Origin of the sequence: Variovorax boronicumulans (assembly GCF_009811375.1) — a bacterium.
Classification (GTDB): domain Bacteria; phylum Pseudomonadota; class Gammaproteobacteria; order Burkholderiales; family Burkholderiaceae_C; genus Variovorax; species Variovorax boronicumulans.
In genome coordinates, this window is sequence record NZ_BKDH01000001.1 from 3,984,044 (window position 1) to 4,040,017 (window position 55,974).

The 55,974-nt window shown below is 69.4% G+C and carries 53 protein-coding genes (2 of these 53 only partly in view); 25 read left to right on the top strand and 28 right to left on the bottom strand.

All coding sequences use genetic code 11. The features are described 5' to 3' along the window. A protein-coding gene (shkS, locus tag VHAB30_RS18315; protein ID WP_070061585.1) for a surface-behavior sensor histidine kinase ShkS crosses the window boundary here: on the bottom strand, nt 1-467 show its start. 949 nt of this gene lie to the left of the window's left edge; the window shows 467 of its 1,416 coding nt (coding positions 1-467); the start codon lies at nt 465-467; its stop codon lies beyond the left edge, outside the window. A gap of 198 nt (nt 468-665) precedes the next feature. Here shkS and VHAB30_RS18320 point away from each other — a divergent pair, with 198 nt between their 5' ends. Beyond that, nucleotides 666-1,067, top strand: a complete 402-nt coding sequence (locus VHAB30_RS18320) for a phage holin family protein (RefSeq protein ID WP_062482043.1) — start codon at nt 666-668, stop codon at nt 1,065-1,067. A 63-nt stretch (nt 1,068-1,130) separates the two neighbouring features. Here the strand turns inward: VHAB30_RS18320 and VHAB30_RS18325 are convergent, their stop codons facing one another. After that, a complete protein-coding gene (locus VHAB30_RS18325; RefSeq protein WP_159278055.1) occupies nt 1,131-2,333 on the bottom strand; it encodes an MFS transporter in 1,203 nt (400 codons plus the stop codon). Nucleotides 2,334-2,477: 144 nt separating this feature from the next. On the opposite strand from VHAB30_RS18325, the gene VHAB30_RS18330 reads away from it, so the two are divergent. Next, nucleotides 2,478-3,419, top strand: a complete 942-nt coding sequence (locus VHAB30_RS18330) for a LysR family transcriptional regulator (protein ID WP_159278056.1) — start codon at nt 2,478-2,480, stop codon at nt 3,417-3,419. Here the strand turns inward: VHAB30_RS18330 and VHAB30_RS18335 are convergent. Further along, entirely contained in the window at nt 3,395-4,759 is a 1,365-nt protein-coding gene (locus VHAB30_RS18335) for an amidohydrolase (RefSeq protein ID WP_159278057.1), read from the bottom strand. The two genes, VHAB30_RS18330 and VHAB30_RS18335, sit on opposite strands and share 25 nt — an antisense overlap. A gap of 182 nt (nt 4,760-4,941) precedes the next feature. On the opposite strand from VHAB30_RS18335, the gene VHAB30_RS18340 reads away from it, so the two are divergent. From VHAB30_RS18340 to VHAB30_RS18355, 4 genes are all read left to right on the top strand, one after another. Next, nucleotides 4,942-5,892, top strand: coding sequence for a LysR substrate-binding domain-containing protein (locus VHAB30_RS18340; RefSeq protein ID WP_159278058.1), 951 nt, complete (start codon nt 4,942-4,944; stop codon nt 5,890-5,892). 206 nt (nt 5,893-6,098) lie between these two features. Beyond that, a complete protein-coding gene (locus tag VHAB30_RS18345; protein WP_159278059.1) occupies nt 6,099-7,325 on the top strand; it encodes an efflux RND transporter periplasmic adaptor subunit in 1,227 nt (408 codons plus the stop codon). Nucleotides 7,326-7,334: 9 nt separating this feature from the next. Then, nucleotides 7,335-10,499, top strand: coding sequence for an efflux RND transporter permease subunit (locus VHAB30_RS18350; protein WP_159278060.1), 3,165 nt, complete (start codon nt 7,335-7,337; stop codon nt 10,497-10,499). Further along, a complete protein-coding gene (locus VHAB30_RS18355; RefSeq protein ID WP_159278061.1) occupies nt 10,499-11,956 on the top strand; it encodes an efflux transporter outer membrane subunit in 1,458 nt (485 codons plus the stop codon). The genes VHAB30_RS18350 and VHAB30_RS18355 overlap by 1 nt, the downstream gene beginning before the upstream one ends. A gap of 12 nt (nt 11,957-11,968) precedes the next feature. On the opposite strand, the gene VHAB30_RS18360 is transcribed toward VHAB30_RS18355, so the two are convergent. Further along, nucleotides 11,969-13,396, bottom strand: coding sequence for a short-chain fatty acyl-CoA regulator family protein (locus tag VHAB30_RS18360; RefSeq protein WP_159278062.1), 1,428 nt, complete (start codon nt 13,394-13,396; stop codon nt 11,969-11,971). Nucleotides 13,397-13,516: 120 nt separating this feature from the next. Here VHAB30_RS18360 and VHAB30_RS18365 point away from each other — a divergent pair, with 120 nt between their 5' ends. The 5 genes from VHAB30_RS18365 to VHAB30_RS18385 are packed head-to-tail and all read left to right on the top strand — an operon-like array spanning nt 13,517 to nt 19,813. Continuing rightward, complete coding sequence (locus VHAB30_RS18365; RefSeq protein WP_159278063.1) at nt 13,517-13,918, top strand: acyl-CoA thioesterase; 402 nt, start codon at nt 13,517-13,519, stop codon at nt 13,916-13,918. Beyond that, nucleotides 13,915-15,072, top strand: a complete 1,158-nt coding sequence (gene prpC, locus VHAB30_RS18370; protein WP_062469421.1) for a bifunctional 2-methylcitrate synthase/citrate synthase — start codon at nt 13,915-13,917, stop codon at nt 15,070-15,072. The genes VHAB30_RS18365 and prpC overlap by 4 nt, the downstream gene beginning before the upstream one ends. 60 nt (nt 15,073-15,132) lie before the next feature. After that, entirely contained in the window at nt 15,133-17,727 is a 2,595-nt protein-coding gene (acnD, locus tag VHAB30_RS18375; RefSeq protein ID WP_159278064.1) for a Fe/S-dependent 2-methylisocitrate dehydratase AcnD, read from the top strand. Between the two features lie 2 nt (nt 17,728-17,729). Beyond that, the gene (gene prpF, locus VHAB30_RS18380) at nt 17,730-18,920 is read left to right on the top strand and encodes a 2-methylaconitate cis-trans isomerase PrpF (protein ID WP_159278065.1); all 1,191 of its coding nucleotides are present in this window, start codon (nt 17,730-17,732) and stop codon (nt 18,918-18,920) included. Between the two features lie 29 nt (nt 18,921-18,949). Further along, nucleotides 18,950-19,813: an isocitrate lyase/PEP mutase family protein gene (locus tag VHAB30_RS18385; RefSeq protein WP_095744092.1), complete on the top strand. Its 864-nt coding sequence runs from the start codon at nt 18,950-18,952 to the stop codon at nt 19,811-19,813. 6 nt (nt 19,814-19,819) lie between these two features. On the opposite strand, the gene VHAB30_RS18390 is transcribed toward VHAB30_RS18385, so the two are convergent. The 24 genes from VHAB30_RS18390 to fliE all read right to left on the bottom strand — a co-directional run bounded on the left by VHAB30_RS18390 (nt 19,820) and on the right by fliE (nt 43,785). After that, the gene (locus VHAB30_RS18390) at nt 19,820-20,554 is read right to left on the bottom strand and encodes an RNA polymerase sigma factor FliA (protein ID WP_070061574.1); all 735 of its coding nucleotides are present in this window, start codon (nt 20,552-20,554) and stop codon (nt 19,820-19,822) included. A gap of 25 nt (nt 20,555-20,579) precedes the next feature. Beyond that, on the bottom strand, nt 20,580-21,383 hold the full coding sequence (locus tag VHAB30_RS18395) for a MinD/ParA family ATP-binding protein (protein ID WP_159278066.1): 804 nt from the start codon (nt 21,381-21,383) through the stop codon (nt 20,580-20,582). A gap of 5 nt (nt 21,384-21,388) precedes the next feature. After that, nucleotides 21,389-23,713 carry a flagellar biosynthesis protein FlhF gene (gene flhF, locus VHAB30_RS18400; RefSeq protein WP_159278067.1) on the bottom strand — a complete coding sequence of 775 codons (2,325 nt, stop codon included), beginning with the start codon at nt 23,711-23,713 and terminating at the stop codon, nt 21,389-21,391. Continuing rightward, nucleotides 23,710-25,818, bottom strand: a complete 2,109-nt coding sequence (flhA, locus tag VHAB30_RS18405; protein WP_159278068.1) for a flagellar biosynthesis protein FlhA — start codon at nt 25,816-25,818, stop codon at nt 23,710-23,712. Before flhA ends, flhF begins: the two co-directional genes overlap by 4 nt. Further along, nucleotides 25,815-26,957 (bottom strand): flagellar biosynthesis protein FlhB, encoded by a 1,143-nt coding sequence (flhB, locus tag VHAB30_RS18410; protein ID WP_159278069.1) that lies wholly within the window; start codon nt 26,955-26,957, stop codon nt 25,815-25,817. The genes flhA and flhB overlap by 4 nt, the downstream gene beginning before the upstream one ends. A 134-nt stretch (nt 26,958-27,091) precedes the next feature. Beyond that, the gene (gene cheZ / locus VHAB30_RS18415) at nt 27,092-27,736 is read right to left on the bottom strand and encodes a protein phosphatase CheZ (RefSeq protein ID WP_062469395.1); all 645 of its coding nucleotides are present in this window, start codon (nt 27,734-27,736) and stop codon (nt 27,092-27,094) included. After that, complete coding sequence (cheY, locus tag VHAB30_RS18420; protein ID WP_056582361.1) at nt 27,733-28,125, bottom strand: chemotaxis response regulator CheY; 393 nt, start codon at nt 28,123-28,125, stop codon at nt 27,733-27,735. Before cheY ends, cheZ begins: the two co-directional genes overlap by 4 nt. Nucleotides 28,126-28,162: 37 nt before the next feature. Beyond that, the gene (locus VHAB30_RS18425) at nt 28,163-29,254 is read right to left on the bottom strand and encodes a protein-glutamate methylesterase/protein-glutamine glutaminase (protein ID WP_083259225.1); all 1,092 of its coding nucleotides are present in this window, start codon (nt 29,252-29,254) and stop codon (nt 28,163-28,165) included. Between the two features lie 2 nt (nt 29,255-29,256). After that, on the bottom strand, nt 29,257-29,850 hold the full coding sequence (gene cheD / locus VHAB30_RS18430; protein WP_062469392.1) for a chemoreceptor glutamine deamidase CheD: 594 nt from the start codon (nt 29,848-29,850) through the stop codon (nt 29,257-29,259). Beyond that, on the bottom strand, nt 29,847-30,674 hold the full coding sequence (locus VHAB30_RS18435; protein ID WP_159278381.1) for a CheR family methyltransferase: 828 nt from the start codon (nt 30,672-30,674) through the stop codon (nt 29,847-29,849). Before VHAB30_RS18435 ends, cheD begins: the two co-directional genes overlap by 4 nt. 91 nt (nt 30,675-30,765) lie before the next feature. After that, nucleotides 30,766-32,052 carry an EAL and HDOD domain-containing protein gene (locus VHAB30_RS18440; RefSeq protein ID WP_159278070.1) on the bottom strand — a complete coding sequence of 429 codons (1,287 nt, stop codon included), beginning with the start codon at nt 32,050-32,052 and terminating at the stop codon, nt 30,766-30,768. Nucleotides 32,053-32,074: 22 nt separating this feature from the next. Next, the gene (cheA, locus tag VHAB30_RS18445; protein WP_159278071.1) at nt 32,075-34,084 is read right to left on the bottom strand and encodes a chemotaxis protein CheA; all 2,010 of its coding nucleotides are present in this window, start codon (nt 34,082-34,084) and stop codon (nt 32,075-32,077) included. Nucleotides 34,085-34,136: 52 nt separating this feature from the next. Beyond that, nucleotides 34,137-35,045: a flagellar motor protein MotB gene (motB, locus tag VHAB30_RS18450; protein ID WP_062469377.1), complete on the bottom strand. Its 909-nt coding sequence runs from the start codon at nt 35,043-35,045 to the stop codon at nt 34,137-34,139. Between the two features lie 13 nt (nt 35,046-35,058). Next, a complete protein-coding gene (motA, locus tag VHAB30_RS18455) occupies nt 35,059-35,919 on the bottom strand; it encodes a flagellar motor stator protein MotA (protein WP_070061563.1) in 861 nt (286 codons plus the stop codon). Between the two features lie 62 nt (nt 35,920-35,981). Continuing rightward, on the bottom strand, nt 35,982-36,572 hold the full coding sequence (gene flhC / locus VHAB30_RS18460) for a flagellar transcriptional regulator FlhC (protein WP_062469371.1): 591 nt from the start codon (nt 36,570-36,572) through the stop codon (nt 35,982-35,984). Further along, a complete protein-coding gene (flhD, locus tag VHAB30_RS18465; RefSeq protein WP_370680118.1) occupies nt 36,569-36,937 on the bottom strand; it encodes a flagellar transcriptional regulator FlhD in 369 nt (122 codons plus the stop codon). Before flhD ends, flhC begins: the two co-directional genes overlap by 4 nt. Before the next feature lie 350 nt (nt 36,938-37,287). After that, complete coding sequence (locus tag VHAB30_RS18470) at nt 37,288-37,572, bottom strand: EscU/YscU/HrcU family type III secretion system export apparatus switch protein (RefSeq protein ID WP_159278072.1); 285 nt, start codon at nt 37,570-37,572, stop codon at nt 37,288-37,290. After that, nucleotides 37,569-38,792 carry a flagellar hook-length control protein FliK gene (gene fliK, locus VHAB30_RS18475; RefSeq protein WP_235926862.1) on the bottom strand — a complete coding sequence of 408 codons (1,224 nt, stop codon included), beginning with the start codon at nt 38,790-38,792 and terminating at the stop codon, nt 37,569-37,571. Before fliK ends, VHAB30_RS18470 begins: the two co-directional genes overlap by 4 nt. Before the next feature lie 31 nt (nt 38,793-38,823). Further along, the gene (locus VHAB30_RS18480; protein WP_223301366.1) at nt 38,824-39,189 is read right to left on the bottom strand and encodes a flagellar protein FliT; all 366 of its coding nucleotides are present in this window, start codon (nt 39,187-39,189) and stop codon (nt 38,824-38,826) included. Next, complete coding sequence (gene fliS, locus VHAB30_RS18485) at nt 39,189-39,608, bottom strand: flagellar export chaperone FliS (RefSeq protein ID WP_070061560.1); 420 nt, start codon at nt 39,606-39,608, stop codon at nt 39,189-39,191. Before fliS ends, VHAB30_RS18480 begins: the two co-directional genes overlap by 1 nt. 14 nt (nt 39,609-39,622) lie before the next feature. Beyond that, on the bottom strand, nt 39,623-41,071 hold the full coding sequence (fliD, locus tag VHAB30_RS18490) for a flagellar filament capping protein FliD (RefSeq protein WP_159278074.1): 1,449 nt from the start codon (nt 41,069-41,071) through the stop codon (nt 39,623-39,625). A 54-nt stretch (nt 41,072-41,125) separates the two neighbouring features. Beyond that, nucleotides 41,126-41,491: a flagellar protein FlaG gene (locus VHAB30_RS18495; protein WP_095744080.1), complete on the bottom strand. Its 366-nt coding sequence runs from the start codon at nt 41,489-41,491 to the stop codon at nt 41,126-41,128. 163 nt (nt 41,492-41,654) lie between these two features. After that, a complete protein-coding gene (locus VHAB30_RS18500) occupies nt 41,655-43,301 on the bottom strand; it encodes a FliC/FljB family flagellin (RefSeq protein ID WP_062469352.1) in 1,647 nt (548 codons plus the stop codon). A gap of 166 nt (nt 43,302-43,467) precedes the next feature. Then, nucleotides 43,468-43,785 carry a flagellar hook-basal body complex protein FliE gene (fliE, locus tag VHAB30_RS18505; RefSeq protein WP_095946630.1) on the bottom strand — a complete coding sequence of 106 codons (318 nt, stop codon included), beginning with the start codon at nt 43,783-43,785 and terminating at the stop codon, nt 43,468-43,470. Between the two features lie 280 nt (nt 43,786-44,065). On the opposite strand from fliE, the gene fliF reads away from it, so the two are divergent. The 14 genes from fliF to VHAB30_RS18575 all read left to right on the top strand — a co-directional run. Continuing rightward, complete coding sequence (gene fliF, locus VHAB30_RS18510) at nt 44,066-45,760, top strand: flagellar basal-body MS-ring/collar protein FliF (RefSeq protein WP_159278075.1); 1,695 nt, start codon at nt 44,066-44,068, stop codon at nt 45,758-45,760. Further along, nucleotides 45,753-46,754, top strand: coding sequence for a flagellar motor switch protein FliG (fliG, locus tag VHAB30_RS18515; RefSeq protein WP_062469343.1), 1,002 nt, complete (start codon nt 45,753-45,755; stop codon nt 46,752-46,754). The genes fliF and fliG overlap by 8 nt, the downstream gene beginning before the upstream one ends. Then, a complete protein-coding gene (gene fliH / locus VHAB30_RS18520; protein WP_159278076.1) occupies nt 46,741-47,505 on the top strand; it encodes a flagellar assembly protein FliH in 765 nt (254 codons plus the stop codon). Before fliG ends, fliH begins: the two co-directional genes overlap by 14 nt. Nucleotides 47,506-47,509: 4 nt before the next feature. Continuing rightward, entirely contained in the window at nt 47,510-48,937 is a 1,428-nt protein-coding gene (gene fliI, locus VHAB30_RS18525) for a flagellar protein export ATPase FliI (protein WP_159278077.1), read from the top strand. Beyond that, nucleotides 48,934-49,392: a flagellar export protein FliJ gene (fliJ, locus tag VHAB30_RS18530; RefSeq protein WP_062469337.1), complete on the top strand. Its 459-nt coding sequence runs from the start codon at nt 48,934-48,936 to the stop codon at nt 49,390-49,392. The genes fliI and fliJ overlap by 4 nt, the downstream gene beginning before the upstream one ends. Nucleotides 49,393-49,411: 19 nt before the next feature. Then, the gene (locus VHAB30_RS18535; RefSeq protein ID WP_159278078.1) at nt 49,412-50,740 is read left to right on the top strand and encodes a flagellar hook-length control protein FliK; all 1,329 of its coding nucleotides are present in this window, start codon (nt 49,412-49,414) and stop codon (nt 50,738-50,740) included. Between the two features lie 115 nt (nt 50,741-50,855). Further along, on the top strand, nt 50,856-51,371 hold the full coding sequence (gene fliL, locus VHAB30_RS18540; protein WP_159278079.1) for a flagellar basal body-associated protein FliL: 516 nt from the start codon (nt 50,856-50,858) through the stop codon (nt 51,369-51,371). 30 nt (nt 51,372-51,401) lie between these two features. Continuing rightward, nucleotides 51,402-52,403, top strand: a complete 1,002-nt coding sequence (fliM, locus tag VHAB30_RS18545; RefSeq protein ID WP_062469328.1) for a flagellar motor switch protein FliM — start codon at nt 51,402-51,404, stop codon at nt 52,401-52,403. Then, nucleotides 52,396-52,824, top strand: coding sequence for a flagellar motor switch protein FliN (fliN, locus tag VHAB30_RS18550; protein WP_062469325.1), 429 nt, complete (start codon nt 52,396-52,398; stop codon nt 52,822-52,824). The genes fliM and fliN overlap by 8 nt, the downstream gene beginning before the upstream one ends. Beyond that, the gene (gene fliO / locus VHAB30_RS18555) at nt 52,821-53,303 is read left to right on the top strand and encodes a flagellar biosynthetic protein FliO (RefSeq protein ID WP_159278080.1); all 483 of its coding nucleotides are present in this window, start codon (nt 52,821-52,823) and stop codon (nt 53,301-53,303) included. The genes fliN and fliO overlap by 4 nt, the downstream gene beginning before the upstream one ends. A gap of 23 nt (nt 53,304-53,326) precedes the next feature. Further along, nucleotides 53,327-54,058 carry a flagellar type III secretion system pore protein FliP gene (fliP, locus tag VHAB30_RS18560; RefSeq protein ID WP_390904000.1) on the top strand — a complete coding sequence of 244 codons (732 nt, stop codon included), beginning with the start codon at nt 53,327-53,329 and terminating at the stop codon, nt 54,056-54,058. Continuing rightward, nucleotides 54,055-54,324, top strand: coding sequence for a flagellar biosynthesis protein FliQ (gene fliQ / locus VHAB30_RS18565; protein ID WP_062469313.1), 270 nt, complete (start codon nt 54,055-54,057; stop codon nt 54,322-54,324). Before fliP ends, fliQ begins: the two co-directional genes overlap by 4 nt. Further along, nucleotides 54,321-55,118, top strand: a complete 798-nt coding sequence (gene fliR / locus VHAB30_RS18570) for a flagellar biosynthetic protein FliR (protein ID WP_159278082.1) — start codon at nt 54,321-54,323, stop codon at nt 55,116-55,118. Before fliQ ends, fliR begins: the two co-directional genes overlap by 4 nt. Before the next feature lie 110 nt (nt 55,119-55,228). Further along, a protein-coding gene (locus VHAB30_RS18575) for a hypothetical protein (RefSeq protein ID WP_159278083.1) crosses the window boundary here: on the top strand, nt 55,229-55,974 show its 5' portion. It continues 136 nt past the right edge of the window; the window shows 746 of its 882 coding nt (coding positions 1-746); it begins with the start codon at nt 55,229-55,231; its stop codon lies off the right edge, out of view.

The window sequence follows — 55,974 nt, forward strand, 5'->3', positions numbered from 1 at the left end:
CGCTTGAGCAGCGGCGGATGCAGCGCCAGCCCGTTGAGCGGGAAGGTGCCCACGCCGGCCACGATGAGCCAGCTCATGAACTGGTTGACCTGCGGCGTGCGCTCGAAGAACAGCAGCACCGAGCAGCCCCAGACCACCGCACTGGTGCTCCACACGAAGCCGTAGCGGTCGGTGAACTGCTGCTGCGCGACGGCGCTGCGCCCGGCATAGCGCACGGCATACACGCGCGCGCCCCAGGCCCGGCAGGCGGTGGCGATGATGCCGGCGGCCAGCCAGGTCAGCAGCTCCCAGCGGGGCACGTGGCCCCAGCTCAGGCCGACCATGGCGGGCATGAGCGCCGCCGAGACGAGGTAGGAGCCGCGCGCCGAGCGCATCAGGCTGCGGATGAGTTCCCCGCGCACCCACGACTCGGCCTCGTCGGCCGACGCCGGAGCGGGTGTCACGCTTGCGATCGACGCATTCGCCATGGATGCATGACCGTGGTGGATTCGGCCAAACCAGAGAAAGATGGAGACAGGCGCCTGCGCAGGCGCCGGAAGTTCGCGATCTTAACGGCCTGTCGGCCATGGTTTCGGGAAGTAACCGCAGAAAATCCACCCGCCCCGCGCAGCGGTCCGCCGCGACGCCCCGTTTACCATGCGGGCTGCCGACACACACCGCACGCCATGCTGAACAACATCACCCCTTTCCTCGTCCACTGGGCCATCACCGGCATCTCGCTGTGGGTCGCCAGCCATCTCTTCAAGGGACTCAAGTTCGACAGCACCTCGGCGCTCATCGTGTCGGCGCTGCTGCTCGGCCTGGCCAACGCCATCGTCAAGCCGCTGCTGATCTTCCTGACGCTGCCGCTGACGCTGCTGACCTTCGGCCTGTTCCTGCTGGTCATCAACGCGCTGATGATCCTGTTGGTGGCGGCGCTGGTGAAGGGCTTCAAGGTGTCGGGCTTCTGGACCGCGCTGTTCGCGAGCATCTTCGTCTCGCTGCTGAGCATCGTCATCGGCTCGTTCGTGACCGGCGGCGACCCGGCCGAGCAGATCCAGATGCCGCAGGGCGGCAACTGGCTCTGAGCGAGCCCTGCCTTTCTCGCGGGCCCCGCCCGTTGCGCGCGAAATGCTCCGCGCCCTTCGGAATCAGTTGGACGACCGGTGCGGTCTCGCAGGGAATCCGTGCGCACGCGATGTCCAGGCAATCAGAAGGCCGGGAAGCAGCAGCACCAGCAGTGCCCATGGAAAAGCGCCGACGCCCGATGTCTCCAGCAGCACGCCACCGACGATGCCGCCGCCCGCAATGGCGATGTTCCACACCGTGACGAGGATGGATTGCGCCACGTCCGCGCCGGGGCCGGCTGCTTCGGCCGACGCGGTCTGCAGCAAGGCCCCGGAGCCGCCGAAGGTCAGCCCCCACGCGGCCACCGCGACATAGACCACCACCGGCTGCGTGCCGGCGACGCCCAGGGCCAGCGACGCCAGCGCAAAGCCCGCGAGGGCGAGCAGCACCAGCGAGCGCAGCATGCGGTCGATGAGCAGCCCGCTGATCCAGATGCCGGCCAGCGATGCCACGCCGAAGACCAGCAGCACCGCATCGACCCGATCGGACAGGCCGGCCGGCGCCAGGAACGGCATCACGTAGGTGTAGAGAATGCTGTGCGCCAGCACCCACAGCGCAAGCACGGCCAGCACCGGTCGCACGCCGGGCGTGACGAAGATCCGGCGCACCGGCGCGCGCTTTTCGGCCGCCTGCCCCGGGTAGTCGGGCACCTGCAGGAAGACCCAGGCCATCACCGCCAGCGTGAGCAGCGACATGCCGCCGAACGCGGTGCGCCAGCCCAGCGTGGCGCCCATCAACGTCCCCAGCGGCACGCCCAGCGACAACGCCAGCGGTGCCCCCAACCCGGCCACTGCCAGCGCGCGCCCCTTGAGGTGCTCGGGCACCATGCGCCGCGCATAGCCCGCCAGCATCCCCCAGATCAGGCCGCCCGCCATGCCGGCCAGGAAGCGCGCAACCAGCGCGACTGCATAGCTCGACGTCAGCGCCGTGAGCGTGTTGAAGGCCAGCACGGCAACCAGCGCCGCGATCAGCAACGGTCGGCGCCGCCAGCCCAGCGTGGCCGCCGTCAGCGGGATGGCCGCAACCAGCGAGCCGATGGCATAGAGGGTCACGAACTGGCCCGCGAGCGCTTCCGACACGCCCAGGTCCTGGCTGATGCGCAAGAGCATGCCGGCCGGCATCGTTTCCGTCAGCAGTGCCAGGAAGCCGGTCATCGACAGGGCCAGCAAGGCGGCCACGGGCAGTCGTTCAGTGCGCTCGCCCCCGGTGGCGGTTGTGGTGGTCATTCAGTTGTTTTCCATCGTCTGTGCCCGCGTTGGCCGGGTGGCCCGCGTTGGCGTTCACCGCAGTGTGGGCGGGAATGCATCAATGAAAAATGGGCTAAAGTTTCAAATACATATGACTCTCCAGTCATCAATCAAAGTCGCTCCATGGAAAACCTGGGTTCGCTGAACGTCTTCGTTCGCGCCGGCGAAACGCGCAGCTTCACGGCCGCGGGGCAGCAGTTGGGCATCTCGGCCTCGGCCGTCAGCAAGGCCATCGTGCGGCTCGAAGAACGGCTGGGCGTGCGGCTGTTCCATCGCTCCACGCGCACCGTCCACCTGACGCCGGAAGGCGCGCTGTTCCTGGAGCGCTGTCGGCGCATCCTTTGCGAGGTGGAATCGGCCGAAGCGGAACTGCTGCAGACACAGAGCGCACCCCGCGGCAAGCTGCGCATCAGCCTGCCGTCGGTGGGCACGCTGTTCATGCCCAAGCTGGCGGCGTTCAAGCGGCTCTACCCCGACATCGAACTGGACATCGACTACGCCGACCGGCTGGTGGACGTCATCGAGGAAGGCTTCGACGCGGTCATCCGCACCGGCGAGCCCAGCGATTCACGGTTGATGGCGCGCCGCATCGGCTCCTGCCGCAAGGTGATCGTCGGTGCGCCGGCCTACTTTCGCCGGGCCGGCGTGCCGCGCGAACCGCAAGACCTGGCAAGCCACGCCTGCCTGCTCTATCGCTTTCCCAGCACCGGCAAGCTGGACGTGTGGCCGTTGGGCCTCGCGGCCGGCTCGCCCCCTGTCGACCTGCCGGCCAGCATGGTGACCAACACGCTCGATCCGCAGGTCTGCTTTGCCGAGCAGGGGCTGGGCATTGCCTGCGTGCCGGAGATCGCCGTGCGCCAGCAATTGGAACAGGGCCGCCTGGTCACAGTGCTGGACGACCACAACCGCGAACACATGATCTTCCACGTGCTGTGGCCGTCGAGCCGGCAGCTGTCGCCCAGGATCCGTGTGTTCGTGGACTTCATCGCGCAGCACCTGTTTCCGCTTTCGGATGCGCTGGAGCAGCCGATTCGCTCAGGTCAGCGCTGCGCGCCCGCCATGTAGTCCACCGTCAGCTGCGTCAGCGTGCGCACGCCCACCAGCAGGCTGGCCTCGTCGACGAAGAAGCGCGGCGAGTGGTTGGGCTCGGCCTTGTTCGCGTCGCGGCCGGGCGGCGTGGCGCCGATCATCACGAACAGGCCGGGGGCCTTCTGCGCGAAGAACGAGAAGTCTTCGCCGCCCGTGCCCTTGGGGATCACGATCGGCGTGGCGCCGGGCACGCGCTGCAGGCTCGGCACCATCTTCGCGGTCAGGGCCGGGTCGTTCACGGTGGGGGCGTAGCCGTCAGCCTCGACACGAACCTCGGCCGTGCCGCCGCCGCTTTGCGCGATGTGCGAGGCGGTCTCGCCCATGCGCTTGATGATGAACTGGCGCATCTCGTCGTCGTAGGTGCGCAGCGTGCCGCTCATCTCCACCGAATCCGGAATGATGTTGTAGCGCGTGCCCGCATTGAAGGTGCCCACGCTCAACACGGATGGCTCCTTGGTCACATTGACCTGGCGGCTCGCGATGGTCTGGAAGCCCAGCACGATCTGCGAGCCCAGCACGATCGGGTCGACCCCGCTCCAGGGCTGCGAGCCGTGCGTCTGGCGGCCCTTCACGCTGACCTTGAAGGTGTCCGAGCTCGCGGTGATGGGGCCGCTCTTGTAGCCGATCTGCCCGGTGTTCAGCGCCGAGACCAGGTGCAGGCCGAACACCGCGTCGGGCTTGGGCGCGTCGAAGGCGCCTTCGGCCAGCATGCGGCGCGCGCCGCCGATCTCGGCATTGGGCAGTTTTTCTTCGGCCGGCTGGAAGATCAGCTTCACGGTGCCCGGCAGCTGCGCCTTCATCGAGGCCAGCACCTCGGCCACGCCCATGAGGATTGCCACGTGGCCGTCGTGCCCGCAGGCGTGCATGACGTCGACCGTGGCGAAGCCCCACTGGGCACGCGCCTTGGAGGCGAAGGGCACGTCGACCTGTTCCTTCACGGGCAGCGCGTCCATGTCGGCGCGCAGCGCCACCACCGGGCCGGGCTTGCCGCCGCGCAGCGTGGCAACCACGCCGGTCACGGCCACGCCTTCGCGCACCTCGTAGCCCAGCGCCTTCAGGTGGGCCGCGACCAGCGCGGCGGTGCGCTTTTCCTGGTTGCCCAGCTCGGGGTGCTGGTGGATGTCGCGGCGCCAGTCGATCACCTTCTGCTCGATGGCCTTGGAACGCTCGGCGATCAGCGGGTACAGCGGCACGGCGGCGGCCGGTGCGGGCGGCGTGGCCGCAGCAGGCGCCTCCTGCGCCGAAGCGCACAGGGACGAGACGGCAAGGACGACGGGCAGGCACAGGCGCGTGGCCGGACGGAATCGGTGGGACATGGTGATGTGTGGTCAGAAAAGCAAGAAAGGGAAGGACCCGCCGAGCGGGAGCCCTTCGTCTGCACGGCCCCGTCGGGCCGGCAGCCGATGCGCCCTTGTCTGCCGCCCGACCCCGTGAGCGTAGGAAGGCCACCGATTGGCGTCCAATCGCTTTTGCATCGACTGATAATGATTGCCTATCGATGGCCGCCGACACACCTACGCCCTCCTCCGTGCTGCACGAGCGGCTGCTCGCGCGCCTGCGCCTGCGCCACCTGAAGCTCATCGACGCGCTGGCCGCGCACTCGCACCTGCGCCGCGCGGCCGACGCGATCCACATCAGCCAGCCCGCGGCCACGCAGATGCTGCAGGAGGTCGAGGGCCTGCTCGACACGCCGCTGTTCGAGCGCCACGCGCGCGGCATGCGCATCACCGAAGCCGGGCGGCTGCTGGCGCTGCACGCGCGCATGGTGATCGACGCCATGCAGGTGGCCAGCGACGGCCTCGCGGCGCTGGCCGCGCAGGAGACGCGCGCGCTGCGCATCGGCGCCATCGAGGCGGCCATCGCCAGCGTGCTGCAGCCCGCGCTGAACCTGCTGCATGCCCAACACCCCAAGCTGCGCCTGTTCATCGAGGAAGGCAACATCGAGCGGCTCACGATCGGCCTGCGTGCGGGCGCCTTCGACGCCGTGCTACTGCGCCAGCCGGCGCGCGTGCCCGACGCCCACCGCTTCGTGCCGCTGCGCAGCGACGAGGTGGTGGTCATCGCCGGCATCGGCCACCCGGCTGTGCAGCGCAAGCGCCTGCGGCTGCGCGACCTCGCCGATTCGCGCTGGGTGCTGCCGCCCGCGCACTTCGCGGTGCGCCAGGTGATGGAAGCGGCCTGGGCCGCCGAGCGGATCGTGCCGCGCCCGCATGCCATCCAGGTGCTCACGCCGCAGCTGGTGCGCGCCCTGCTCTCGCAGTCCGACGTGGTGGTGCCGGTGCCGCGCACGGTGCTCGACCAGCTCGACCGCGCGGCCGTGGCCGAGCTGCCGCTGCGCATGAACGCGCCCATTGCGCCGCTGGGCATCCTCTACCGCAGCGACAACGAGGTCGGGCCGCTGCAGCTGCTGGTCGATTTCCTGGTCGCGCAGGCGAAGAAGAAACCATAGAGAGCGCTTCAGGCGGGTTTTTCTTGCGGGCAATGCCCCGCTTCACACCCGCTTAACTGTGGGGCCGCACACTCGACGCCACCCGCCAGTCCCCTCGGGACATGGCACGGTTTCCGCTCTGTAAAGTTCGCCGCCCCCGCGCCGCGGCATTGAACTCGACGGCGCGAGCCCGCTCCATCTTTGGCTTTCGTTACTTCTGCCCGTCCATGCCCGTCCACTTTGCCTCCCGCTCCGCCCCGCTCCTCACGGCCCTGTGCATCGCCGCCGCCCTCGCGGGGTGCTCGCGCACCAATGTGGAGGCCCCCGGCGCAGCCAAGGCGGCCAACGCCCCGGCAAAAGAAGTCGGCATCGTCACGCTCAAGTCCGAGGTGCTGGCCCTGAGCACCGAACTGCCCGGTCGCACCGCGGCCCCGGTGATCGCCGAGATCCGCCCGCAGGTCGGCGGCATCCTCAAGGAGCGGCTCTTCACCGAAGGCTCGCAGGTCAAGGCCGGCCAGGTGCTCTACCAGCTCGACCCCGCCTCGCTGCAGGCGGCCCACGCCAGCGCGCAGGCCAGCGTGCGCAAGGCCGAGTCGGCCCTGGCCACGGCCCGCACCGTGGCCAAGCGCAATGCCGAGCTGGTGAAGATCGACGCCATCAGCCGCCAGGTGTTCGACGAGACCCAGGCCGCCGAGCAGCAGGCCGAGGCCGACCTCGGCGTGGCCCGCGCCGCCGAGCAGACCGCGCGCATCCAGCTGGGCTACACGCGCATCACCTCGCCGATCACCGGCTGGGCCGAGCTGTCCACCGTCACGCCGGGCGCGCTGGTCACAGCCAACCAGGCGGCGGCCATGACCACCGTGCAGCAGCTCGACCCGATCCACGTGCACGTCACGCAGTCCAGCAGCGAACTGCTGCGCCTGAAGCGCGAGCTGGCCAGCGGCCGGCTGCAGCGCGCCAGCGAGGCCGAGGCGCGCATCCAGCTGCTGCTGGAAGACGGCAGCCCCTACCCGCACGCCGGACGCCTCACCTTCAGCGGCGTGACGGTCGATGCCGGCACCGGCAGCGTCACGCTGCGCGCCGTGGTGCCCAACCCCGACAAGCTGCTGATGCCCGGCATGTACGTGCGCGCCGTGCTGCAGGAAGGCGTGAACGACGCCGCGCTGCTGGTGCCGCAACAGGCCGTCACGCGCGCGCCCGACGGCAGCGCCTCCACGCTGGTGATCGACGCCGAGGACAAGGTCCAGAAGCGGCCCATCCGCATCGGCCGCGCCATCGGCACGCGCTGGCAGGTGATCGACGGACTGGCCGCGGGCGACCGCGTGCTCATGGAAGGCTCGCAGCGCGTGAAGGTGGGCGACAAGGTGCGCACGGTCGACCTGGGCGCGAAGCCGGCCGGCGCTGCCGTCGCGAGCGCCACGCCCGACGCTGCTTCCACCACCCTCGCGCGCTGAGGCCGACCCATGGCCCAGTTCTTCATCGACCGCCCCATCTTCGCGTGGGTGCTTTCCATCGTCGTCATGCTCGCCGGCCTGATGGCCATCCGCACGCTGCCGCTCGAGCAGTACCCCGACATCGCGCCGCCGCGCGTGTCCATCAACGCCACCTACACCGGCGCCTCGGCCAAGACGGTCGAAGACTCCGTCACCCAGGTCATCGAGCAGCAGATGAAGGGGCTGGACAACCTGCTGTACATGCAGTCGACCAGCAACTCGTCGGGCGTGGCGCGCCTGTCGCTCACCTTCAACGCGGGCACCAACATCGACGTGGCCCAGATGCAGGTGCAGAACAAGCTGCAGCAGGCCATGTCGCGCCTGCCGCAGCAGGTGCAAAGCCGCGGCGTCACCGTCACCAAGGGCGGCAACGACTTCCTGCTGATCGTCTCGATGTTCTCCGGCGACGGCAGCGCCTCGGCGGTGGACGTGGGCGACTACATCAGCAGCAACCTGGTCGACGTCATCAGCCGCGTCGACGGCGTGGGCGAGGTGCAGACACTGGGCACCGGCTACGCCATGCGCCTGTGGCTGGACCCCGACAAGCTGCGCAAGTACGCGCTCATGCCCTCCGACGTGGGCAGCGCCATCACCGCGCAGAACGCGCAGGTCTCGGCCGGCCAGCTCGGCGCGCTGCCGGCCGGCGCGCAGCAGCAGCTCAACGCCACCATCACCGCGCGCAGCAAGCTGAAGACGGTCGAGGAGTTCGAGAACGTGGTGCTGCGCGCCACGCCCGACGGCGCCGTGGTGCGCCTGCGCGACGTGGCCCGCGTCGAGCTGGGCGCCGAGAACCTCACGGTGCGCTCGGTGCTCGGCGGGCGCCCGGGCGCCGGCATGGGCATCGTGCTGGCCGACGGCGCCAACGCGGTGCAGGTGGCCGAGGCCGTGAAGGCCAAGGTGGCCGAGCTGCAGCCGCTCTTTCCGAACCAGATGCAGACCTTCGTGAGCTACGACACCACGCCCTTCGTGAGCGCGTCCATCGACGAGGTGGTGAAGGCGCTGGCCGAGGCCATGGTGCTGGTCGTGCTGGTGATGTACATCTTTTTGCAGAACTTCCGCGCCACGCTGATCCCGGCCATTGCCGTTCCGGTGGTGCTGCTGGGCACCTTCGGCGTGCTCTCCGTGGCGGGCTACTCGATCAACACGCTCACCATGTTCGGCATGGTGCTGGCCATCGGCCTCTTGGTGGACGACGCCATCGTGGTGGTGGAAAACGTCGAGCGCGTGATGCACGAAGAGGGCCTGTCGCCCAAGGAGGCCACGCGCAAGTCGATGGCCGAGATCACGCCCGCGCTGGTGGGCATCGCGCTGGTGCTGTCGGCGGTGTTCATCCCGATGGCCTTCTTCGGCGGCTCGACCGGCGTGATCTACCGCCAGTTCTCGATCACCATCGTCTCGGCCATGGCGCTGTCGGTGTTCGTGGCGCTCACGCTCACGCCGGCGCTGTGCGCCACGCTGCTCAAGCCCGTGGCCAAGGGCGGCCACGCGGCCCCTCGCAAGGGCGTGCTGGGCGCGGTCGACCGCTTCTTCGCGGGCTTCAACCGCCGCTTCGATCAGGGCGCCGACCGCTACCAGGGCATCGTCGGCGGCATCGTGCGGCGCGGCAAGCGCAGCCTGGTGGTGTACCTGCTCATCGCCGCCGTGATGGCGCTGCTGTTCATGCGCCTGCCCACCTCCTTCCTGCCTGATGAAGACCAGGCCTTCCTGCAGGTGCAGGTGACGCTGCCGCCGGGCGCGTCCGACGCACGGCTGCAGCCGGTGGTCACGCAGATGCAGGACTACTTCACGAAGCAGCCCGAGGTGGTGAGCGTGAACGTCATCACCGGGCAGAACGGCGACCAGAGTTCGGCGCGCGCCTTCGTGAAGCTGAAAGACTGGGCCGAGCGCGAAGGCGCCGGCCAGTCGGCCGCCGAACTCGCGCGGCGCGCCAACAAGGAACTCTCGACCATCCGCGACGCGCGCATCTTCGTGCTGCTGCCGCCGGCGGTGCGCGGGCTCGGCGCCAACGCGGGCTTCAACTTCCACCTGAAGGACATCAACGGCCTCGGCCACGACGCGCTGGTGAAGGCGCGCGACCAGCTCATCGACCTGCTCTCCAAGCGCCCCGAGGTGGCGAACGTGCGCAGCAACAACCTGGACGACACGCCGCAGTTCGCGGTGGACATCGACGACGCGCGCGCCGGCGCGGCCAGCCTGGCCACGTCCGACATCGACAGCACCTTGTCGAGCGCGATGGGCGGCACCTACATCAACGACTTCCTGGACAACGGCCGCGTCAAGCGCGTCTACATGCAGGGCGACACGGCCTTCCGCATGCTGCCCACCGACATCGACCGCTGGAGCGTGCGCAACAGCCTGGGCCAGATGGTGCCGTTCCCGGCCTTCTCCAGCTCGCGCTGGACGTACGGATCGCCGCAGCTGCAACGCTACAACGGCAGCCCCAGCTACGAGTTCGTCGGCGATGCCGCACCGGGCGTGAGCTCGGGCGACGCCATGGCCGCCGTCGACGAAGTCATGAAGCAGATGCCCGCCGGCATCGGCTACGAATGGACCGGCGCCTCGTTCCAGGAACGTCTGTCGGGCGCGCAGGCGCCGGTGCTGTATGCTATCTCGATCCTGTTCGTGTTCCTGTGCCTTGCGGCGCTGTACGAGAGCTGGTCGGTGCCGTTCTCGGTGATCCTCGTGGTGCCGCTGGGCATCGTGGGCGCGCTGCTGTTCACCAGCCTGCGCGGCCTGAGCAACGACGTGTACTTCCAGGTCGGCCTGCTGACCACGGTGGGGCTGTCGTCGAAGAACGCGATCCTGATCGTCGAGTTCGCCAAGCAGCTGCAAGAGCAGGGCAAGGGCGTGATCGAGGCGACGCTGGAGGCCGTGCGGCTGCGGCTGCGCCCCATCCTCATGACCTCGCTGGCTTTCGGCTTCGGCGTGCTGCCGCTGGCCATCGGCACCGGCGCGGGCGCAGGTGGGCGCCAGTCGATCGGCACCGCGGTGCTGGGCGGCATGGTGGTCGGCACGGCGCTGGGCATCTTCTTCGTGCCGCTGTTCTTCGCGATGATCCGCGGCTGGCTGGAAGGCCGCCGCAAGCCGGCCGACACGCCACCGGATGCCTTGCCGGCAGAGCAGGGAGCGCAATGATGAAGCGCACCACCCTGCCCCGCCTTCCCCTGCGCGCACTGGCCTGCGCCGCCCTGGCCTCGGTCGTGCTCGCGGGCTGCGTCAACCTCGCGCCCGCGTACGAAACGCCGGCCTCGCCGGTGCCCTCGGCCCTGCCCTCGGCCGGCGTCGCCACGGCCACGCCGCTGGACATCGGCTGGCGCGATTTCTTCGTCGACAAGCAGCTGCAGGGCGTGATCGAACTCGCGCTCGCCAACAACCGCGACCTGCGCGTGGCGGCGCTCAACATCGAGCGTGCGCGCGCCCAGTACGGCATCGCGCGGGCCGACCTGTTCCCCACCGTCAACGCCGGCGCCGCCGGCACGCGCTCGCGCACGCCGGGCAGCCTGTCGACCAGCGGCGAATCGCGCATCGCCTCGCAGTACAGCGCCAACCTCGGCATGACGGCCTACGAGCTCGACCTGTTCGGGCGCGTGCGCAACCTCGGCGAATCGGCGCTGCAGGGCTACTTCCAGACCGAAGAGACGCAGCGCAGCACGCAGATCAGCCTCGTGGCTTCCGTCGCCACGGCGTGGCTGCAACTGGCCGCCGACGAACAGCGCCTGCAGCTCGCGCGCGGCACGCTCGAGAGCCAGCGCAAGTCCTTCGAGCTGGTGCAGCGCAGCCATGCGCTCGGCGCGCAGTCGGGCCTGGCGCTGGCGCAGGCACAAAGCACCGTCGATGCCGCGCGCGCCGACGCCGCGGCCTTCGACAGCCAGGTCGAGCAGGACCGCAATGCGCTGGCGCTGCTGGTCGGCGCCACGCCGCCGCCCGAACTGCTGCCGACCGCCGCGACGACCGCCGACGTGGCGCAGCTGCTCGTGCCGCCGGCCGGCCTGTCGTCGAACGTACTGCAGCAGCGGCCCGACGTGCGCGCCGCCGAGCACGCGCTGCGCGCGAGCAACGCCGACATCGGCGCCGCGCGCGCGGCTTTCTTCCCGCGCATCGCGCTCACCGCCTCGGCCGGCACCGCGAGCAGCACGCTCTCGGGCCTGTTCGCGAGCGGCAGCAAGGCCTGGAGCTTCGCGCCGTCGATCAGCGTGCCGATCTTCGACGGCGGCGCCAACCGCGCCAACCTGCAGGTGGCGCAGGCGCAGCAGAAGATCCAGGTCGCCGCCTACGAGAAGGCCGTGCAGACCGCCTTCCGCGAAGTGGCCGACGCCCTGGCCGAACGCCGCACGCTGGCCGAGCGCCTCGACGCACAGCGCTCGCTGCGCGCCGCCACCGCGCGCAGCTTCGAGCTCTCGCAGTCGCTCTTCAAGAGCGGTGCCGCCAACTACCTCGACGTGCTGGACGCGCAGCGCAGCGACTATGCGGCGCAGCAGACGCTCATCGGCCTGCAGCTCACGGAGCAGACGAACCGGCTGGCGATCTACAAGGCGCTGGGGGGTGGGTGGAGCGAGGCGTCCGGCACGCAGCAGCCTGCGCAAGGCGACTGACGCGCCGCCGCCCTACGCGCCGGCCACGGCATAGGGCGTGAACCTGCTTTCGTTCTCGTTCACATCCAGCGGCCGACCGATGAACGGGAACGCCCGCTGCGGGCAGGCCACGCGCTCGCACACCTTGCAGCCCATGCCGATGGGCGTGGGCACGTCGGGGTCCTTCAGGTCCAGGCCCTTGGCGTAGACCAGGCGCGGGGCGTGGCGGATGTCGCAGCCCAGGCCGATCGAGAAGGTCTTGCTCGGTGAGCCGAAGCCGCGCTGACCGTGCGACACGGTGCGCGCGATCCACAGGTAGGCGCGGCCGTCGGGCATGCGCGCCAGCTGCGGCAGCACGCGCCCGGGCTGCGCGAAGGCCTCGTACACGTTCCACAGCGGGCAGGTGCCGCCGGTCTTCGAGAAGTGGAAGTGCGTGGCCGACTGCCGCTTGGAGATGTTGCCGGCCCGGTCCACGCGGATGAAGAAGAAGGGCACGCCCGACGCGCCCGGTCGCTGCATGCTGCTCAGGCGATGGCACACGGTTTCGAAACCCACGCCGAACTGGCGCGCGAGCAGGTCGATGTCGTAGCGCAGCGCCTCGGCCGCCTGCAGGAACGGGCCGTAGGGCAGCAGCACGGCGGCCGCGAAGTAGTTGGCCAGCCCGATGCGCGCGAGCGCGTGGGCCGGCGCGTCGCCGAAATCGGCCTGCACGACCAGCGATTCGATGAGCGCGGCCTGCTCCAGCAGCGCGAGCTGCGTGGCCAGCTGGAAGGCCTGCTGGCCCGGCTCCAGGCCGGCCGACAGGCGCAGCACGCGGCGGGCCGGGTCGTAGCGGCGCTGGCTGTCGAGCACGCCCTCCGCTTCGTCGCCCGGCACCACGCGCACGCCATGGGCCGAAAGAAGCCGCTGCTGGAGCCATTCGGCGAGCGGCCCGCCCTGCGCATGGGCCTGCGCCGCGAGCGATTCGGCGGCGGTGTCGAGCGGGTCGAAATGGTTCTGGTGGGCAAAGAAGAAATCGCGCACCACCTCGAAGGGCATCGGCCGGCTGCGCGAGATGTCGCCGCGCCCGTCGCCCAGTTCGGCGGCCATGAGCTCCAGCCGCTCCTGCGCCTCCTGGTGGCGGCGGTGCAAGGCGAGCAGCGCGCGCGCCACGGCCGGCATCTGCGACGCCACCTCGCGCAGCTCGGGCAGCGCCACGGCCTCGCCGCCGGGGTTGTCCGCCAGCGCCTCGCGCATGCTCGCCACGAGCCGCGCCTCTTCGTCTTCGGAGAACTGCTGCACGTCGACGCCGAGCGTCTTGCTGATGCGCAGCAGCACCGCCACGGTGAGCGGGCGCTGGTTCTGCTCGATCTGGTTCAGGTAGCTCGGCGACAGGCCCAGCATCTGGGCCAGCGCCACCTGCGTGAGGCCGCGTTCGGCGCGCAGCGTGCGCAGGCGCACGCCCATGAAGGTCTTGCTCATCGGGTCACCTCGTGGGTCTTTGCGATATTCGCAATATTTGCAAAATCAGCCGTCTTCATTCGCAATGATTCGCCAATTCAGGCCTTCATTATGGGCGTTCGATTGCGTAAATTGCGAAGCATGACCCACCGATCCGCCGCCATCGAGCTGACCGACATCGTGTTCCCCGAGCACGCCAACCACTACGGCACGCTGTTCGGCGGCAACGCCCTGCTGCTGATGTCGAAGGCCGCGTTCCTCGCCGCACGCACCTTCGCGAAGTCCGACGTGGTGATGGCCAGCCTGGGCGATGCGCAGTTCTTGGCGCCCGTGCCCGTCGGCCATGTGCTGCGCCTGCGGGCCTGGGTGACGCGCGCCGGGCGCAGCTCGCTCACGGTCTGCGTCACCGGCGCGGCCGAGCCGCCCGATGGCGAAGCCCGCCCTTCGCTGAAAGGCCTGTTCGAGATGGTGGCCGTCGACGGCCGCGGCCGTCCCGCGCGCCTGCGCAACACCTACCTGCACACCGACAAGGAACCCGCATGAACGACACCGCCACCCCCACCGGCTTCAAGCCCAAGAAATCCGTCGCCCTGTCGGGCGTGACCGCCGGCAACACCGCCCTGTGCACCGTGGGCCGCACCGGCAACGACCTGCACTACCGCGGCTACGACATCCTGGACATCGCCGAGGTCTGCGAGTTCGAGGAAATCGCGCACCTGCTGGTGCACGGCAAGCTGCCCACGGCCGCCGAGCTGCGTGCCTACAAGGCCAAGCTCAAGGCCATGCGCGGCCTGCCCGCGAGCCTGAAGGAAGCGCTGGAGCAACTGCCCGCCAGCGCGCACCCGATGGACGTGATGCGCACCGGCGTCTCGTCGCTGGGCTGCCTGCTGCCCGAGAAGGAAGACCACAACCTGCCCGGCGCGCGCGACATCGCCGACCGCCTGATGGCCTCGCTCGGCTCGATGCTGCTGTACTGGTACCACTGGTCCACGCAGGGCCGGCGCATCGAGGTCGAGACCGACGACGACTCCATCGGCGCGCACTTCCTGCACCTGCTGCACGGGCGCAAGCCCAGCGCGCAGTGGGAGCGCGCGATGCACACCTCGCTCAACCTCTATGCCGAGCACGAGTTCAACGCCTCCACCTTCACGGCGCGCGTGGTCGCGGGCACGGGCTCCGATGTGTATTCGGCCATCACCGGCGCCATCGGTGCGCTGCGCGGCCCCAAGCACGGCGGCGCGAACGAGGTGGCCTTCGAGATCCAGAAGCGCTACGACGCACCCGACGAGGCCGAGGCCGACATCCGCCGCCGCGTCGCCGCCAAGGAAGTCGTGATCGGCTTCGGCCACCCGGTCTACACCGTGAGCGATCCGCGCAACGTGGTCATCAAGGGCGTGGCGCGCACGCTGTCGCAGGAGGCCGGCTCCACCAAGATGTTCGACATTGCCGAGCGGCTCGAGGCCGTGATGTGGGACGTGAAGCAGATGTTCCCCAACCTTGACTGGTTCAGCGCCGTGAGCTACCACATGATGGGCGTGCCCACGGCCATGTTCACGCCGTTGTTCGTCATCGCGCGCACCTCGGGCTGGGCGGCGCACATCATCGAACAGCGCATCGACAACAAGATCATCCGGCCCAGCGCCAACTACACGGGCCCCGAAGACCTGAAGTTCGCGCCGATCCAGGATCGGAAGTAAAAACACGAGAAGAAGAAAAGCGCCCGTGCCTGCGCGCGGGTGCCGAGCGACAAGCGCCCCATGAACACCGACTACCGCAAGAACCTTCCCGGCACCGCGCTGGACTACTTCGATGCGCGCGAAGCCGTCGAAGCCATCCAGGCCGGCGCCTGGGCCCCGATGCCCTACACCGCGCGCGTGCATGCCGAGAACCTCGTGCGCCGCTGCGACCCGGCGATCCTCGTGCAAAGCCTCACGCAGCTTGCCCTGCGCCAGCGCGAGCATGACTTTCCGTGGTTCCCCGCGCGCGTGGTCTGCCACGACATCCTCGGCCAGACCGCGCTGGTCGACCTGGCCGGCCTGCGCGACGCCATCGCCGAACAGGGCGGCGACCCCTCGCAGGTGAACCCCGTGGTGCCGGTGCAGCTCATCGTCGACCACTCGCTGGCCGTGGAGTGCGGCGGCTTCGACCCCGATGCCTTCGCGAAGAACCGCGCCATCGAGGACCGGCGCAACGAAGACCGCTTTCACTTCATCGAATGGACGAAGCGGGCCTTCCGCAACATGGAGGTGATCCCGCCGGGGAACGGGATCATGCACCAGATCAACCTGGAGCGGATGTCGCCCGTCGTGCATGCGCAGGACGGCGTGGCCTACCCCGACACGCTGGTGGGCACCGACAGCCACACGCCGCACGTCGATGCGCTGGGCGTGGTCGCCGTGGGCGTGGGCGGGCTCGAGGCCGAGAACGTGATGCTCGGCCGTGCCTCGTGGATGCGGCTGCCCGACATCGTCGGCGTGCGCCTCGCGGGCCGGCCGCAGCCGGGCATCACGGCCACCGACGTCGTGCTCGCGCTCACCGAGTTCCTGCGCGCGGCGAAGGTCGTGGGCGCCTACCTCGAGTTCCACGGCGAAGGCGCGGCCAGCCTCACGCTGGGCGACCGCGCGACCATCTCCAACATGGCGCCCGAGTACGGCGCCACCGCCGCGATGTTCGCCATCGACACGCAGACGCTCGACTACCTGCGCCTCACGGGCCGTGCCGACGAACAGGTGCGCCTGGTCGAGGTCTATGCGAAGCAGGCGGGCCTGTGGGCCGACACGCTGCGCGAAGTCGAATACGAGCGCGTGCTGAATTTCGATCTGTCGACGGTCGTGCGCAACATGGCCGGCCCGTCGAACCCGCATGCGCGCGTGGCCACCGCCGACCTCGCGGCGCGCGGCATCGCCGCCCCGTGGGACGACGTGCCCGGCCGGATGCCCGACGGCGCCGTGATCATCGCGGCCATCACCAGCTGCACCAACACCAGCAACCCGCGCAACGTGATCGCCGCGGGCTTGCTCGCGCGCAACGCCAACCGCGTGGGGCTGGCGCGCAAGCCATGGGTCAAGACCTCGCTCGCGCCCGGCTCGAAAGCGGTCACGCTGTACCTGGAAGATGCGGGCCTGATGCGCGAGCTCGAACAGCTGGGCTTCGGCGTGGTGGCCTATGCCTGCACCTCGTGCAACGGCATGTCGGGCGCGCTCGACCCGGTCATCCAGCAGGAGATCGTCGATCGCGACCTGTACGCCACCGCCGTGCTCTCGGGCAACCGCAACTTCGACGGGCGCATTCATCCGTACGCGAAGCAGGCCTTCCTGGCCTCGCCGCCGCTGGTGGTGGCCTACGCGATCGCGGGCACGGTGCGCTTCGACATCGAGAAGGACGTGCTCACGGTGGTCGACGGCAAGGAGATTCGGCTCAGGGACCTCTGGCCGCGCGACGAAGAGATCGACGCCATCGTCAAGGCCAGCGTGAAGCCCGCGCACTTCCGCCAGGTGTACGAACCGATGTTCGCGATCCAGCCCGACACGGGCGAGCAGGTCGCGCCGCTGTACGACTGGCGCCCCGCTTCCACCTACATCCGCCGCCCGCCGTACTGGGAAGGCGCGCTCGCCGGCGAACGCACGCTCACGGGCATGCGGCCGCTGGCGATCCTGCCGGACAACATCACGACCGACCACCTGTCGCCATCGAACGCGATCCTGCTGGACAGCGCGGCCGGCCAGTACCTGCACCGCATGGGCCTGCCCGAGGACGACTTCAACTCCTACGCCACCCACCGCGGCGACCACCTCACGGCGCAGCGCGCGACCTTCGCCAACCCCACGCTGAAGAACGAGATGGTGCGCAAGGCCGACGGCGCGGTGCGCGCCGGATCGCTGGCGCGCGTGGAGCCCGAGGGCGAGGTGATGCGCATGTGGGAGGCCATCGAGACCTACATGCTGCGCAAGCAGCCGCTGATCATCGTGGCCGGCGCCGACTACGGCCAGGGCTCGTCGCGCGACTGGGCCGCCAAGGGCGTGCGGCTGGCCGGCGTGGAAGCGATTGCGGCCGAAGGCTTCGAGCGCATCCACCGCACCAACCTCATCGGCATGGGCGTGCTGCCGCTCGAATTCAAGCCGGGCACCAACCGCCTCACGCTGGGCCTGGACGGCACCGAGACCTACGATGTGACCGGCGCGCGCACCCCGCGCGCCGACCTCGTGCTGGTCGTGCACCGACAGAATGGCGAACGGCTCGACGTGCCCATGACCTGCCGCCTCGACACCGCCGAAGAGGTGTCCATCTACGAAGCCGGCGGGGTGCTGCAGCGCTTTGCGCAAGACTTCCTCGCCGCCACGAAAGCCGACTGACGATGCCGCACACCCAGCAGATCAAGATCCCCGCCACGTACATGCGCGGCGGCACCAGCAAGGGCGTGTTCTTCCGCCTGCAGGACCTGCCCGAGGCCGCGCAGGTGCCGGGCCCCGCGCGCGACGCGCTGCTGCTGCGCGTGATCGGCAGCCCCGACCCCTACGGCAAGCAGATCGACGGCATGGGCGCCGCGACGTCGAGCACGAGCAAGACCGTGATCCTCTCGAAGAGCGAACGGCCCGGCCATGACGTGGACTACCTGTTCGGCCAGGTGTCGATCGACCGGCCTTTTGTCGACTGGAGCGGCAACTGCGGCAACCTCTCGTCGGCCGTGGGCCCGTTCGCGATCAGCAACGGCCTCATCGATGCGGCACGCGTGCCGCGCGACGGCGTGGCCGTCGTGCGCATCTGGCAGGCCAACATCGGCAAAACCATCGTCGCGCACGTGCCGATGACCGGCGGCGCGGTGCAGGAGACCGGCGACTTCGAACTCGACGGCGTGACCTTCCCCGCGGCCGAGGTGCAGCTCGAATTCATGGACCCCGCCGCCGAGGAAGACGGCGCGGGCGGCGCGATGTTCCCGACCGGCAACCTCATCGACGCGCTGGAGGTGCCCGGCCTCGGCACGCTGCAGGCCACGATGATCAACGCCGGCATCCCCACCGTCTTCGTGAACGCCGAGGCGCTCGGCTACACGGGCACCGAGCTGCAGGACGCGATCAACGGCGATGCCGCCGCGCTCGCCCGCTTCGAGGCCATCCGCGCGCACGGTGCGCTGCGCATGGGCCTCATCCGCACGCTCGACGAAGCCGCCAGCCGCCAGCACACGCCCAAGGTCGCCTTCGTGGCCAAACCCGCGGGCTACACCGCATCGAGCGGCAAGACCGTCGCGGCCGGCGACGTCGACCTGCTCGTGCGCGCGCTGTCGATGGGCAAGCTGCACCACGCCATGATGGGCACGGCGGCCGTGGCCATCGGCACGGCCGCCGCCATTCCCGGCACGCTGGTGAACCTCGCGGCCGGCGGCGGCGCGCGCGAGGCCGTGCGCTTCGGTCACCCCTCGGGCACCTTGCGCGTGGGCGCGCAGGCCAGCCAGGTCGAGGGCGAATGGCAGGTGACCAAGGCGGTGATGAGCCGCAGCGCCCGCGTACTGATGGAAGGCTGGGTCCGTGTGCCCGGCGACACCCTTTGAGCTTTCAGATCCATTCACAGGAAATTCCGATGTCGACTCGCAAGACCCTCCGTTCCCTCGCCGAGGCCCGCCGCGGCGTGCTGGTGCCGGGCGCCTTCAACGCGCTGTCGGCGCGTGTCATCGAAGACCTGGGCTTCGAAGCCATTTACGTCACCGGCGCGGGCGTCACCAACATGTGGTTCGGCCTGCCCGACCAGGGCTTCATGGGCCTGCACGAGATCGCCGACCACACGGCGCGCATCCGCGACGCGGTGAACCTGCCGCTGATCGTCGATGCCGACACCGGCTTCGGCAACGCGCTGAACGTGCGCCACACGGTGCGCGTGCTGGAACGCGCGGGCGCCGACTGCATCCAGTTCGAGGACCAGGTCGCGCCCAAGCGCTGCGGCCACTTCTCGGGCAAGGAGGTGATCTCCACCGAGGAAGCCGTCAACAAGATCAAGGCCGCGGTCGATGCCCGCACCGACCCCGACCTGCTCATCATGGCGCGCACCGACGCGGCCGCCACGCTGGGTTTCGAGGCCGCGATCGAGCGCGCGCAGAAGTTCAGCGAGGCCGGCGCCGACATCCTGTTCGTCGAGGCCGTCACCACGGCCGACGAGATTCGCGCGCTGCCGCAGCGCCTGCACAAGCCGCAGCTCATGAACATGGTGATCGGCGGCAAGACGCCGATCTTCGGCGCCGAGGAACTCGGCGGCCTCGGCTACGGCATCGTGCTGTACGCCAACGCCGCGCTGCAGGGCGCGCTGGCCGGCATGCAGAAGGCGCTCACGGTGCTGCGCGACACGCGGCGCATGGACGAAGACCCGTCGCTGGTCGCGCCCTTCGCCGAGCGGCAGCGGCTGGTGCGCAAGCCCGAGCTCGATGCGCTGGATGCACGCTACGCCAGCTGAGGTTCTCTACAAAGAGTCCTTCAGCTTCGCGCGCAGCCGGCTCACCGCCTGGCCGTGCAGCTGGCACACGCGCGACTGGCTCACCTCGAGCACCGCGCCGATCTCGCGCAGGTTCAGCTCTTCCTCGTAGTAGAGCTTGAGCAGCAGCTGGTCGCGCTCGGGCAGCGCGCCAATGGCGTCCACCAGCTGGTGGCGAAAGCCGCTTTCGAGCAGGCGCGCGAGCGGGTCGTCGAAGTCGCCGCGCCCCTTGCGCGCCTCCTGCGCATGCAGGTCGAGAAAGGGGTTGTCGGGGTCGCCCTTGGCGAAGTCTTCCACGTACAGCAGCTGGCAGCCCTGGATGTCCTGCAGCATCGACTGGTAGGTGTCCAGGTCGACCTTCAGCTCCTTCGCGATCTCGCCTTCGGTGGGCGCGCGGCCCAGCCGGTGGCCCAGCGCCTGGATCGCCTTCTCGATGCCGCGCGCCGACTGGCGCAGCCCGCGCGAACCCCAGTCGCTGGCGCGCAGCTCGTCGAGCATGGCGCCACGGATGCGCTGGCTGACGAAGGTCTCGAACTGCGCGCCGCGGTGGTCCTGGTAGCGGCTCGACGCATCGAGCAGGCCGAGCATGCCGGCCTGGATCAGGTCGTCCAGCTCCACGCTGGCCGGCAGCCGCGCCATCATCTGCAGCGCGATGCGGCGCACCAGCGGCTGGTGCTGTTCCAGCAGATGCGATTTCTCGATGGTGCCCTGTGCGGTGTACACGGCCGTCCGTCCTCGTGGTCGTGTCTCAGGCCGCGAGCGCCTGCGGGAACACGGCCGGCCGCGCGGGCGTGCGCCAGGTCCAGCGGCCCATGTCGTCGGCGATGGCGCGGAAATCGACCGCCGCCGCGCTGGCCGGAAAGGCCTCGACCACGGTCTGGCGCAGCCGCGCCGCATCAGCGAGCCAAGGGTCGGTGCGCACCCAGCCCACGGGCAGCAGCGACAGCGCAAGGTAGCGGCTGGCGGCCTGCGCGAGGTTGTGCATGACCTGCTGCGCGGTGCCCGCATCGGCCACGCCGTTGAGCAAAAAGCGCAGCTGCTTCAGCGCATGCGCGCGGTGCAGGCGCTTGATGCCCGCATAGGCCGAGGTGATGGCCGCCGGGTGCGGCTGCAGCACGAGCAGCAGTTCGTCGGCGCCCTGCGCCAGCGGCGACAGGCAGCCTTCGCCGTCGAAGGCCGCATCGACGAGCACGATGCCGCGCGGCCACAGCGTGCGCGGATCGATGGTCGCGCCGGGTGATGCGGGCAGCACCTGCACGCCGCACACCGCGCTCGCAGCGGCCTGGTCGATGCGCAACCGCCGCCCCGCCACATCGGCCAGCGTGCCGCGCGGGCCGAGCGCCCACACGTCGCACACCGAGCGCACCTTCGGATGGTGTTCATCGAGCAACAGCACGTCCTTGCCCTGCTGCGCCAGCGCCGCGCCCAGGCTCATCGCGGCCGTGGTCGCGCCCGCGCCGGGGCCCATGCCCGCGACGGCGACGACGCGCACCGGCGCCTTCCCGAGCAACCGGCGCAGCCCGTCGGCCTGGTCCGTGACGCGTGCGCTCATCGCCTTCAGCCCAGGCGTTCCAGCGCGCGCGGCGCTCGCGCGGGCGCGGCCGATTCGGTGCCCAGCGCATCGAGCAGCAGGAACAGCTTGCCCACGCCCGCGTACAGCGCGCCGCCCGTCAGCGCGCGGCCGGCGCGCGTGGCGCGGCCCGTGAGCTGGCCCAGCAGCAGGCGCGTGCGGTCGGCCCATTCGCCTTCGGCCTGCAGCAGGCGCCACACGGTGGTCGTGACCTGGCCGGCGACGAGCAGGCGCTTCATCATGTGCGGATCACCCGGTTCGCCCATGCCGCCCACGAGCTGCACGCCGTCGCGCAGCAGGCGGAAGCACGGCTCGGCGTCGGCGGCCCAGCCCTGCCATTGCGCGAGCTGAGGTGCGCCGACTTCGTCGCCCAAGTTGGTGAGCACGCAGGTGTGCGACAGCAGCTTGCGGCTGCGCGCGTCGACCACGCGCACGGCCACGCAGCGCAGCGTGGGCAGGGTGTCGCGATCGATGGCGGTACGCGGCAACACCTCGAACTGCGCTTCGCATTGCAGTGCAGCCTTGCCGCGATAGCGCACGGGCCGCTCGGTCGCATCGTCGAACGCGAAGGCCAGGCGCGCGAGCGTGGTCGCGGCACCGGTGTGCGCATCCGTCACGGCGGTGCTGCCGGGCGCGCGCGCCAACCACTGCGTGCCTTCGGCCTGCCACGCCAGCATCTGTTCGACCGCCGGCGGCTTGCCCAGCACATGCACGAGTCGCTTGCCGAAATCCTGTTGCTGAAGCCACTGCGCCTGACGCTGGCCCGGTGCGGCCGACTGACGCGCCGCAGCGGTCGAAAGCCACTGGTTCGGTGCCGCCAGCGGCAGGCCGCTGCGGTCCGACAGCAGCAGGCTGCCATGGCACACGTAGGCGTCGCCGCTGTCGGTCGCGCGCAGGCCCACCTGCCCGGCCAGCGCGAGCACGTGGGTGTCGCAGCCCACCGCCACCTCGCCGCGCGCGAACGTCGACAGCTCGTGCAGCACGGCCTTGGCATCGACGGCCTCGTCACCGGCCTGACGCCACAGCGTGCGTGCGCCATCGAAGCCGATGTGCGCCCCGGCGAGCGCGCCGGCGGTCGTCGCCAGTTCCTGCGCGTCGTGCGCCATCGCACGGATCAGGCTCTGGTAGCGCAAGCGCAGGCGATCGGTCTCGCCCTGCGCCTGCGGCGAAGGCGTGGCCTCGTCGGGCAGGTCGGCCTCGGCCGGCACGAAGAGCGGGCTGTGCTGGCGCGGCTGGAACACGCTGTCCACCAGCTGCACGCGGTCGGCGCGCAGCAGGTTCTCGGGCACCTTCTGTCCGCCCGAGATGTAGTGCACCGGCAGGCGGTGGCGGATCACGGTGTCGATCAGCGCGCCCGGATGCGTGGCCTCGTCGACCTTGGTGAAGATGCAGCCCGCCAGCGCATGGCCCTGGCGGTAGGCGTGCACCACCTCGTTGAGCGTGTCGCCGTGGCTGGTGGCGTTGAGCAGCAGCAGCCGCTTCACCGGCCGCTGGCTGCTGCCGAGCATGGCGATCTGCTCGGGCACGGCGCGGTCGCGCTGGCTCATGCCGACGGTGTCGATGAGCACCATGTGGCGGTCGCGCAGGTCGTGCAGCACCAGCTGCAGGTCGGCCGCGTCCTTCACCGCATGCACCGGCACGTTGAGGATCTGGCCGTAGATGCGCAGCTGCTCGTAGGCGCCGATGCGGTAGCTGTCGGTGGTGACGAGCGCGAGCTTGTCGGCGCCGAAGCGCATCACGCAGCGCGCGGCCAGCTTGGCGGTGGTGGTGGTCTTGCCAACGCCGGTCGGGCCCATCAAGGCATAGACGCCGCCCTGCGCGAACAGCGCGTCTTCGTCTTCATGCACCGGCACCGCGCGCACGAGCTCGGAGCGCACGAAGGCCATGCCGTCGGCGTAGCTCTGGCCCGTCGGCAGCTTCTCGAGCATGGCCTTCGACAGGCGCGCGCTGAAGCCGGCGCCCAGCAGCGTGCGCAGCAGGCGACCGCGCACCGGGTCGCGGCGCTGGCTGTCGCTCCAGACCACGCTGGCGAGCTGTTCCTCGATCATGCCGCGCATCGAATGGAGTTCGCTGAGCACGGTCGGGTCGGCGGATGTGGCCGTGACAGGCACGACTGCGGGCACCGCGGCCTGCACCGTCTGCTGCACATCGCCCTCGGCCATGGCGACGATCTCGACGCCCTGCGCGGTGGCGCGGTGCGTGAGCACGATGGCCTCGGCGCCGAGCGATTCGCGCACCAGGCGCAGGGCCTCGCGGCCGGTGGCGGCGACGAATTTGCGTGCGGTGGTGCGCACGTCGATCTGTGGATTCAAACGGCTCGTCCTCCAATGGCGGCGGTGATCTTGATGGTCCGGGCGTCAGGGATCTCGGCGTGCGAGAGCACCTTGAGCTGCGGCAGGCTGCGCCGCAAAAAGCGAGACAGCAGCACGCGCAGCGCGTGCTGCACGACCAGCACCGGCGCCAGCCCCATCTGCTCCTGGCGCACCATGGCGGCCTGCGCCTGCTTGAGCAGGTTGTCGGCAATGCCCGGCTCGATGCCACTGCTGTTGTTCAGGGCCTGCTGCAGCACGCTGTCGAGCGAGCCGTCCAGGCCGATCACCTGCATCTCCTCGTCGCCCGGGAACAGCTGCTGCGTGATGGCGCGGCCCAGCGCCAGGCGCGTGAGCGTGGTGAGCTCGGTCGGGTCTTTCACCGTGGGCGCGTGCTCGGCCATCACGTCCAGGATGGTGCGCATGTCGCGGATCGGCACCTCTTCGTCGAGCAGGTTCTGCAGCACCTTGTGCAGCGTGCTCAGCGACAGCACCTTGGGCACCAGGTCTTCGGTGAGCTTGGGCGCGGTCTTGGCGATCTGGTCGAGCAGCTGCTGCACTTCCTGACGGCCCAGCAGCTCGGCCGCGTGGGTGTGGATGAGGTGGTTCAGGTGCGTGGCCATCACGGTGCAGGCATCAACCACGGTGTAGCCGTACACCTGCGCCTGCTGGCGCAGGCTGGCGTCGATCCAGGTGGCCTCCAGGCCGAAGGCCGGGTCGCGCGTGGGCGTACCCGTCAGCGTGCCCGTCACCTGGCCGGGGTTGATCGCCATCCACTGGTTCGGGAAGGCTTCGCCGCGGCCGATCTCCACGTCCTTCAGGCTGATGACGTAGGCGTTGGGCTTGATCTCCAGGTTGTCGCGGATGTGGACCACCGGCACCAGGAAGCCCAGCTCCTGCGCGATCTTCTTGCGGATGCTCTTGATGCGGCCCAGCAGCTCGCCCTGCTGCGACTGGTCCACCAGCGGGATCAGCCGGTAGCCGACCTGCATGCCCAGCGGATCGACCATGGCCACGTCGTCCCAGGTGGCTTCGGCCTGCTCGGCCGAGGCGGGCACGCCCGCCCCCTGCGTGGCGGCGGCCGCGGCGGCCTGTTGCGCGGCCGCCTGCGGCTTGCGCTGCACCAGCCGCCTGCCGAGCCACACCAGGCCGCCCGCGATCAGCAGGAAGGCCAGGTTCGGCATGCCGGGGATCATGCCCAGCAGGCCGACGATGCCGGCCGTGAGGAACAGCACCTGCGGGTTGGAAAAGAGCTGGCCCGTGAGCTGGCTGCCCACGTCCTCGTCGGTGGTCACGCGCGACACGATCACGCCGGCCGCGGTGGAGATCACCAGCGCCGGAATCTGCGCCACCAGGCCGTCGCCGATGGCCAGCAGCGTGTAGGTCTTGCCGGCCGTGGAGAAGTCGAGCCCGTGCTGCAGCATGCCGACCACCAGCCCGCCGATGATGTTGATCACCATGATGAGCAGGCCCGCGATCGCGTCGCCGCGCACGAACTTGCTGGCACCGTCCATCGAGCCGTAGAAGTCGGCCTCCTGCGCCACCTCGGCGCGGCGCTTGCGGGCGATCTCTTCGCCGATCAGGCCGGCGTTGAGGTCGGCGTCGATCGCCATCTGCTTGCCCGGCATCGCGTCGAGCATGAAGCGCGCGCCCACCTCGGCGATGCGGCCCGCGCCCTTGGTGATCACCATGAAGTTGATGAGCACGAGGATGATGAACACCATCACGCCCACCGCGAAGTTGCCGCCCACGAGGAAGTGGCCGAAGGCCTCGATCACCTTGCCGGCCGCGTCGGGCCCGGTGTGGCCGTGCATGAGCACCACGCGCGTGGAGGCCACGTTGAGCGACAGGCGCAGCAGCGTCGAGAACAGCAGCACCGCCGGAAAGGCCGCGAAGTCCAGCGCCTTCATGGTGTACATGCTCACCAGCAGCACCATCACCGACAGCGCGATGTTGAAGGTGAACAGCAGGTCGAGCAGGAAGGGCGGCAGCGGCAGCACCATCATGCTCAGGATGAGGATGATGAGGATCGGGCCCGCCAGCCCCTTGAACTGCGAGCCGGAGAAGATCCGCGCCGGCAGGCGCATCAGGTCGTTCAGTCCGTTCATGCCACCGCCGGCGAATACTGCAGGTCGGCCGGCACCGGCAGGTCGGTCGGCGTGCGCGGCGCCTCGCCGCCCTCGCTGTTCCAGCGCTTGAGCTGGTACACCCAGGCCAGCACCTCGGCCACGGCGGTGTACAGCCCCGCCGGAATTTCCTCGCCCAGCTTCGTGTGCCGATACAGCGCGCGCGTGAGCGGCGGCGCCTCCAGGATCGCGACCTTGTGTTCCCTGGCCATCTCGCGGATGCGCGCGGCCACCAGCTCGGTGCCCTTGGCGACCACGCGCGGTGCGCGCATGTCGCTGTCCAGGTACTGCAGCGCGACGGCGAAGTGCGTCGGGTTGGTGAGCACGATGTCGGCCTTGGGCACCTCGGCCATCATGCGACGGCGTGCCATCTGCTGCTGTTGCCGGCGGATCTGCGCCTTGATGTGCGGATCGCCTTCGCTTTCCTTGTGCTCCTGGCGCACGTCCTCGCGCGACATGCGCAGCTTGCGGTAGTAGTTCCACAGCTGGAACGGCACGTCGACGAGCGCGACGAGAAAGAGCGTGGCGGCGATGAGCGCGCAGTGCTTGGCCACCAGCACCAGTGCATGCGGCAGCGCCTCGTGCGCAGGCTGCGACATGAGCGCCATCACCGCCTCGATGTCGTCCACGATGACCCACCACGCCACGCCGCCGATGAGCGCCGACTTGGCCAGCGCCTTCACCAGCTCGGCCAGTGCCTGCGCCGAGACCATGCGGCCGATGCCGGCCAGGGGATTGAGCTTGCCGAAGTTGGGTGCAACGGCCTTGCCGGAGAACATCCAGCCGCCGAGCATCAGCGGCGCCGCCACGGCGGCCACCACCATCATGGCGAACAGCGGCCCGATGGCCATGAGTGCGTGCAGCACCATGAGCCCGCTCTGCGAGAGCATGTGCGCGGGGTCGAAGGCGCTGGCGCGTTCGAACTGCAGGCCGCGTCGCAGCGCGCCGCTCAGGCTCGCGCCGAGCGACTCGCCCGCCAGCCACAGGCCGGCGCTCGCGGTGGCGAGCATGACGAAGGTGGTGAGCTCGCGCGAACGGGCCACGTTGCCTTCCTCGCGCGCCTTCTCCAGGCGCCGCTCGGAGGCGGGTTCCGTTTTCTCGAGATCGCTTTCCTCAGCCATTCATGCTCCGAACCAGCACTGGCGAAGTACGCCTTGCCCAGAACCAAATTATTGGATCCGGTGGTGCGGAACAATCTGCCGATCAGGACCGGTATCGCCCTGCAATTCGGCCAATCAAGCAGGCTGAAAGCGGCTCAGAAGCCGAGGCTCTCGAGCAGGTCGTCGACCTGTGCCTGGTCGGTCACGGCGTCGGGGTTGCCGGGCTTCACCTGCGGCCCGTTCTGCAGGCTCTGCACGGCCTCGTGGCGCTTCTCGGGCGGCGAGTTGTCGATCAGCACCTGCAGCAGCTGCGTCTCGACGTCGTTGACGACTTCCATCATCTTCTTGATGACCTGGCCCGTGAGGTCCTGGAAGTCCTGCGCCATCAGGATCTCCATGAGCTGCGTGTTGATGGCGCTGGCGCGCTGGGGCACGTCGTTCAGGTAGCCGCGCGTGTCCAGCACGAGCTCGCGCGCCTGGTCGAGTTCGATCGGGTTCTCGAACCACTGGTCCCAGCGCTGCGTCAGGGCCTTGGCGTCGGTGGCCAGGGCCTCCTGCAGCGGCTGCGCCACGTCGATGGCGTTGAGCGCGCGGTGCGCGGCGCGCTCGGTGGTGGCCGCCACGTAGTTGAGGCGGTCGCGCGCATCGGGAATGGCCTGCGCGGCCTTGGCCACCTGCTTGTCCAGGCCCAGTTCGCGCAGGCCTTCGCGCAATTGGCGCGTGAGGTGGCCGATGCGGCCCAGCAGTTCTTCGGTGGTGTTGTTGGTGGCGTCTGCCGCGCCGGCGGTGTCCTGGCTCATGCCTTGGCCAGCTTCTCGAAGATCTTGGTGATCTTCTCTTCCAGCGTCGCCGCGGTGAAGGGCTTCACCACGTAGCCGTTGGCGCCGGCCTGCGCGGCCGCGACGATGTTTTCCTTCTTGGCCTCGGCCGTGACCATCAGCACCGGCAGCGTCTTCAGCTCGGGGTCGGCGCGGATGGTCTGCAGCATGGTCAGGCCGTCCATGTTCGGCATGTTCCAGTCGGAGACCACGAAGCCGAAGCTGCCGCCGCGCAGCTTCTCCAGACCGGCCACGCCGTCCTCGGCCTCGTCGACGTTGAGGAACTCCAGCTCCTTCAACAGGTTGCGCACGATGCGCCGCATGGTCGGGAAGTCATCCACCACCAGGATCTTGATGCTCTTGTCGATCACGATTTTTTCCAGCTCCACAGGTCGTTGTTCAAACTCGTCATACCCGGTTCGCACGTTCACCGAACGTGCGAAGGTGCGCCATCACGCGGCGACTGATCTCGTTCAGCGGCGACACCTCGTCCACCGCGCCCAGCGCCACCGCCTCGCGCGGCATGCCGAAGACCACGCAGCTGGCCTCGTCCTGCGCCAGCGTGTGCGCGCCCGCGCGCCGCATGCGCAGCAGGCCCTCGGCGCCGTCCTTGCCCATGCCCGTGAGGATGATTCCGATGGCGTTCTTGCCCGCGTGCTTGGCGGCCGAATCGAACAGCACGTCAATCGACGGCCGGTGGCGGTTCACGGGCGGCTCCTGGTCCAGGTGCGCCACGTAGTTGGCGCCGCTGCGCGCCAGCGACAGGTGAAAGCCGCCCGGCGCGATGTAGGCATGGCCCGGCAGCACGCGCTCGCCCTGCTCCGCCTCCTTCACGCGGATGCGGCACAGGCCGTCCAGGCGCTGCGCGAAGGAGCGCGTGAAGCCGGCCGGCATGTGCTGCGCGATGAGCACCGCGGGCGCGTCGGGCGGCAGCGGCTGCAGCACCTCGCGGATGGCCTCGGTGCCGCCGGTGGAGGCGCCGATGATGAGCAGCTTCTCGGTGCTCAGCAGCGGGCTGCGCAGCAGCGCCTCGGGTGCCGCCTCGTGGGCGGGCCGCGCCGCCGTGGCCGCTGGGCGCGCGGGCAGCAGCCGCGCACTGGCCGCCGTGCGGATCTTGCCGGCGATGAGTTCGGTGTAGTTGAGCAGGCCGTCGCGCACGCCCAGGCGCGGCTTGGTCACGAAGTCGATGGCGCCCAGCTCCAGCGCGCGCAGCGCGATCTCCGAGCCGCGCTCGGTGAGCGATGACACCATGACCACCGGCATCGGCCGCAGGCGCATGAGCTTCTCGAGAAACTCCAGCCCGTCCATGCGCGGCATTTCGACGTCGAGCGTGAGCACGTCGGGGTTGGTGACCTTGATGAGGTCGCGCGCCACCAGCGGGTCGGCCGCGGTGCCGACCACGGTCATGTCGCTCTGGCTGTTGATGATCTCGCTCATCACGCTGCGGATCAGCGCCGAATCGTCGACGCAGAGCACCTTGATCTTTTTCTTGCTTGGCAGGCTCACCGGCTTCCTTTGGTTCTGTCGATCTCGTGCGGCGCGGCGGGCACCGACAGCCGGCGCAGCAGCTCGCCTTCGTCGCGGCGCACCCGCAGCACCTCGGTCTGCGCGCGCAGGCGGCGCACCACGGCCTTGCCGCTCTCGGGCAGGAAGCACACGCGGCGCGCGTGCGGTCCGCGCAGGTCCTGCGCCGCCACTTCGATGCGTTCCGCCTCCAGGTAGCGCAGCACGAAGTCGGCGTTGCGGTCGCCGATGTTGAGCGTGGTCATGCCGGCCAGCACGGCGCCGCCGCCGAACACCTTGGCCTGCAGCCGCTCGCGCCGCGCGCCCGCGCGCACCAGTTCGCGCACCAGCACGTCCATCGCGAAGGCGCCGTAGCGCATCGAGCCGCCACCGGGCTCGCCGTCGTCGGGCAGCATGAAGTGGTTCATGCCGGCCACGCCCGCCTGCGCGTCGTGCAGGCAGGCAGCCACGCAGGAGCCGAGCACGGTGCTCAGCACGGTGTGGTCGGTGGTCACGTAGTACTCGGAAGGCAGCAGCTTGACGGCCATGCGCCCGACATCGCGGTCGAAGTAGTGGTGGCTCGCCAGGCTCATGCGATGCCCGGGGTGCGCGACAGCTCGTACACCGTCTGCCCCAGCGGGCGGAAGGCCGGGTTGACGAGCGAGGCGTTCTCGGAATGCCCGGCGAACAGCAGGCCGCCCGGCTTGAGCAGCGGCGCGAAGCGGTCGAGCACCTTCTTCTGCGTCGGCTTGTCGAAATAGATCATCACGTTGCGGCAGAAGATCGCGTCCACCGGCTCCTTCACCGACCAGGCGCTGTCCAGCAGGTTCACGCGCGAGAACTTCACCAGCGTGGCCACCTCGGGACGCACGCGCACCTTGCCGGCGTTGGTGCCAGTGCCCTTGTTGAAGAAGCGCCGCAGCCGCTCGGGCGACAGGCGCCGCACCTGCTCGGTGGTGAAGACGCCGGTGGCGGCCTTGGCCAGCACCGCCGTGTCGATGTCGCTGGCGATGACGCGGGCCGAGCCCGCGCGCTCGCCCAGCGCTTCCATCAGCGTGATGGCGATCGAATACGGCTCCTCGCCCGTCGAGGCGGCGGCGCACCACACGGTGACCGGGCCCGGGCGCTTGCGCACATGGTCGGCCAGCGTGGGAAAGTGGTGCGCCTCGCGAAAGAACGAGGTCAGGTTGGTGGTGAGCGCATTGATGAACAGCTGCCACTCGTCGCCGTCGTGGCGCGCCTCGAGCTGGTCCAGGTACGGCGCGAACGCCGGCAGCTGCAGCTCGCGCAGGCGCCGCGACAGCCGGCTGTACACCATCTGCCGCTTCTGCTCGCCCAGGGCGATGCCGGCGCGGCGATGGATGAGGGTCCGGATTCTGGAGAAGTCGTGGTCGGTAAAGTGGAACTCGGTCGTCACAGCCAGCCTGGAAGCGTGACTTTCAATGGTCACGGAAACCGCCGTTTCCAATCGGCCGATCAGACGCGCAAAAGCCCTGCATTTCCGGGGGTCAGGCAGGCGGCGCGGTCACGGCCGGGCCGGCGTCGAGCGCCCACACCAGCGCCGACAGCTGCGCGGCGTTGACCTGCGCGGCGCTCAAAAAGAGCGCCTCCGACAGGCGCGCGGCGCGGCCGTCGTCGGTCTCGCAGCTTTCGGCCAGCGCCACGAAGGGGCCGTAGACGCCGCTGCGCGACAGAATCGCCTGCTGCACGGCCTCGGTGAGCTGCACCTTGCGCAGCACGCCCTCCATGGGCACGCCCAGCAGCTGGTCGAGCAGCGAGAACATGCCCGCGACGAACAGGTTGTCGGCCTCGCCGGGCGGCAGCATGCCCTGCCCCATCAGCTCGACGAAACGCCCGCGCAGGATGGCCTTCTTCATCATGAAGGGCGAGCTGACCTTGTTGCTGGTGGCCAGCAGCAGCGACAGCCAGCGGTACAGCGGCGAGTAGCCGAGCATGGCGACCGCATGGCGCAGCGAGTGAATCTCGACCGCCAACCCGACCGAGGGCGAGTTGATGTAGCGCAGCAGCCGGTAGGTGAGCGCGGCGTCGTGCTTGAGCGCGCCCTCGATGGCACGCACGTCTTCGTTACGCAGGATCATCTGCATCAGGTGCACGATGAGCTGCGACTCGGGCTGCAGCGCGTCGGCGCTGTCGCGCGCCGGCGGCAGGCGCACGGCGCCGTCGACGAACACTTGCACGCCGCGCGCGGCGCAGGCCTCGAACTCGGCCCAGCTCGCCACGCGCGCGGCGATGGGGGCCGGGCCAGTGGGCGACACGTCCGCCAGCTGGGAGGGCAGCACCTCGCGGTGCGTGACGATGGCGCGCAGCTCGTCGTCGTCCGGCAGCGCGACGCCGCCGCACAGCATGAAGCCGAAGCCCTGCTCGCGCAGGAACAGCAGGATGGAACGCATGTCGGCGTCCATCAGCTCGTCGGCCTTCATGCACAGCACGACGTTGCGCGGCGGCAGCGACTGCAGCTCGCTCTGGAACAGCGCATCGACCGTGACGTCGACGAACACCCTCTGTGCGCCCAGCAGCCAGCCGTGGCCGCCCGGGTTCAGGTGCAGGCCCAGCGTGTCCATGAGCGCCTTGACGCCGGCCGCCGCACCCGCGTCGGTGCCCTGCCCGGCCGCGCGCCAGGCCATGCGGTAGCCGACCACGCGGCGCTTGCCGTCGAGCAGCATGGCGTAGGCCACGTGGCCGTCGGCACCGACTGCGGGCGTGATGGCGGGCGTTGCGTCGGCTTGCGCGCCGTTGCCTTCGACGCCGGGGCGCCGGAAGAAATCGAACCTCATGCGGCCGTCCCTCGCGTCGGGATCAGGACGCCAGCGCGTCGGTGCGGCGCGCGGCGCCCGCCAGGGCCGCCGCGCTGGCGGCCTGCGCGCGCTGGATGCGCGGCATCGCGCCCACGTCGACGATGAAGGCCACGCTGCCGTCGCCCACGATGGTGGCGGCCGAGATGCCCGGCACCTTGCGGTAGTTGGTCTCCAGGTTCTTCACCACCACCTGGTGCTGGCCGAGCAGTTCGTCGACCAGCAGCGCGAAGCGGCTGTCGTCGGCCTGCACGATCACCAGGATGCCCTGCGTGGGCTGCGTCTGCGCGCCGGCCACGTCGAACACGCGGTGCAGCTCGATGAGCGGCAGGTACTCGCCGCGCACGCGGATCACGTGGCCGTCGGCGGTGATGGAGTGCAGGTGCTCCGGCAGCGGCTGCAACGACTCGATCACGTAGCTCAGCGGCAGGATGTACGCCTCGCTGCCCACGCGCACCGACATGCCGTTGAGGATGGCCAGCGTGAGCGGCAAGACGATGCGCGTGGACGTGCCCTGGCCGCCGCGCGAATGAATCTCGACATGGCCGCCCATCTCCTGGATGTTGCGCTTGACCACGTCCATGCCCACGCCGCGCCCCGAGATGTCGGTCACCTGCTCGGCCGTGGAGAAGCCGGGCGCGAAGATCAGCTGCCACACCTCTTCGTCGGGCATGGCGTCGTTCACCGGCAGGCCCTGCTGGCGCGCCTTGTCGAGGATGCGCTCGCGGTTCAGGCCGGCGCCGTCGTCGCTCACCTCGATCACGATGTTGCCGCCGTGGTGCTGCGCCGACAGCAGCAGCTGGCCGGTGGCGTCCTTGCCCTTGGCCAGGCGCACCTCGGGGGCCTCGATGCCGTGGTCCAGGCTGTTGCGCACGAGGTGCGTGAGCGGATCGACGATGCGTTCGATGAGCCCCTTGTCGAGCTCGGTCTCCTTGCCGTAGGTGTCCAGGCGCACCTGCTTGCCGAGCTTGGCGCTCACGTCGCGGATCACGCGCGGGAAGCGGCTGAACACGTAGTCCATCGGCATCATGCGGATCGACATCACCGACTCCTGCAGGTCGCGCGCGTTGCGCTCCAGGTGGCCCAGGCCGCTCAGGAAGCGCTCGTAGGCCACGGGGTCGAGCACGGTCGCGGCCTGCGTGAGCATCGACTGCGTGATGACGAGCTCGCCCACGAGGTTGATGAGCTGGTCGACCTTCTCGACGTCGACGCGGATGGAGCTGGATTCCTTGGCGCTGGCGGGCACGGGCGCGGCGGCGACCGGTGCAGGCGCGGCGGGTGGCTGCACGACCGGTGCTTCAACTGCGACCACAGGTTCGGCAACGTCGGCCACCTCGCGCGTGATGTCGATCTGCGATTCGTCGATGACGAAGCAGCACACGGCCACGATGTCGTCGGGGTCGCAGGTGGTGGCCAGCCGCACGGTCAGCTGGTCGTTGCTGCGCGTGCGCGTCAGCACGGTGCCCAGGTTGGTCAGCTCGCCGGCGAGCAGCTCGCATTCGCTGTCGGACAGGCGCGCGAAGCGCACGACCAGCACGCCGTCGCCGCTGCTGCCTTCATCGGCCGGCGCAGCGGCTTGAACGACAGGCGCCGGTGCGGGCGCGGGTGCCGGCACGGGCGCGGCGGCGTTGTTCTCCATCGCCAGCTGCTGCAGCACGCCGCAGATGTGGGCGACCCTCTCGGCGTCCGGCTCCTTGCCGGCCTGGTAGGCGGTGAGTTGTTCTTGCAAGGCGTCCTTCGTTTCCAGAAAGGCATCGATCATCGGAGCGCTCAGGTGCAGCTGCCCGTGGCGGGCCCTGTCCAGCAGCGTTTCGAGCACGTGCGTGGTGTGGGTCAAGGCGGTGAAACCGAACGTGGCCGCACCGCCCTTGATGGAGTGCGCCGCGCGGAAGATGGCGTTGAGCTGCTCGCCGTCGGGCGCCTCGACGTCGAGGTCGAGCAACAGCTGCTCCATCTCCGCCAGCAGCTCGATGGCTTCGACGAAGAAGGCCTGGGTGAATTGACTGAGGTCCATCTGTGGTGCTCCGGGGCCCGCACTCTCGCGCGCGGCCGCTTCCTTGTTCTTGTTATCCCGCCGTGTGTCCTGCCGCGGTGCGCGCCTGCGCGGCCGGTGGCGGCAGGCCGATGCGCGTGGCGCCGGCGTCGTTGCTGTTCTCGCGCTCGATGCGCTCCTGCGTGCGGTGGTTCAGCAGGATGATGCTGATGCGGCGGTTGATGGGGTTGCGCGGATCGGCGCGGTCCAGGTGCATGCTGTCGGCCAGGCCGATCACGCGCAGCACCTTGTCCTCGGTCATGCCGCCCGTGACCAGCTCGCGGCGCGAGGCGTTGGCGCGGTCGGCCGAGAGCTCCCAGTTGCCGTACGAACGGTCGTTGGTGTAGACGATGGCGTCGGTGTGGCCCGACAGCGTGAGCTTGTTGGGCAGGCCGTTGAGCACCGGCGCCAGCTCGCGAAGAATGGCGCGCATGTGCGGCACCACGCGGGCGCTGGCCAGCTCGAACATCGGGCGGTTCTCGCTGTCCACGATCTGCAGGCGCAGGCCTTCGGTGGTGATGTCGATGAGGATCTGCGAGCGGAACTGCTGGAACACCGGGCTCTTCTCGATCAGCTCGTCGAGCTTCTTCTTCATCTCGGCCAGGCGGCTGGCGTCAGCCGCGTCTTCGCTGTCGGCCTCGGTGTGGCGCACCTCGCCCTCGGCATGCATCACGTCGGCGCCGCCGCCGGGGATCATGCTGGTGCTCATGCTGCTCTTGTCGCCGCCCGCCAACGCCACGCGCAGCGGCATGCGAAAGTGCTCGGCAATGCCTTCGCGCTGCTTGGGGCTGGAGATCGACAGCAGCCACATCACGAGGAAGAAGGCCATCATGGCCGTCATGAAGTCGGCGTAGGCGATCTTCCAGCCGCCGCCCGCGTGGCCGCCGCCGTGCCCGCCGCCGTGGGCGCGCTTGATGATGATGCGGGGCTTCGCGTCGCTCATGGCCGTTAGAGAATCAGCGTGCCTTGACTTCGCGCACGTGGTCGTCCAGCTCGGTGAACGAGGGGCGCTCGGTCGAGAACAGCACCTTGCGGCCGAACTCCACGGCCAGCTGCGGCGCGTAGCCGTTCAGGCTGGCCAGCAGCGTGACCTTGGCGCACTGGTAGATCTTCATGCCCTCTTCGACCTTCTGCTCGATCAGCGAGGCCAGCGGCGACACGAAGCCGTAGGCCAGCAGCACGCCCAGGAAGGTACCGACCATGGCGTGCGCGATGAGCGCGCCCATCTCCGACGGCGGCAGGTGGGCCGATCCCAGCGCATGCACCACGCCCATCACGGCCGCGACGATGCCCAGCGCCGGCAGTGCGTCGCCCACGCGCGAGAGGCTGTGGCCGGGCACCGCGGCCTCGTGGCGGATGGTGTCGATCTCGTGGTCCATCAGGGCCTCGATCTCGTGCGCATCGGTGTTGCCGCTGATGACCAGGCGCAGGTAGTCGCACAGGAAGACGGTGATGCCCTCGTGCGCCAGGATGGTCGGGTAGCGGCCGAAGATCTCGCTCTGCTCCGGCGCTTCCACGTCGGACTCGAGCTTCATCATGCCTTCCTTGCGGGCCTTGGCGAGCAGCTCGTACAGGAGCGCCAGCAGGTCCATGTAGAGCTGGCGGTTGTGCTTGGAAGAACGCAGCAAGAGCGGCAACTCCCGGATGGTCGCCTTGATGGTCTTGCCGTTGTTGCCCGCGATGAACGCGCCGAGCGCGGAGCCGCCGATCATGAGCAGCTCCACGGGCTGGAACAGCACGCCGAAATGCCCGCCCATGAGGCCGTAGCCGCCGAAGACGGCGCCGATCACCACCAGATATCCCACCAGAACCAGCACGCGCTTCCCCTATGCCCTGAGGCGTCCAAAACAAAAAACCCGCGCCGGGCGCCGGGGCACTTTCACGAGACGGCGCCGCCGATGTCGAGCACCGGGCCGCCGGCAATGAGTCCGCCGCGGCGCACCGGTTCGAGCTTGGGCTTGCGCGCCTTGCCCGCGCGCGAAGGCGGGCGGCACAGCACGCACACATAGCCGTGCTTGTGGTCGTGGGCATGCGCCACGAAGTGGCCGCCGCAGCGGCTGCACGGGCTCAGCTGCAGCATGTCGCTGTCGAAGAAACGCACCATGGTCTCGGCGCGCGTGAAGTCGAGCACGACCTCGCTGCCCTGCGACTCGACCTGCTCGGTGTACAGGCGGTAGGCCTTGATGAGCGCGGGCAGCTCGCCCTCGCCGGCCTCGTCGCGCATGAAGCGGTAGATGTTGTAGAACATCGACGAGTGGATGTTGGCCAGCCAGGTCATGTACCAGTCGGTGGAGAACGGCAGCAGGCCCTTGGGCGGCGAGACGCCCTTGAGTTCCTTGTACAGGCGGATCAACCGCTCGCGGCTGAGCGCGACCACGGCCTCCAGGAACTGCAGGCGCGCACCCAGGCCGATGAGCTCGACCGCGAGCTGCACCTGCCGCACCTCGCCCAGGATGCTCTTGGCAGTCATGCGCTGGCCGAACCTGCTTTGCGCATCTGCGGCTGGGCTTGGGCCTGTGCCTGGCGCGCGCTCATCAGGATCGACATGTGGGCCTGCTGCAGCGCAGGCTCCTTGCCCTCGCCGACCACCGCGAACATGGGCCGGTCGTCCAGGCGGAAGCTGCACAGCAGGAAGTTGGACGCGGCCAGCTTCACGATCTGGCTGAGCGACATGTTCATGAGCAGATCGGCCAGTTCGCGCCCCACGCCGAGACGGAACATGGCTTCCGCCCGGTCCCGCTTCACGAGCTTCTGCGCGAGCAGCATGTAGGCCAGATTGATCTCGCCGATTTCCTTCGAAATCACGCCGCCTGCGTTGACATTGCAATTTTCCACGTCTACTTCCATTTCCGATTCCATGTCGACTCCGCACGTCCATCCAACATGTATACATTATATACACACTTATTTACACTTCGAAGACAAAGTAGACCAAAAAGTAAAAGGGTTTTGACGCGGTTTCCGACGGAAGGCTTCAGGACTCCCTCTGGGGAAGCGGTTTCAGTCCTGGCACCGGCGCGCGGTCACGGAGCGCAAGCAATTGTTACGATCGTGCGTATTCCGGCAATTGGCAATCCCCTCGCCAATTGAATTTATAAAGACTATCGAACACCGACGAGCGTTAATCGACGGCTTTATTCAGGGTCTTTCAATAGGTCAATGACTTTCCATAGAACAACCGCCGATCAAGGCGCCGCCGCCTCGGCGCCGCCTTCCAGCCGGTGAATCCAGGCCATCACTTCCGCGACCGCCTGGTACAGCTGCGGCGGGATCTGGCGGTCGAGGTCGATCTGCATCAGCAGCTTCACGAGGTCGGCCGACGCATGCACATACAGCCCGTGCGCGCGCGCCTCGCGCAGGATCGATTCGGCGACCACGCCATAGCCCTTGGCGACGACGACGGGGGCCTTGCGCGTGTCCGCATGCGAGAGCACGACGGCGCTGTGGCGGTTGCGAAGGTCATCGCTCATGCCGGCGCCTTCTCCGTGACCTGCAGCTGCTGCAGTTGAAGACCGACAGCCTCGAAGCGTTGCGCGAGCCGGCCGGCGTCGCCGCGCAGGCGGGCCACGGTGGCGTGCTCGCGCGCCTGCAGCTGCGCCTGCACGGTCGGACCGCTGAGGCTCAGGCGCAGGTCGACTTCGCCCAGGCGCGGCAGCACGAGCGACACGGTGGTCGACCAGCGGCGCGCGGCTTCTTCCTCGGCGGGTTCGCCTTCGCGTGCGTTGGAGCTGGCGGGTTCTTCCTCGATGGTCCACGCCATCGGCACCTCGGGCCAGGCGTGGCCGCTCCAGCGGAAGGCGGCGCTGGCCAGCAGGTCGAGCTGCTGGTGCACGACGGTGACGGCTTGCGGATGGATCACTTCGGCGCTGCGCGGGGGCGGCGTGCTGGTGACGTCGGCCGCAGCGCGCGCGTGTTCTGCGATGCGGGGCGCGGGCATTTCCGGCGCGGGATCGGAGAGGCCGTAGGCCGCCTGCACGCGCGCCGCATCCGGTGCGGGCGCGGCGGCGGTCTCGCTGCGCGCAGCGCCACGCGCTGCTTGTGCGATGTCGGCTTCCGGCGCGTCGACCTGCGGGGCCTGCGCCTGCGCATTCGGCGCGGGCGGCGTTGCAACATCGACCGCAGCCAGCGCCGTCGCCGCAGCCACCACGCCCTGCCCTGGTGTGCTTGTCGTCGTCGCCACCATCACCGGACTCGCCCAGCGCGCCTGCGGCTCCCGCGCCATCTGCGCGAGCGTGCGCGTGCCGGCCGCGAATTCGGCGAGGTGCGATTCGTAGAAGAGCCCACTGTCCGCCACCGTCTGCGCCAGCGTGCCCGCGAGTGCCGCGGTGTTCGTGCCCTGGCGCGCGACGGGCTGCAGCAACGGCGCCTCGCCCCGCACCGGCCCCGGCGCGGCCTGCAGGTCGGCCAGCACCGCGCCGATCACGCGCGCGGCCAGCGACAGGCGGGTGTCGATCGAAGGCGGTGCACCGCCGGCGGGCGGCGCAGCCACCTCGCCACCGGACGCGCCCGACGGCACCAACCGGTCCAGCGCCGCGCGCGACGGCAGGCGCACGTCGTTCGCCGTCTTCGGCACGGCCACCGCCGCACCGGGCGCGCCCACCGTGGTCTCCGGCCGCAGGCCGAGCAGGTCGAGCGGCGGCGTCAGGCGCGCGGCCCTCAGTGCATCGATCAGTCCGGTGAGTCCCAGCATGGCCACGGTGGTGTCGTCCTGTCGGTTCGCGTCAGTGCGCGAGGCCGTAGGCCTTGCCCAGGTTCTTCTGGTGGTTGAGCGAATCCATGCGGCGGATCAGGTCGTCGAGTTGCGGCTTGATGAGCCCCGACAGTTCGGCCTGCTCGGTGCAGATGCGCTCGAGCAGGCGCAGCACCAGGTCGCGCTGCGCGGGCTCCAGCGACGCCAGTGGCTGGATCGCCTTCAGGCGCTCGACCGACGCCGAGCACCGGGCCTCCAGCTCGGGCAGCTGCCCCCATTCCTTGGCACGGGCCAGCGCCAGCATCGTCGAGATGCACGCAGCCAGCTGCTCGTAGCAATGAACGATCTCGCTGCGCACGGCCATCTGTTCCTGCCCCCAGGTCACGCTCTGCATCATCAGTTGGAAGGCCTGTCGTCGATCTCGCGCCAGGCGGAAGCCAGGTGATCGAGCAGGCGGTCGGCCTCGTCCAGCGCCTGCACGTCGTTGCGCAGGTTGGCCAGCAGCAGGCGCTGCACCACGTAGTCGTACAGCGACGACAGGTTGCCGACGATGTCGCCGCCGGCCTCGCCGGCCGCCTCGGCGTCGAGGCTGGCCTTCAGGCCGTTGTCGACGATGTTGATGGCTTTCGAAATGGCCTGCCCCTTGGCGCCGATGTCGCCGGCCGTCATGTGCAGGCGTGCCGCGCCGATGGCGGTCTTCGCGCCGTCGAACAGCATGTGGATCAGTTGCAGCGGCGACGCGCTCATGGCGCGCGTCTCCACGCCGACGCGCGCGTAGACGCCGGCACCGGTGCGGGAGTGGTGAGAGCTGTACATGTCGCGTCCTGTCCTCAGCCCTTGCTGGCGTTCATCGCGTCGAACTGCTGCGCGAGGTATTTCAGCGTGCCGTTCATCTTGTTCATCGCCACGTCCAGCTGCACGAACTGCTTGCGATAGCGCTCCACCGTCGCGTCCGCGCGCTCCTTCATCGCGGTGTACTGGGTGTCGAGCTGCTTGAGCGAGCTCGTCACGCCGTCGGTGGCGACCTTGAGCGCGCCCTTGGTGCCGGTGAGGTCCTCGACCAGCGCCGTCAGCTGCTTGCCGTAGCCGGCGGTGCTGCCGGTGCCGCTGGAGAACAGCTTCGCCACGCCCTCCAGGTTGGTGTCGATGGCCTTGTCGAGCTTGTCGTTGTCGATCGCCAGCGTGCCGTCCTTCTGGAACGAGATCCCGATGGACGTGAGCACCTTCAGGTCGTTCGGGCCGCCCACCTGCGGGGCGACCAGCGCCTGGCGGATGCGCGTCTGCAGGTTGCGCAAGGTCGAGTCGCCCACCAGCGGCGCGGCGGCCTTGGCGTCGGTGTCGAAGGCCGTGAGCGACTTCGCGGTGCTCTGCAGCGCGTTGTAGGCCTTCACGAAATCGGTGATGGCCGTCTTCACCGACGTCGTGTTGGCCTTCATCACCAGGCTGAGCTTGCCGGTCTGCACCAGCGTGAGCGTGGTGCCCTGGATGGCGTCGGTCACCGAGTTGCTCGTGCTGGTGACGGCGATGTTGTTGACGGTGAGCTTGGCGTTCTGCGCCGCGGCCGTCTGCTTCAGGTTCTGCGTGCCGGCGGGGTCGTTGCCCAGCAGGTTCTGCAGCGCGGCGTCGCCGTCCACCGAGATGCGCATGGCCGAGGCCTCGCCGGTCTGCGTGGAAGTGAGCACCAGCCGGTTGGGCGTGCCGCTGCCGTCGTTCACGATGGTGGCCGACACGCCCGCGTTGGCCGCGTTGATCGCATCGCGGATGCCGCCCAGCGTGTTGTTGGTCGCATCGATGGTGATCGGCTTGGCCGTGCGCGTCGCGTCCTTGTCGAAGGTGGCGCCGGTGTACTGGCCGGTCGCCAGGTCCAGCGTGCCGCCGGAGACCTTGCCGAAGTCGATGGTGATCTTGCCGCTGCCGATCGCGGCGGTGGTGCTGGCCTGGCCCTTCGCGATGACCGACTGCGCCTGCGCGAGCTGCGAGATGTCGATGGCATAGGTACCGACCGACCTCGGGTCGGTGCCGCTCGCGGCCAGGATGCCGCTCACGCTGGGCGTGCCGGTGATGGCCTGGAACAGCGCCGGGTCGCCCAGCTTCTTGGCAGCCGCCTGGATGCCGGTGAGCGCGCTTTGCAGCGTGCCGTAGGCCGAGAGCTTGCTGTTGTAGCTGGTCTGCTTGGCCTTCAGGGCCACCAGCGGCTGGTTCTCCGCGGCCTGCAGCTGGGTGAGCAATGCGCCCAGGTCAAGGTTGGCGCCAACGCCGATGCTGCTGATCGATGCCATGTCGGGGGTGTCCTGAAATGCGAATGAAATGAAGAGGTCCGGAGCGGGTCGTGATCAGGCTTGCTGGCTCACCAGAAGCCCGGCCTGCCGGTCCATGACCTTGGCGATGCGAACGACCTCTTCGGTCGGAATCTGGCGAATGACTTCGCCGTTGCTGCGGTCGACCACCTTGACGATGAGCTTGTCGGTGTCGCGGTCGACCTCGAACTGCAGGCTGATCGAGCGGCTTTCCAGCGAGGCGTTGACGGACTTCACCGCCATCTCGATCTGCACCGGCGTCGCCTCCTCGACTTCGGCCTCGGCCTTGCGCAGTGCGGCGGCCTCGGCGGCGGCCGCAGCGGCGCCGCCGGTGCGGCCGGCGAGCAGTTGCTGCAGCCAGGGGCTTTCCACGGCGGAGGCGGCGGGTACGGGCTGGGACATGGTCTGCGTTCTTCTTCTGGAGTTCGTTGTCCTGTGCGGCCTCGCCATGAACGTGGCCGCACAGGACAACGCAGGCGGCTTCGGGTCGCCCCGAAGGCCTGCGAGCAAAAAACCAAGGCACCGGGCGCCGCCCTCGTGAGGGGCGCCCGGCGGTCTTAGCGAATCAACGCAGCAGCGACAGCACGCCTTGCGTGGTCTGGTTCGCCTGTGCCAGCACCGAGGTACCGGCTTGCTGCAGGATCTGCGCGCGCGTCATGTTCGACACTTCCACGGCGTAGTCCGAGTCTTCGATGCGCGAACGCGACGACGACAGGTTGGTGATGGTGGTGCCGAGGTTGGCGATCACCGAGTCGAAACGGTTCTGCACCGCACCCAGCGAGGAGCGCAGCTTGTCGACCTTCGACAGGGCGGCGTCCAGGGCCTTGAGCGGGTCGACCGTCGAGGTCTTGCCGCTGCGGGCGTTCAGCGTGAAGGCGCCAGCCTTGGCCGAATCGGCGTAGACCGCATTGCCAGCGCCGTCGGTCACTGCGCCGTTGCTGTGCACGCTGTAGGTCGACACGGTGGTGAGCGAGTTGCCGAGCGAGCCGTCGGCGCCCACGTAGGCACCGGTCACCGTGCCGTTGGCAGCGATCGTGACACCTGCCACGCCGCCGAGGGTCGCCGCCGTCACGGCGATGCCAGCACCTGCGGCCAGCTTGTCGTTCAGCGCGGAGGCCGAGATTTCGTCGCCGGTCACGTCGAAGTTGGCTGCAGCGGCAGTGGCCGTGTAGGTCGTGCCGCCCACCTTGATGGTGCCGCCCGTGCCGGTGCCCGACGCCATGCTGGTCGTCAGGCTGGTCAGCGTGGCTGCCGTGCCCGTACCGCCCGCATTGTTCTGCGTCAGGTTGCCGGCCGTGTCCACCCACAGCGCGGAGCCGTCGGTTGCCGTGATGGTGCCTGCGCTGTCGATCTTGACGTCCAGCGAGTTGCCGCCGATGGTGACCGTGGCGGTCTTGCTCGCGCCCGCTGCGGGCTGGAGCGAAGCGATCGTGGCGGCGTTCGTGCGGCCCGTTTCACCGAAGGTGAACTTCGACTTGGCGGCGTCGTAGGTGTAGGTGGAACCTGCGGTGACGACCGAGTCGCCCGCCTTGGCGCCCGCCAGCAGCTGGCTGCGCGTGGCCAGCGTGTTGGTGGCCGTGACGTCGTACTTCTGCGTGCCGTTGACCGGTGCGCCGTTGGCGACAGCGCCAGCCAGCGTCAGGTCGTCCTTGGTGGCGGCCTTGTTCAGCGTGCCCGTGCCGTTCACGTTGAAGCTTTCCAGACCCAGGGTCTTGGCGCTGATTTCCTGCAGGTCGATGTCGATGGTTTCGCCATCGTTCGCGCCCACTTGCACCGTCAGCTTGCCGGCGTTGGCCGACAGGACCTTCACGCCGTTGAACTGGGTCTGCTCCGACACGCGGTTGATTTCGTCCAGGCGCTGGCCGATTTCCGACTGGATCGAGTCCAGGTCGGTGGCCGAGTTGGTGCCGGTGGCGGCCTGCACCGACAGGTCGCGGATGCGCTGCAGGTTGTTGTTGACTTCGGTCAGCGCGCCTTCGGTGGTCTGCGCGATCGAGATGCCGTCGTTGGCGTTGCGCGCGGCTTGCGTCAGGCCCTTGATGTTGGCGGTGAAGCGGTTGGCGATGGCCTGGCCGGCGGCGTCGTCCTTGGCGCTGTTGATGCGCATGCCGGAAGACAGGCGCTCGATGGCCGTGTTCAGGGCCGATTGCGACTTGTTGAGGTTGTTCTGCGTGAGAAGAGAAAGGCTGTTCGTATTGATGACTTGCGCCATGTTCGACTCCTGATTGACAAAAGGTTGTGGACTCCGGCCATCGGCCGTAACGCTGGACCCGCTTCCACGGTGAGACTCAAGCCATCGTTGAAGGGGATATCGGCGGGTGTCCGCAAACCTTTAGGGCCGCAACGAAAAAAGTTCTACGTTGCCGCCCTCTGCCTCGTCATGCCTGCATGCTCATGATTTCCTGGTAGGCCGTCACCAGCCGGTTGCGCACCTGCAGCCCGGTCTGGAACGCCACGTTGGCCTTCTGCAGGTCGACCATCACGTCGTTGAGCGCCACGCCGGGCTTGCCCAGCTCGAACGACTCGGCCTGCGCATAGGCCTGCTGCTGCGCGCCGCTGATGTTGGCGAGCGAGCGCTGCAGCTCGGCCGCGAAGCCGCCCGCGCCGGCCGGTGCAGAGGTCGCGGGCCCCATGCCGCTGGCCAGCGCGGTGGCGCGCATCTGCTGCAGGACGGATTCGATGGCATTGATGGACATGGGGAAAAGTTCACTTCCAGCTGACTTGACACGGAGCGCGCGAGCGCTCCAACCGGCAGGCAGCGTATCAAGGGAAGACCCCCATTCAAACGCGCAACTGAGGGCAAAACCCCCGGCTGTTCGACCGATCGAATTCCACATCGCCTGCTGACAATCGTTCGCGAAACCACAGGCCGCGCACGACGTCGCCGGCCACCGGCATGACATCCCAACACCGAATTCCCTCTCTCACACCGGCGCCGGCCCTGCGCGGCGCAACGGCCCCGGCGAAGGCGCGCCGATGAGCACGGCCGCGCCCACGGGCGGCCTGGCGGCGGGCGCCAACGGCCTGCCCCCGATGCTGGAGCGCATGCGCGCGCAGCCCCGGCTGCCGCTGATCCTCGGCGCCGCGGCGCTGGCGACGGTGGCGGCCGCTTTCTTCCTGTGGAGCCGCGGCCCCGACTACAAGGTGCTCTACACCAACGTGTCGGACCGCGACGGCGGCGCGATCATCGCGTCGCTGCAGCAGATGAACGTGCCCTACAAGTTCGCCGAGGGCGGCGGTGCGATCCTGATCGCGGGCGACAAGGTGGCCGAGACGCGGCTGAAGCTCGCGGCGCAAGGCCTGCCCAAGGCCGGCGGCGTGGGCTTCGAACTGATGGACAACCAGAAGTTCGGCACCAGCCAATTCGCCGAGCAGGTCAACTACCAGCGCGGGCTCGAAGGCGAGCTGGCGCGCTCCATCGAATCGATCGGCAGCATCGAGGCCGCGCGCGTGCACCTGGCGCTGCCCAAGCCGTCGCTCTTCGTGCGCGACCAGAAGAAGCCTTCGGCCTCGGTGGTGCTCACGCTGATGCGCGGGCGCAGCATCGACGAAGGCCAGGTGAGCGCCATCGTGCACATGGTGTCCAGCAGCGTGCCCGACCTGGACGCCAAGAACGTCACGGTGGTCGACCAGCGCGGCAACCTGCTGTCGTCGGCGCGCGGCACCAGCCAGGGGCTGGACGTGAGCCAGCTCAAGTACGCGCAGGAGATCGAGCAGGGCTACGTGCGCCGCATCGAAGCCATTCTTCAGCCGCTGGTGGGCGCGAGCAACGTGCGCGCGCAGGTCGCGGCCGAGATCGACTTCTCGGTGGTGGAACACACCGACGAGAAGTACAGGCCCAACCAGGACCCGGCGCAGGCCGCGATCCGCAGCCAGCAGTCCAGCGAATCGGCGCAGCACAACGGCGCGCCGCCGGGCGGCGTGCCGGGGGCGCTGTCGAACCAGCCGCCGGTGAACCCGACGGCGCCGATCACGGCGCCCAAGCCACCGAACGCGCCGGGCGCACCGAACACGCCGAACGCGTCACCCGCCGCTGCACCCGCCGGTCCGAGCAACACGCGCAAGGACGTCACGACCAACTACGAGCTCGACCGCACCATCCGCCACGTGCAGCAGGCCGCCGGCGGCGTGAAGCGCCTGTCGGTCGCCGTGGTGGTGAACCACCGCGACACGGTCGATGCCGCCGGAAAGGCCAGCGCCCGCGCGCTCGCGCCCGCCGAGCTGGAGCAGATCCGCAACCTCGCCAAGGAAGCGATGGGCTTCAGCCAGGAACGCGGCGACTCGCTCAACGTGGTCAACAGCGCCTTCGCCCGCGACGGCGACAGCGAGGCCGGCCCCGCGCCCGAGCTGCCGTTCTGGCGCGACCGCGACACCCTCGCGCTCGGCAAGACGCTGGTCCCCTACCTGCTCATCGGCCTGCTCGCGCTGTTCGCCTGGTTCGCCGTGGGGCGCCCGCTGATGCGCCGGCACCTGGCTGCGCTGCCGCCCGCACCACCTGCGACGCCCGTGGCCGCTGACACCGTCGCGCCTTCCGCCGAACCCGAAGAAACCCTGCAGCAGCGCGAGTCCGCACGCCAGAAGGCCGACATGGACTACGCCCAGCAGACCGCCGACAAGGACCCCAAGCTCGTGGCCGCCCTGATCCAGCACTGGATGCACTCCGATGACTAGCAGCGAAGCAGGCACCCGCAAGAGCGCCATCCTGCTCATGGCGCTGGGCGAAGACCGCGCCGCCGCCGCGCTGCACCTGCTGCCCACCTCCGAGGTGCAGGCGCTGGGCCTGGCCATGTCCAAGCTGAGTGCGGTGTCGCGCGACGAGCTGGCCTCGGTGCTGGCCGAGTTCCGCCAGGAGACCGAGCAATTGTCGGCGCTGCACCTGGGCTCGACCAGCTACATCCGCGCCGTGCTCAAGAAGGCGCTGGGCGACGACCGCGCGAGCAACCTGCTCGAGGACATCCTGCAGCCCGACGAGCCGCACGGCGGCATCGAGCGCCTGAACGAACTCGAGGCCGGCGAGGTGGCCGAGCTCATCCGCGACGAACACCCGCAGATCCTCGCGACGCTGCTGGTGCACCTGGACCGCATGAAGGCCTCGGAGGTGCTCGAGAAGCTGCCCGCGCGCCTGCGCCACGACGTGATCATGCGCGTGGCCACCTTCGGCGGCGTGCAGCCTTCGGCGCTGAACGAGCTGACCGAGGTGCTGACCGAGATGCTCGCGGGCCAGGGCCTGCGCCGCAGCCGCCTGGGCGGCGTGCGCACCGCGGCCGAGATCGTCAACCTGATGAGCACCACGGTAGAAGAAGAAGCCATCGCCCATGTGCGCGAGCAGGACGAGGCGCTGGCCCAGCGCATCGTCGACGAGATGTTCGTGTTCGAGAACCTGCTGGGCCTGGAAGACCGCAGCATCCAGCGCCTGCTCAAGGACATCGAGAGCGACTCGCTCATCATCGCGCTCAAGGGCGCGCCGCTGGAACTGCGAGACAAGTTCCTCAGCAACATGTCGCAGCGCGCGGCCGAGACGCTGCGCGAGGACATGGAGCTGCGCGGTCCCGTGCGCGTGTCGCAGGTCGAGACCGAACAGAAGGCCATCCTGCAGGTCGCCCGCCGCCTGGCGGACGCCGGCGAGATCGTGATCGCGGCGCCTGGCACCGATGACTTCGTCTGACCCCGGCGCCTTCGGAGGATCGCGCGAGCGCCTCGCCGCCATCCACGCGGCCGCGCGCCAGGCCGGCGCCGGCACGCCCGCGCTGTCGGCCTGGGAACGGTGGGAGATGGGCACGCTCGATGGCAAGGCGCCGTCGGGCACGGCCCTCTCGCGTCAAACCGTGCAGCGCCCTTCCCCGCCTGCTGCACCTCCCGCCCCCAAGGTCGACCTCGCCGAACTGGCCCGCATCCGCAAGGAAGCGCGCGCCGCGGGTGAGGCCGAGGGCCGCGCCGCCGGGCTGGCCGAAGGCCGCCAGGTCGGCCACACCGAAGGCCTGGCCACCGGCCTCGCCGCCGCCAGCGTGCACGCCGAACGCCTGCGTGCGCTGGCCCGCTCGCTGCCCGAAGCGCTGCGCGGCGCCGAGGCCGAACTGGCCGAGACCGTGCTCGCGCTCGCGCTCGACGTGGCGCGCCAGGTGGTGCACCGCACCTACCAGTCCGAGCCCGAGTGGGTGCTGCCGCTGGTGCGCGACCTGCTGCATGCCGAACCCGCGCTGCGCGGCGAACCGCGCCTGCTGCTGCACCCCGACGACCTGGCACTGGTGAAGAACAGCCTGGGCAACGAGATCGAGGTGGCCGGCTGGCAGCTGCGCGCCGACGACAGCCTGGCGCGCGGCGGCTGCCGCGTGCAGTCGGCCACGGGCGAGCTGGACGCCAGCCTGGCCACGCGCTGGGAGCGTGTGGGTGCGGCGCTGCGTGGCGACGCTTCCTGAACCGATGCAGACGACGGCTACCAACCCTCATCTGACCAGCGTGCGCGCCGTGCTGGAACAGGCGCGCGCCGACGTCGCCCGCAGCACGACCACCACCGCCTCGGGCCGCCTCACGCGCGCCGTCGGCCTCGTGCTCGAGGCCGTGGGCCTGCAGCTGCCCGTGGGCAGCGACTGCCTCATCGAACTGCCGCCCGGCCATCCGCAGCGCCATGCCGAGGCCGAAGTGGTGGGCTTCGCGGGCGACCGCCTCTTCCTCATGTCGCAGACCGAGGTGGCGGGCCTGCTGCCCGGCGCGCGCGTGTTCGCGCGGCCCGGCCTGCGCGAACCCGGTGCGACCGGCGACGCCCACACCAAGCGCCTGCCCGTGGGCGAAGGCATGCTGGGGCGCGTGGTCGATGCGGCCGGCCGGCCGCTCGACGGCCTGGGCCCACTCGACGTGGCGCGCCAGGTGCCGCTGGCGGCGCCGCCGATCAACCCGCTGTCGCGCGCGGCCATCGACTCGGTGCTCGACGTGGGCGTGCGCGCCATCAACGCGATGCTCACCGTCGGCCGCGGCCAGCGCATGGGCCTGTTTGCCGGCTCGGGCGTGGGCAAGAGCGTGCTGCTGGGCATGATGGCGCGCTACACCAGCGCCGAGGTGATCGTGGTCGGTCTCATCGGCGAACGCGGTCGCGAGGTGAAGGACTTCATCGAGAACACGCTGGGCGAGGAAGGCCTGGCCCGCGCCGTGGTGGTGGCCGCGCCGGCCGACAACTCGCCGCTGCTGCGCCTGCAGGGCGCGGCCTACGCCACCTGCCTGGCCGAGTACTTTCGCGACCAGGGCAAGGACGTGCTGCTCATCATGGATTCGCTCACGCGCTATGCGATGGCGCAGCGCGAGATCGCGCTGGCCGTGGGCGAGCCGCCCGCCACCAAGGGCTACCCGCCCTCGGTGTTCGCGCGGCTGCCTGCGCTGGTCGAACGTGCCGGCAACGGCGCGCGCGACGCGCAGGGGCGCGGCGGCTCGATCACCGCCTTCTACACCGTGCTCTCTGAAGGCGACGACCAGCAGGACCCGATCGCCGATTCGGCGCGCGCGATCCTGGACGGCCACGTCGTGCTCTCGCGCACGCTGGCCGAAGCGGGGCACTACCCGGCCATCGACATCGAGGCTTCGATCAGCCGCGCAATGACGTCGCTGATCGCGCCCGCGCAGTTCGACACCGTGCGCCGCTTCAAGCAGATGCTGTCGCGCTACCAGCGCAACCGCGACCTGATCAGCGTCGGCGCCTACGCGCCGGGGCACGACCTGCAGCTGGACCAGGCGATCGCGATGTACCCGCGCATCGAGGCCTTCCTGCAGCAGTCGATGCACGAACGCACCGGCTACGAGGAGGCCATCGCCCACATGGACAGCCTGTTCACGAACATACCTTCCCCAGGACGCCCATGAGCAGCAGCAAGCTCCCCCTCGGCATGCTCATCGACCTGGCGCAGAGCCAGACCGACGACGCCGCGCGCCGCCTGGGCGCCTTGCAGAGCGCGCACCTGAGCGCGCAGCAGAAGCTCGAACTGCTGCTGCAGTACCGTCAGGACTACCACGCGCAGCTCGACACGCTGATGCGCGGCGGCCTGCCGTCGTCTCAGTGGCGCAACTACCGCAACTTCCTCGGCACGCTCGACCACGCGATCGCGCAGCAGCGCGCCATCGCCGAGCGGGCCGGGCACCAGCTCGACCGGGGCCGCACCGACTGGCAGCGCGAGAAGCGCCGCCTCAGCTCCTTCGACACGCTGGCCGATCGCGTGCGCGCGCAGGAGCTGATGGCACAGGCCAAGCGCGAACAGCGCGACAGCGACGAACGCGCCGCCCGCCAGTTCTTCGACCGCGCCTCGCACCCCACCCACTGAATCTCCTCCAGGAACCGACATGCCTCCCATGATCCCGCCGTCCGTCACGCCTGCCGCCACTTCGCCGGTGGCGCAGGGCGGCGCACGTGGCCGCAGTGCCGACGAAGCGCAGGGCCGTGCGTTCGGTGCCGCGCTCGAACGTTCGCGTGCGAGCCAGGCCGAGAAGGCGTCGGATGCCGACACCGTGGTGGCGGAGGCCAAGCCGCCGCGCAAGGCGGATCTTGCGGAAGAGGTGCGGGATGCACAGCCTGCAGAGCCGGATTTCGCTTTTCTTGCAGCAGCCGTCACGCCGCAACAGGCATTGGTGCTTGCTGGAGGTGCGGCCACGCAGGGCAGCGGTGCGCCAGAAACTTCACTGGCGCCGGTCACGCCCGACGCGCAAGCCGGTCTCCCTACAGGCACGGTCCGAGTGAGCAGCGATGTCGCCGCCACGCCCGCGCCTGCCATCGCCACCGAAGACGCTTCCGCCCCCACCGCCACTGCCGCCACACAAAGCGCAGCACCTGAAGCCGACAACGCAGCACCGCCCTCGCTGTACGAGATCGTGCGCGCCGCCGTGGCCGCGCAGCCGGTGGCTGTCGATGGCAAGAAGCCGGCGGCCGCACCTGCGGGCCCGCCCGTCGGCACCGCCGCACCGGGTCGCGCGGGCGCACCGCGCACCGTGAGCGCCACCACCACCGAACAGCTGGCAGCCGCCGCGCAAGCCCAGCCCGCTGGCGATGCGAAGCCCGTGACGGCAGAAGCCGCACCTGTCACCGCAGTGCCCGCCACCGTTTCAAGCGACGACGCGGCAACCCCAGCAGCTTCCTTTGCACTTCAACAACCCGCCGCCGCTTCCACCGACCGCACGACCGAAAGCCCCGTCGCACGCCCCGCCGTGCACACGCTCGCCCCCGAAGTCGGCAGCGAGAAATGGGCGCCCGCACTCGGCCAGCAGCTCGCGCGCATGAGCCTCGGCGGCACGCACACGGCCGAGCTGAACCTCAACCCCGCCGGCCTCGGCCCGCTGAAGGTCACGCTGTCGGTCGGCGAGCACCAGGCGCAGGCCGCGTTCGTGTCGGCGCACGAGAGCGTGCGCAAGGCCGTCGAGGCCGCGCTGCCGCAGCTGCGCACCAGCCTGTCGGAGCAGGGCATCACGCTGGGCCAGACCTCGGTGGGCGCGGACACGCGCGCGCCCTTCGGGCAGGACGCGGCGTTTGCGCAGCAGCAACAGCAGCAACACCAACGACAGGGCGCGTGGCGACCGCAGGGCACTTCCGCTGCCACCGACATCGCCCGCACGGCCACGGCAGCACCCCGCCCCGTTGCCACCCCACGCACGGGCCCGGGCGTCGACACCTTCGCCTGAAACCGCCCCTCGCCTCCTGCAATGAACGGATGTGAAGCGCCTTTGTGCGCTTGTTCGGCCGTTCGCAGGCGGGCGACTTCGCAAAGAATAGATCGGACCCGTCCACCGTTTCACCATGGCTACCTCTTCTCCCGCCGCCACCGCGGCTGCGTCGGTCGCGACCGACCCGCCGGCCTCGCGCCGCACCTCGAAACTGCTGATCGGGCTCGTGGCCGTCCTCGGCCTGGCCGCGGCCGGCGCGGCCGCGTACGTCTTCGTGCTGCCCCGCTTCACCGAGCACGCCGCCGCCGAGACGGTCAAGGCGCCGGTGCCCGAGAAACCCATCTTCCTGCTGCTGGAGCCGCTGACCGTCAACCTGCAGTCCGAAGGCCGCTCGCGCTTCCTGCAGATCGGCATGGCGCTGAAGGTGCGCGACGAGCAGGCCAAGGCGCAGATCGTGGAGTTCATGCCCGAGTTGCGCAGCCGCCTGCTGGTGCTGCTGTCGAACCGCCCGCCCGAATCGCTGGTCACGTCGGAAGACAAGGCCCGGCTGGCCACGGAAATCCACAGCGCGCTGAACGCACCGCTGGCCGAGGGCCTGCCCGAGCTGGGCATCGCGAGCGTGTCCTTCAACTCCTTCGTCGTGCAGTGACGACGATGCCCGTTTGCGGACCCGCGATCCATGGCGTATGAACAGGTGCTCTCCCAGGACGAGGTCGATGCGCTGCTGCAGGGCGTCACCGGCGGCGACCTCGACCAGGCCGCCGCGCCCGCGCCGCCGCCCGACGGCCTGCCGGCCTACGACCTCGGTGCGCCCGACCGCGTGGTGCGCAACCGCATGCACACGCTGGAGGTCATCAACGACCGCTTTGCGCGCGGCCTGCGCAGCGCGCTGCTGAACTTCATGCGCCGCAGCCCCGACATCTCGGTCGGGCCGGTGCAGATCCAGCAGTTCGGCGAGTTCGTGCGGCACCTGCCGGTGCCCGCGAACATCAACATGGTCCACATGAAGCCGCTGCGCGGCACCGCCCTCTTCGTGTTCGACCCGAAGCTGGTGTTCCTCGTGGTGGACAACCTGTTCGGCAGCGACGGGCGCTACCACGTGCGCGTGGAAGGGCGCGACTTCACGCGCACCGAGCAGCGCATCATCAAGCGCCTGCTCGACCTGTCGCTGCAGTGCTACGGCGACGCGTGGCAGCCGGTGTTCCCGCTGGCCTTCGACTACGTGCGCGCCGAGATGCACGGCAAGCTCGCCAACATCGTGGCGCCCAACGAGGTGGTGATCAACACCACGCTGCAGATCGAGTTCGGCCCCATCGGCGGCTTTCTGCACGTGTGTCTGCCCTACTCGATGATCGAGCCGATCCGCGACTTGCTGTCCAACCCGATCCAGGACGAGGTCGAGGTCGACAAGCGCTGGGTCACGCAGATGTCGCGCCAGATGCAGGCCGCCGACGTCGAGCTCACCGCCGACTTCGTGACCATGCCCTCGACGCTGGGCGAGGTGATGAAGCTGCGCGTGGGCGACGTGATTCCCATCGAGCTGCCGGCGACGGTGGTCGCCAAGGTCGGCGGCGTGCCCGTGATGGCCTGCGGCTATGGCACCTCCAACGAGCGCTACGCCCTGCGCGTGCAACACATGATCTCCCACCAAGACAGCGATTCGAAGAACGACCATGACTGACAACACCTCTGCCGCCAGCGACGCGGACGACTGGGCCAGCGCACTGGCCGAGCAGACTGCGGCCAGCGCGCCCGCGCCCGACCCGGCCGTGGCTCCCGCAACGGCGCAGGTCTTCCAGCAGATCCAGGATGCACCGGCTGCATCGTCCGCCACGCCCGTGGACATCGCACGCGTGCTCGACGTGCCGGTGCAGCTCACCGCCGAGATCGGCCGCACACGCATCACCATCAAGAACCTGCTGCAGCTGTCGCAGGGCTCGGTGGTCGAGCTCGACGGCCTGGCCGGCCAGCCGCTGGACGTGCTGATCAACGGCTACCTCATTGCGCAGGGCGAGGTCGTGGTGGTGAACGAGAAGTACGGCATCCGCCTGACCGACATCGTCACGCCCTCCGAGCGCATGCAGAAGCTCGCGCGCGCATGAACCTGGCGCGGGTGTCTTCGCTGCTTGCGCGGAGCGCCGCGCTGCTCGCACTGGGCTTTCATGCGGCGCATGCGGCCTTGCCCACCGTGCCCACGCCGGTGCGCGAAGCCGCGCCTCCCGCTGCGGTCGGTGGCGCGGGCCTGCTGCAGGCGGGCTTCGGCATGGCGGCGGTCGTCGGCCTGATCTTCCTGTGCGCGTGGCTGGCGCGGCGCTTCGGCCTGCAGCGGCTGGGCGGCGGCCAGGTGGTGAAGGTGGTGTCCACCGCCATGGTCGGCCCGCGCGAGCGCGTGGTCGTGGTGGACGTGGCCGGCCAGTGGCTGGTGCTGGGCGTCACCAGCAGCCAGGTCCGCACGCTGCACACGCTGCCGGCCCAGGCAACGCCTGCGGCAGTCACACCCATGTCGCCACAGAACCCGGTGGGCCTGTTCGCCCAGAAGCTGCGCGATTCGCTCGCGGGCAAGGCACGCACCGTTCCATGACGCGCCCTGCCCTGCACCGCGGCCTGCGCACCGCCCTGCTGCTGCTCGCTGCCACGCTGCCCGCCGTCGCATGGACCCAAGGCCTGCCCGGCCTCACGAGCACGCCGGGCCCCGGCGGCAGCCAGACCTGGTCGCTGAGCGTGCAGACGCTGGTGCTGCTGACCTCGCTCACCTTCCTGCCCGCGCTGCTGCTGTCGATGACCAGCTTCACGCGCATCCTCATCGTGCTGGGCCTGCTGCGCACCGCCATCGGCACGCAGACCTCGCCGCCCAACCAGATCCTGGTGGGGCTGTCGCTGTTCCTCACCTTCTTCGTGATGTCGCCGGTGTTCGACAAGGCCTACACCGAGGCCTACGTGCCCTTCTCGGAAAGCAAGCTCAGCGCCGAGAAGGCGCTGGAGCGCGGCATCGCGCCCTTCAAGACCTTCATGCTCAAGCAGACGCGCGAGACCGACCTGGCGCTGTTCGCGCGGCTCGCCAAGGCGCCCGAGATGCAGGGGCCCGAAGACGTGCCGCTGCGCATCCTGCTGCCGGCCTTCGTCATCAGCGAGCTGAAGACGGCGTTCCAGATCGGCTTCACCATCTTCATTCCCTTTCTCATCATCGACCTCGTGGTGGCGAGCGTGCTGATGTCGATGGGCATGATGATGGTGCCGCCTGCGTCCATCGCGCTGCCCTTCAAGCTCATGCTGTTCGTGCTGGCCGACGGCTGGCAGCTGCTGATCGGCGCGCTCTCGCAGAGCTTCTACTTATGACGCCCGAATCCGTCATGACCATGGGCCACCGGGCCATGGAAATCTCGCTCCTGCTGGGTGCGCCGCTGCTGCTGGTGGCGCTGGTGATCGGCCTGGTGGTCAGCATCTTCCAGGCGGCCACGCAGATCAACGAGGCCACGCTGTCCTTCATTCCCAAGCTGCTCGCGGTGTTCGCGACGCTGGTCATCGCCGGGCCGTGGATGCTCGACCGCATGCTCGACTACATGCGCGCCCTGTTCGCCAGCATCCCGCAGATGCTGGCGTGACGCCCTCGGTTTTCTCCGTCACCTCGGGCCAGCTCGAGGCCTGGCTGGTGGCCTTCCTCTGGCCCTTCGTTCGCATGCTGGCCATGGTCTCCACCGCGCCGGTGTTCGGCGAGCCCTGGGCGACGCGGCAGGTGAAGGTGGGCATCGCCGCCGTGCTGACGCTGGTGATCTCTCCCACGATCGGGCCGCTGCCGGCGGTGCCCGTGGTGTCGGCGGGCGGCCTCTGGATCATCGTGCAGCAGGTGCTGATCGGCGCCGCCATGGGCTTCTCGATGCGACTCGTGTTCACCGCAGTGCTGGCCGCGGGCGAGTACATCGGCCTGCAGATGGGCCTGTCGTTCGCGTCCTTCTTCGACCCCATGAGCCACGGCAGCACGATGGTGGTGTCGCGGTTGCTGAACATGCTGGCGATGCTGATCTTCATGGCGCTGGACGGCCACCTGCTCATGCTGGAGGCACTGGCCGCGAGCTTTCACACGCTGCCCATCGCCGACGCACCGCTGGCGGCCGGCGGCTGGATGTTCCTGGTGCTCGCGGGCGGCGACATCTTCGCAAGCGGCCTGCTGCTGGCGCTGCCGCTGATCACCGCACTGCTCACGCTCAACCTCGCCATGGGCATCCTGAACCGCGCCTCGCCGCAGTTCAGCATCTTCGCGGTGGGTTTTCCGCTCACGCTGCTGGCGGGGCTGGTGATGCTGCAGCTGCTGATGCCGCACCTGGCGGCGTTTCTGGAGCCGCGGTTTGCGGAGTCGCTCTCGAACATGCTGCGGTTCACGCAGGGGTTGCGGCGCTGAGGGGTGAAGGGCTGCTTGCGGCCAGTCCGCTGGTTTGAAGGACAGCAGGGTCACGGGATGACGCGCCACTCCTACTAAGATGATTCCGGCCGCAACACGGAAGGTCGCGCATGTCACACCCCATTTATCTGTCCAGCTCCTCCCTGCCCCGGATGCCGGAAGGCAGCCGCAACGAATGGCGCAGCTTCTTCGGCCATGGCGCGGAGCTGGAGGCCAACGCGTTCTTCCCGCTGTTCTGGCGGGCACTCTTCAGCACCAGCGACATCCGGCATGCGCGCTTCATCGACGAATACGACATCGACGACGAAGCCTCGGCCGTCGACCGCGAGGAATGCATCGAGGATTTCGGCGCCGACGCGACCTACCCCTACCTCGTCATTGACAAGGCCGCAGCGGTTGCGCGGTTGACGACACGGCGTGAAGCGATCCTCGGCGCTGTCGGAGAACGCTACCGCCCGATCTACGCGTCCTTTGAAGCACTGATCGCGCAGCACTTCGGGGACTACCTCCTGCTGCGCACCTCTGGCTTGCCGGATGCGGCCGACGCCGAGCCATGGCTGCGCGCCGATCTTGAGGACATCGACGGTCTCCACAACGGCAAGGCGCTCGAAAGCCTGATGTCGGATCTTGCGAGGCACGATGTGGACCCGGTCTGGACATTGAGCGGCCTCGCGTCATCCAGCGATGGCGCCTGGCCCACGCCGGCGTTGCGAGAACACTTCCCCGACCCGCGACAACGGAAGGCCCGCAGACCGCCGACAACAACACAGCAGATCGACGAACACGATCGCGCGTTCGCGGAACCCAAGGCGCACGCTGCGAAGAGCTGGCTCGACCCCGCCCTGGAATGGCTGGG

Excerpts from the sequence above, each read along its gene's own strand:
- VHAB30_RS18320 (WP_062482043.1), top strand. The coding sequence starts at position 666 with ATGCTGAACAACATCACCCCTTTCCTCGTCCACTGGGCCATCACCGGC.
- VHAB30_RS18325 (WP_159278055.1), bottom strand. The coding sequence starts at position 2,333 with ATGACCACCACAACCGCCACCGGGGGCGAGCGCACTGAACGACTGCCC.
- VHAB30_RS18330 (WP_159278056.1), top strand. The coding sequence starts at position 2,478 with ATGGAAAACCTGGGTTCGCTGAACGTCTTCGTTCGCGCCGGCGAAACG.
- VHAB30_RS18335 (WP_159278057.1), bottom strand. The coding sequence starts at position 4,759 with ATGTCCCACCGATTCCGTCCGGCCACGCGCCTGTGCCTGCCCGTCGTC.
- VHAB30_RS18340 (WP_159278058.1), top strand. The coding sequence starts at position 4,942 with ATGGCCGCCGACACACCTACGCCCTCCTCCGTGCTGCACGAGCGGCTG.
- VHAB30_RS18345 (WP_159278059.1), top strand. The coding sequence starts at position 6,099 with ATGCCCGTCCACTTTGCCTCCCGCTCCGCCCCGCTCCTCACGGCCCTG.
- VHAB30_RS18350 (WP_159278060.1), top strand. The coding sequence starts at position 7,335 with ATGGCCCAGTTCTTCATCGACCGCCCCATCTTCGCGTGGGTGCTTTCC.
- VHAB30_RS18355 (WP_159278061.1), top strand. The coding sequence starts at position 10,499 with ATGAAGCGCACCACCCTGCCCCGCCTTCCCCTGCGCGCACTGGCCTGC.
- VHAB30_RS18360 (WP_159278062.1), bottom strand. The coding sequence starts at position 13,396 with ATGAGCAAGACCTTCATGGGCGTGCGCCTGCGCACGCTGCGCGCCGAA.
- VHAB30_RS18365 (WP_159278063.1), top strand. The coding sequence starts at position 13,517 with ATGACCCACCGATCCGCCGCCATCGAGCTGACCGACATCGTGTTCCCC.
- prpC (WP_062469421.1), top strand. The coding sequence starts at position 13,915 with ATGAACGACACCGCCACCCCCACCGGCTTCAAGCCCAAGAAATCCGTC.
- acnD (WP_159278064.1), top strand. The coding sequence starts at position 15,133 with ATGAACACCGACTACCGCAAGAACCTTCCCGGCACCGCGCTGGACTAC.
- prpF (WP_159278065.1), top strand. The coding sequence starts at position 17,730 with ATGCCGCACACCCAGCAGATCAAGATCCCCGCCACGTACATGCGCGGC.
- VHAB30_RS18385 (WP_095744092.1), top strand. The coding sequence starts at position 18,950 with ATGTCGACTCGCAAGACCCTCCGTTCCCTCGCCGAGGCCCGCCGCGGC.
- VHAB30_RS18395 (WP_159278066.1), bottom strand. The coding sequence starts at position 21,383 with ATGAGCGCACGCGTCACGGACCAGGCCGACGGGCTGCGCCGGTTGCTC.
- flhA (WP_159278068.1), bottom strand. The coding sequence starts at position 25,818 with ATGAACGGACTGAACGACCTGATGCGCCTGCCGGCGCGGATCTTCTCC.
- flhB (WP_159278069.1), bottom strand. The coding sequence starts at position 26,957 with ATGGCTGAGGAAAGCGATCTCGAGAAAACGGAACCCGCCTCCGAGCGG.
- cheZ (WP_062469395.1), bottom strand. The coding sequence starts at position 27,736 with ATGAGCCAGGACACCGCCGGCGCGGCAGACGCCACCAACAACACCACC.
- cheD (WP_062469392.1), bottom strand. The coding sequence starts at position 29,850 with ATGAGCCTGGCGAGCCACCACTACTTCGACCGCGATGTCGGGCGCATG.
- VHAB30_RS18440 (WP_159278070.1), bottom strand. The coding sequence starts at position 32,052 with ATGAGGTTCGATTTCTTCCGGCGCCCCGGCGTCGAAGGCAACGGCGCG.
- cheA (WP_159278071.1), bottom strand. The coding sequence starts at position 34,084 with ATGGACCTCAGTCAATTCACCCAGGCCTTCTTCGTCGAAGCCATCGAG.
- motB (WP_062469377.1), bottom strand. The coding sequence starts at position 35,045 with ATGAGCGACGCGAAGCCCCGCATCATCATCAAGCGCGCCCACGGCGGC.
- flhC (WP_062469371.1), bottom strand. The coding sequence starts at position 36,572 with ATGACTGCCAAGAGCATCCTGGGCGAGGTGCGGCAGGTGCAGCTCGCG.
- VHAB30_RS18470 (WP_159278072.1), bottom strand. The coding sequence starts at position 37,572 with ATGAGCGATGACCTTCGCAACCGCCACAGCGCCGTCGTGCTCTCGCAT.
- fliK (WP_235926862.1), bottom strand. The coding sequence starts at position 38,792 with ATGCTGGGACTCACCGGACTGATCGATGCACTGAGGGCCGCGCGCCTG.
- VHAB30_RS18480 (WP_223301366.1), bottom strand. The coding sequence starts at position 39,189 with ATGATGCAGAGCGTGACCTGGGGGCAGGAACAGATGGCCGTGCGCAGC.
- fliS (WP_070061560.1), bottom strand. The coding sequence starts at position 39,608 with ATGTACAGCTCTCACCACTCCCGCACCGGTGCCGGCGTCTACGCGCGC.
- fliD (WP_159278074.1), bottom strand. The coding sequence starts at position 41,071 with ATGGCATCGATCAGCAGCATCGGCGTTGGCGCCAACCTTGACCTGGGC.
- VHAB30_RS18495 (WP_095744080.1), bottom strand. The coding sequence starts at position 41,491 with ATGTCCCAGCCCGTACCCGCCGCCTCCGCCGTGGAAAGCCCCTGGCTG.
- VHAB30_RS18500 (WP_062469352.1), bottom strand. The coding sequence starts at position 43,301 with ATGGCGCAAGTCATCAATACGAACAGCCTTTCTCTTCTCACGCAGAAC.
- fliE (WP_095946630.1), bottom strand. The coding sequence starts at position 43,785 with ATGTCCATCAATGCCATCGAATCCGTCCTGCAGCAGATGCGCGCCACC.
- fliF (WP_159278075.1), top strand. The coding sequence starts at position 44,066 with ATGAGCACGGCCGCGCCCACGGGCGGCCTGGCGGCGGGCGCCAACGGC.
- fliG (WP_062469343.1), top strand. The coding sequence starts at position 45,753 with ATGACTAGCAGCGAAGCAGGCACCCGCAAGAGCGCCATCCTGCTCATG.
- fliH (WP_159278076.1), top strand. The coding sequence starts at position 46,741 with ATGACTTCGTCTGACCCCGGCGCCTTCGGAGGATCGCGCGAGCGCCTC.
- fliI (WP_159278077.1), top strand. The coding sequence starts at position 47,510 with ATGCAGACGACGGCTACCAACCCTCATCTGACCAGCGTGCGCGCCGTG.
- fliJ (WP_062469337.1), top strand. The coding sequence starts at position 48,934 with ATGAGCAGCAGCAAGCTCCCCCTCGGCATGCTCATCGACCTGGCGCAG.
- VHAB30_RS18535 (WP_159278078.1), top strand. The coding sequence starts at position 49,412 with ATGCCTCCCATGATCCCGCCGTCCGTCACGCCTGCCGCCACTTCGCCG.
- fliL (WP_159278079.1), top strand. The coding sequence starts at position 50,856 with ATGGCTACCTCTTCTCCCGCCGCCACCGCGGCTGCGTCGGTCGCGACC.
- fliM (WP_062469328.1), top strand. The coding sequence starts at position 51,402 with ATGGCGTATGAACAGGTGCTCTCCCAGGACGAGGTCGATGCGCTGCTG.
- fliN (WP_062469325.1), top strand. The coding sequence starts at position 52,396 with ATGACTGACAACACCTCTGCCGCCAGCGACGCGGACGACTGGGCCAGC.
- fliO (WP_159278080.1), top strand. The coding sequence starts at position 52,821 with ATGAACCTGGCGCGGGTGTCTTCGCTGCTTGCGCGGAGCGCCGCGCTG.
- fliQ (WP_062469313.1), top strand. The coding sequence starts at position 54,055 with ATGACGCCCGAATCCGTCATGACCATGGGCCACCGGGCCATGGAAATC.